The 57,671-nt window shown below is 70.6% G+C and carries 51 protein-coding genes and 1 riboswitch (2 of these 52 running past the window's edge); of the genes, 38 read left to right on the top strand and 13 right to left on the bottom strand.

Translation table 11 applies throughout. The annotated features are described in order from the left end of the window. Positions 1–167, bottom strand: partial view of an FMN-dependent NADH-azoreductase gene (locus AC07FA_RS29530; RefSeq protein ID WP_479079343.1) — the start only. The gene continues 472 nt to the left of window position 1, outside the view; only the first 167 of its 639 coding nucleotides appear in the window; the start codon lies at positions 165–167; its stop codon lies off the left edge, out of view. Between the two features lie 276 nt (positions 168–443). Between AC07FA_RS29530 and AC07FA_RS29525 the strand changes: the two genes are divergently transcribed. From AC07FA_RS29525 to AC07FA_RS29515, 3 genes are all read left to right on the top strand, one after another. Next, the gene (locus AC07FA_RS29525) at positions 444–1,292 is read left to right on the top strand and encodes a shikimate dehydrogenase family protein (protein WP_479079342.1); all 849 of its coding nucleotides are present in this window, start codon (positions 444–446) and stop codon (positions 1,290–1,292) included. A gap of 64 nt (positions 1,293–1,356) precedes the next feature. Then, positions 1,357–2,184 (top strand): metallophosphoesterase family protein, encoded by an 828-nt coding sequence (locus AC07FA_RS29520; RefSeq protein ID WP_479079373.1) that lies wholly within the window; start codon positions 1,357–1,359, stop codon positions 2,182–2,184. Then, entirely contained in the window at positions 2,181–2,858 is a 678-nt protein-coding gene (locus tag AC07FA_RS29515) for a 4'-phosphopantetheinyl transferase family protein (RefSeq protein WP_479079341.1), read from the top strand. Before AC07FA_RS29520 ends, AC07FA_RS29515 begins: the two co-directional genes overlap by 4 nt. On the opposite strand, the gene AC07FA_RS29510 is transcribed toward AC07FA_RS29515, so the two are convergent. The 4 genes from AC07FA_RS29510 to gcvT form a co-directional block, all read right to left on the bottom strand. Then, a complete protein-coding gene (locus tag AC07FA_RS29510; protein ID WP_479079340.1) occupies positions 2,845–4,230 on the bottom strand; it encodes an L-serine ammonia-lyase in 1,386 nt (461 codons plus the stop codon). The genes AC07FA_RS29515 and AC07FA_RS29510 overlap by 14 nt on opposite strands. Positions 4,231–4,391: 161 nt before the next feature. After that, a complete protein-coding gene (glyA, locus tag AC07FA_RS29505) occupies positions 4,392–5,651 on the bottom strand; it encodes a serine hydroxymethyltransferase (protein ID WP_479079339.1) in 1,260 nt (419 codons plus the stop codon). A gap of 18 nt (positions 5,652–5,669) precedes the next feature. Next, on the bottom strand, positions 5,670–6,047 hold the full coding sequence (gene gcvH / locus AC07FA_RS29500) for a glycine cleavage system protein GcvH (RefSeq protein WP_479079338.1): 378 nt from the start codon (positions 6,045–6,047) through the stop codon (positions 5,670–5,672). A 100-nt stretch (positions 6,048–6,147) separates the two neighbouring features. Next, on the bottom strand, positions 6,148–7,287 hold the full coding sequence (gene gcvT / locus AC07FA_RS29495) for a glycine cleavage system aminomethyltransferase GcvT (protein WP_479079337.1): 1,140 nt from the start codon (positions 7,285–7,287) through the stop codon (positions 6,148–6,150). Between the two features lie 156 nt (positions 7,288–7,443). Then, positions 7,444–7,541, bottom strand: a riboswitch (glycine riboswitch). Between the two features lie 156 nt (positions 7,542–7,697). Here gcvT and AC07FA_RS29490 point away from each other — a divergent pair. From AC07FA_RS29490 to AC07FA_RS29480, 3 genes are all read left to right on the top strand, one after another. Next, the gene (locus tag AC07FA_RS29490; protein WP_479079336.1) at positions 7,698–8,372 is read left to right on the top strand and encodes an AAA family ATPase; all 675 of its coding nucleotides are present in this window, start codon (positions 7,698–7,700) and stop codon (positions 8,370–8,372) included. A 63-nt stretch (positions 8,373–8,435) separates the two neighbouring features. Continuing rightward, the gene (locus AC07FA_RS29485) at positions 8,436–9,206 is read left to right on the top strand and encodes an enhanced serine sensitivity protein SseB (RefSeq protein WP_479079335.1); all 771 of its coding nucleotides are present in this window, start codon (positions 8,436–8,438) and stop codon (positions 9,204–9,206) included. Positions 9,207–9,324: 118 nt separating this feature from the next. Continuing rightward, the gene (locus AC07FA_RS29480) at positions 9,325–10,104 is read left to right on the top strand and encodes an enhanced serine sensitivity protein SseB C-terminal domain-containing protein (protein ID WP_479079334.1); all 780 of its coding nucleotides are present in this window, start codon (positions 9,325–9,327) and stop codon (positions 10,102–10,104) included. Here the strand turns inward: AC07FA_RS29480 and AC07FA_RS29475 are convergent. Continuing rightward, positions 10,101–11,300, bottom strand: coding sequence for a serine hydrolase domain-containing protein (locus AC07FA_RS29475; RefSeq protein WP_479079333.1), 1,200 nt, complete (start codon positions 11,298–11,300; stop codon positions 10,101–10,103). The genes AC07FA_RS29480 and AC07FA_RS29475 overlap by 4 nt on opposite strands. A gap of 455 nt (positions 11,301–11,755) precedes the next feature. Here AC07FA_RS29475 and AC07FA_RS29470 point away from each other — a divergent pair, with 455 nt between their 5' ends. From AC07FA_RS29470 to AC07FA_RS29440, 7 genes are all read left to right on the top strand, one after another. Continuing rightward, the gene (locus tag AC07FA_RS29470) at positions 11,756–12,754 is read left to right on the top strand and encodes an ABC transporter permease (RefSeq protein WP_479079332.1); all 999 of its coding nucleotides are present in this window, start codon (positions 11,756–11,758) and stop codon (positions 12,752–12,754) included. A 60-nt stretch (positions 12,755–12,814) separates the two neighbouring features. Beyond that, positions 12,815–14,611, top strand: coding sequence for an ABC transporter substrate-binding protein (locus AC07FA_RS29465; protein ID WP_479079372.1), 1,797 nt, complete (start codon positions 12,815–12,817; stop codon positions 14,609–14,611). A gap of 117 nt (positions 14,612–14,728) precedes the next feature. Then, a complete protein-coding gene (locus AC07FA_RS29460; RefSeq protein ID WP_479079331.1) occupies positions 14,729–15,727 on the top strand; it encodes an ABC transporter permease in 999 nt (332 codons plus the stop codon). Then, a complete protein-coding gene (locus AC07FA_RS29455; RefSeq protein WP_479079330.1) occupies positions 15,724–16,824 on the top strand; it encodes an ABC transporter ATP-binding protein in 1,101 nt (366 codons plus the stop codon). Before AC07FA_RS29460 ends, AC07FA_RS29455 begins: the two co-directional genes overlap by 4 nt. 26 nt (positions 16,825–16,850) lie before the next feature. Beyond that, positions 16,851–18,050 (top strand): ABC transporter ATP-binding protein, encoded by a 1,200-nt coding sequence (locus tag AC07FA_RS29450; RefSeq protein ID WP_479079329.1) that lies wholly within the window; start codon positions 16,851–16,853, stop codon positions 18,048–18,050. A gap of 19 nt (positions 18,051–18,069) precedes the next feature. Next, positions 18,070–18,729: a trimeric intracellular cation channel family protein gene (locus AC07FA_RS29445; RefSeq protein WP_479079328.1), complete on the top strand. Its 660-nt coding sequence runs from the start codon at positions 18,070–18,072 to the stop codon at positions 18,727–18,729. Positions 18,730–18,794: 65 nt separating this feature from the next. Next, entirely contained in the window at positions 18,795–19,658 is an 864-nt protein-coding gene (locus tag AC07FA_RS29440) for a thioesterase family protein (RefSeq protein ID WP_479079327.1), read from the top strand. A gap of 3 nt (positions 19,659–19,661) precedes the next feature. On the opposite strand, the gene AC07FA_RS29435 is transcribed toward AC07FA_RS29440, so the two are convergent. Next, positions 19,662–20,492: an alpha/beta fold hydrolase gene (locus tag AC07FA_RS29435; RefSeq protein ID WP_479079326.1), complete on the bottom strand. Its 831-nt coding sequence runs from the start codon at positions 20,490–20,492 to the stop codon at positions 19,662–19,664. Positions 20,493–20,559: 67 nt separating this feature from the next. Then, positions 20,560–21,183 (bottom strand): TetR family transcriptional regulator, encoded by a 624-nt coding sequence (locus AC07FA_RS29430; RefSeq protein WP_479079325.1) that lies wholly within the window; start codon positions 21,181–21,183, stop codon positions 20,560–20,562. A gap of 106 nt (positions 21,184–21,289) precedes the next feature. Here AC07FA_RS29430 and AC07FA_RS29425 point away from each other — a divergent pair, with 106 nt between their 5' ends. From AC07FA_RS29425 to AC07FA_RS29415, 3 genes are all read left to right on the top strand, one after another. Then, positions 21,290–21,445, top strand: a complete 156-nt coding sequence (locus AC07FA_RS29425; protein ID WP_479079324.1) for a hypothetical protein — start codon at positions 21,290–21,292, stop codon at positions 21,443–21,445. Between the two features lie 26 nt (positions 21,446–21,471). Further along, positions 21,472–21,810, top strand: coding sequence for a DUF4190 domain-containing protein (locus tag AC07FA_RS29420; protein WP_479079323.1), 339 nt, complete (start codon positions 21,472–21,474; stop codon positions 21,808–21,810). Between the two features lie 144 nt (positions 21,811–21,954). After that, a complete protein-coding gene (locus AC07FA_RS29415; protein WP_479079322.1) occupies positions 21,955–23,124 on the top strand; it encodes a cysteine desulfurase family protein in 1,170 nt (389 codons plus the stop codon). Here the strand turns inward: AC07FA_RS29415 and AC07FA_RS29410 are convergent. Then, positions 23,117–23,809 (bottom strand): N-acetylmuramoyl-L-alanine amidase, encoded by a 693-nt coding sequence (locus AC07FA_RS29410; protein ID WP_479079321.1) that lies wholly within the window; start codon positions 23,807–23,809, stop codon positions 23,117–23,119. The two genes, AC07FA_RS29415 and AC07FA_RS29410, sit on opposite strands and share 8 nt — an antisense overlap. Positions 23,810–23,870: 61 nt before the next feature. Here AC07FA_RS29410 and mnmA point away from each other — a divergent pair, with 61 nt between their 5' ends. Further along, positions 23,871–25,001, top strand: coding sequence for a tRNA 2-thiouridine(34) synthase MnmA (mnmA, locus tag AC07FA_RS29405; RefSeq protein ID WP_479079320.1), 1,131 nt, complete (start codon positions 23,871–23,873; stop codon positions 24,999–25,001). Positions 25,002–25,013: 12 nt separating this feature from the next. On the opposite strand, the gene AC07FA_RS29400 is transcribed toward mnmA, so the two are convergent. After that, on the bottom strand, positions 25,014–25,814 hold the full coding sequence (locus tag AC07FA_RS29400) for an alpha/beta fold hydrolase (RefSeq protein ID WP_479079319.1): 801 nt from the start codon (positions 25,812–25,814) through the stop codon (positions 25,014–25,016). Positions 25,815–25,909: 95 nt separating this feature from the next. After that, positions 25,910–26,245: a DUF427 domain-containing protein gene (locus AC07FA_RS29395; RefSeq protein WP_479079318.1), complete on the bottom strand. Its 336-nt coding sequence runs from the start codon at positions 26,243–26,245 to the stop codon at positions 25,910–25,912. A 76-nt stretch (positions 26,246–26,321) separates the two neighbouring features. Between AC07FA_RS29395 and AC07FA_RS29390 the strand changes: the two genes are divergently transcribed. The 15 genes from AC07FA_RS29390 to AC07FA_RS29320 all read left to right on the top strand — a co-directional run bounded on the left by AC07FA_RS29390 (position 26,322) and on the right by AC07FA_RS29320 (position 46,821). Further along, a complete protein-coding gene (locus AC07FA_RS29390) occupies positions 26,322–26,861 on the top strand; it encodes an LOG family protein (protein WP_479079317.1) in 540 nt (179 codons plus the stop codon). Between the two features lie 15 nt (positions 26,862–26,876). Further along, on the top strand, positions 26,877–27,566 hold the full coding sequence (locus AC07FA_RS29385) for an SDR family oxidoreductase (RefSeq protein WP_479079316.1): 690 nt from the start codon (positions 26,877–26,879) through the stop codon (positions 27,564–27,566). Positions 27,567–27,631: 65 nt separating this feature from the next. Beyond that, a complete protein-coding gene (locus AC07FA_RS29380; RefSeq protein WP_479079315.1) occupies positions 27,632–28,657 on the top strand; it encodes a methionine synthase in 1,026 nt (341 codons plus the stop codon). Positions 28,658–28,687: 30 nt separating this feature from the next. Beyond that, positions 28,688–30,880 carry an NAD-dependent DNA ligase LigA gene (gene ligA / locus AC07FA_RS29375; protein WP_479079314.1) on the top strand — a complete coding sequence of 731 codons (2,193 nt, stop codon included), beginning with the start codon at positions 28,688–28,690 and terminating at the stop codon, positions 30,878–30,880. Between the two features lie 338 nt (positions 30,881–31,218). After that, entirely contained in the window at positions 31,219–33,390 is a 2,172-nt protein-coding gene (locus tag AC07FA_RS29370; RefSeq protein WP_479079313.1) for a putative bifunctional diguanylate cyclase/phosphodiesterase, read from the top strand. A gap of 147 nt (positions 33,391–33,537) precedes the next feature. Further along, positions 33,538–33,834 (top strand): Asp-tRNA(Asn)/Glu-tRNA(Gln) amidotransferase subunit GatC, encoded by a 297-nt coding sequence (gatC, locus tag AC07FA_RS29365; protein ID WP_003966094.1) that lies wholly within the window; start codon positions 33,538–33,540, stop codon positions 33,832–33,834. A gap of 5 nt (positions 33,835–33,839) precedes the next feature. Continuing rightward, complete coding sequence (gene gatA, locus AC07FA_RS29360) at positions 33,840–35,342, top strand: Asp-tRNA(Asn)/Glu-tRNA(Gln) amidotransferase subunit GatA (protein ID WP_479079312.1); 1,503 nt, start codon at positions 33,840–33,842, stop codon at positions 35,340–35,342. 5 nt (positions 35,343–35,347) lie between these two features. Beyond that, complete coding sequence (locus tag AC07FA_RS29355) at positions 35,348–35,581, top strand: hypothetical protein (protein ID WP_069926802.1); 234 nt, start codon at positions 35,348–35,350, stop codon at positions 35,579–35,581. Between the two features lie 17 nt (positions 35,582–35,598). After that, positions 35,599–37,107 carry an Asp-tRNA(Asn)/Glu-tRNA(Gln) amidotransferase subunit GatB gene (gene gatB, locus AC07FA_RS29350; protein WP_479079311.1) on the top strand — a complete coding sequence of 503 codons (1,509 nt, stop codon included), beginning with the start codon at positions 35,599–35,601 and terminating at the stop codon, positions 37,105–37,107. Positions 37,108–37,325: 218 nt separating this feature from the next. Then, complete coding sequence (locus tag AC07FA_RS29345) at positions 37,326–39,437, top strand: phosphocholine-specific phospholipase C (RefSeq protein ID WP_479079310.1); 2,112 nt, start codon at positions 37,326–37,328, stop codon at positions 39,435–39,437. A gap of 257 nt (positions 39,438–39,694) precedes the next feature. Beyond that, complete coding sequence (locus tag AC07FA_RS29340; protein WP_479079309.1) at positions 39,695–41,938, top strand: MMPL family transporter; 2,244 nt, start codon at positions 39,695–39,697, stop codon at positions 41,936–41,938. Positions 41,939–41,953: 15 nt separating this feature from the next. Then, positions 41,954–42,508: a GNAT family N-acetyltransferase gene (locus AC07FA_RS29335; RefSeq protein ID WP_479079308.1), complete on the top strand. Its 555-nt coding sequence runs from the start codon at positions 41,954–41,956 to the stop codon at positions 42,506–42,508. A 60-nt stretch (positions 42,509–42,568) separates the two neighbouring features. Continuing rightward, positions 42,569–43,216, top strand: a complete 648-nt coding sequence (locus tag AC07FA_RS29330; protein WP_479079307.1) for a hypothetical protein — start codon at positions 42,569–42,571, stop codon at positions 43,214–43,216. A 303-nt stretch (positions 43,217–43,519) separates the two neighbouring features. After that, positions 43,520–43,693 carry a hypothetical protein gene (locus tag AC07FA_RS29325; RefSeq protein WP_479079306.1) on the top strand — a complete coding sequence of 58 codons (174 nt, stop codon included), beginning with the start codon at positions 43,520–43,522 and terminating at the stop codon, positions 43,691–43,693. Between the two features lie 47 nt (positions 43,694–43,740). Further along, a complete protein-coding gene (locus AC07FA_RS29320) occupies positions 43,741–46,821 on the top strand; it encodes a helix-turn-helix transcriptional regulator (RefSeq protein WP_479079371.1) in 3,081 nt (1,026 codons plus the stop codon). Between the two features lie 42 nt (positions 46,822–46,863). On the opposite strand, the gene AC07FA_RS29315 is transcribed toward AC07FA_RS29320, so the two are convergent. Together AC07FA_RS29315 and AC07FA_RS29310 are read right to left on the bottom strand one after the other, a co-directional pair. Further along, positions 46,864–48,075: a PQQ-dependent sugar dehydrogenase gene (locus AC07FA_RS29315; protein WP_479079370.1), complete on the bottom strand. Its 1,212-nt coding sequence runs from the start codon at positions 48,073–48,075 to the stop codon at positions 46,864–46,866. Positions 48,076–48,183: 108 nt separating this feature from the next. Then, positions 48,184–49,140, bottom strand: a complete 957-nt coding sequence (locus AC07FA_RS29310) for an aldo/keto reductase (protein ID WP_479079369.1) — start codon at positions 49,138–49,140, stop codon at positions 48,184–48,186. Between the two features lie 143 nt (positions 49,141–49,283). On the opposite strand from AC07FA_RS29310, the gene AC07FA_RS29305 reads away from it, so the two are divergent. The 6 genes from AC07FA_RS29305 to serA form a co-directional block, all read left to right on the top strand. Next, positions 49,284–50,234 carry a 2-hydroxyacid dehydrogenase gene (locus AC07FA_RS29305; protein WP_479079305.1) on the top strand — a complete coding sequence of 317 codons (951 nt, stop codon included), beginning with the start codon at positions 49,284–49,286 and terminating at the stop codon, positions 50,232–50,234. A gap of 326 nt (positions 50,235–50,560) precedes the next feature. Beyond that, positions 50,561–53,389 (top strand): putative bifunctional diguanylate cyclase/phosphodiesterase, encoded by a 2,829-nt coding sequence (locus tag AC07FA_RS29300; RefSeq protein ID WP_479079368.1) that lies wholly within the window; start codon positions 50,561–50,563, stop codon positions 53,387–53,389. Positions 53,390–53,595: 206 nt separating this feature from the next. Next, entirely contained in the window at positions 53,596–55,452 is a 1,857-nt protein-coding gene (locus AC07FA_RS29295) for an acetolactate synthase large subunit (RefSeq protein ID WP_479079304.1), read from the top strand. A 22-nt stretch (positions 55,453–55,474) separates the two neighbouring features. Further along, positions 55,475–56,002: an acetolactate synthase small subunit gene (gene ilvN / locus AC07FA_RS29290; RefSeq protein WP_479079303.1), complete on the top strand. Its 528-nt coding sequence runs from the start codon at positions 55,475–55,477 to the stop codon at positions 56,000–56,002. Between the two features lie 111 nt (positions 56,003–56,113). Beyond that, complete coding sequence (gene ilvC, locus AC07FA_RS29285; RefSeq protein WP_328906023.1) at positions 56,114–57,115, top strand: ketol-acid reductoisomerase; 1,002 nt, start codon at positions 56,114–56,116, stop codon at positions 57,113–57,115. A 295-nt stretch (positions 57,116–57,410) separates the two neighbouring features. Further along, positions 57,411–57,671: the beginning of a phosphoglycerate dehydrogenase gene (gene serA, locus AC07FA_RS29280; RefSeq protein ID WP_479079302.1), read on the top strand. The gene runs 1,332 nt beyond the window's last position; only the first 261 of its 1,593 coding nucleotides appear in the window; it begins with the start codon at positions 57,411–57,413; the stop codon falls past the right edge of the window.

Here is a 57,671-nt window from a genome sequence, read left to right as displayed (position 1 = left end):
ACCGAGTCGGCGGTCAGGTGCGGCAGGGGGTCCGCGGCGAGGTCGCGGTGTACGACCGCGCTGTCGGGGTGCTCCTTCTGCCAGGTGGCGAGGAAGGTGGCGGCGACCTCCCGGGAAACCGATTGAGCGGGCACGGCCGAGGAGTCGATATGAAGCAGGTAAGTCATCTTCGCTTTTCATTCGTGGACTGTGCCGCCCGGTGCCCGCGTGGGGGGAGAGGGAGGGCTTGAGTCAGGGGGGGATGGGAACGACCCAATGATCACCCCATGTTATGGACCACCGCCACCCCTCCGGGACGGTGCGGCATCCCCCACGTTGACAGTGTGACCCGCGGAGACTCCCGACGGTCAGCACCGGCGCATCCAGGGCCCTTTGGCCCCGCTCGTTCTCCGCGTTCGCGATGAGACGGAGCGCCACCACATGCTCAGACAAAGCAGGGAATCATGGAAAGCAACTCTCTTTCGGCTCCACCGATTTCGGGGAGCACGCGGCTTTACGCCGTTCTCGGTGACCCCGTCGCCCAAGTGCGGGCACCGTCCCTCCTCAACCCGCTCTTCGCGCGTCTGGGCATGGACGCGGTACTCGTCCCCGTACACGTTCGACCGGATTCCTTTGCCGATGTTTTCCACGGGCTTCGGAAGATGGAGAATCTCGACGGCATGCTCATCACCATTCCGCACAAGGCGGCGGCCGCGTGCCTCGCGGACGAGGTGAGTCCGGCGGCCGCGGCATCAGGTGCCGTGAACGCGCTGCGCCGGGAACCGGACGGCCGCTGGACCGGCGAGAACTTCGACGGAACCGGGTTCGTCAGTGGGCTGATCGCGGCCGGGCACGTCGCCGAGGGGAGCCGGGTCGCCCTGATGGGCGCCGGTGGGGCCGGCAGTGCGATTGCCGCGGCCCTGCTGTCCGCGGGCGCGGCACGGGTGTCCCTCTGCGACCCGGACGCGGACAGGCTCCGGACGCTCGTCGCCCGACTGGAGCGGCACTGGCCCGGCCGCACGAGGGGTATGCGCGAGCCCGCACTCGGGGACGCGGACATCGTGGTCAACGCGACCCCGCTGGGCATGCGCGCGGACGATCCGCTGCCGTTCCCCCTGGAGGCGCTCCGCCCGCGTTGCGTGGTCGCCGACGTGATCATGAAACCGAGAGAGACCGCCCTGTTGAAGGCCGCTGCCGCGCTGGGCCATCCGATCCTTCACGGAGCCCATATGCTCGATCACCAACTCGACCTGTACCGGACCTTTTTCCGGTTCGACGAGCTGCTCTCGGGGGCGGGCCGTGACGGTGAATGAGGCCGTGACCGTGACGGGCGGGACCCACCGGGTCAGTCAGCCGGAGCGACAGGACCAGCCGCAGCTGTTCGCCATCAGCGACCTGCATGTCGCCCACGCGGAGAACAGGGAGATCGTCGAACGGCTCCGTCCGGCGTCGGACGCCGACTGGCTGATCGTGGCCGGTGACGTGGGGGAGCTGACCGAGCAGATCACCTGGGCCCTGCGGACGCTGCGGGACAGGTTCGCCCAGGTGATCTGGGCTCCGGGCAATCACGAGCTGTGGACTCCCACGCAGGACCCGGTCGCACTGCGAGGCGTCGAGCGGTACCAGTACCTGGTGGACGTCTGCCGCGACCTGGGCGTCCTCACTCCCGAGGACCCCTACGCGCTGTGGGACGGGGCAGGTGGCCCGGTGCGGATCGCGCCGCTCTTCCTGCTGTACGACTACACCTTCCGGACTCCCACGGCAGCGACCAAGGACGAGTCGCTCGCGCAGGCGTACGACGCGGGCGTGGTGTGCACCGACGAGTTCTTCCTGCACCCCGACCCGTACAGCAGCCGCGAGGAGTGGTGCCACGCGCGGGTGGCCCACACCGAGCAGCGCCTCGCCGCCTGCGACCCCGATGTCCCGCTGGTGCTGGTCAACCACTACCCCCTGGTGCGGGAACCCACGAGGATCCTGCGCCACCAGGAGTTCGCACAGTGGTGCGGCACGGAGCGCACGGCCGACTGGCACAAGCGGTTCAACACGAGCGTGGTCGTCTACGGCCATCTCCACATTCCCCGGACCACCTGGCACGACGGCGTGCGCTTCGAGGAGGTGTCGGTCGGCTACCCGAGGGAGTGGCGGAGGACCGGCCACCCCCGGAACCTGCCGCGTCAGATCCTCACAGCGACGAGCACCCCGTGATCGAGCACATCCTCCCGCCCGACGTCACCACCCACGAGGCATTCGACGACTCGGCGGACGCCCCGGTCTTCCCCGAGGAGGCGGCGGTCGTCCGTGATGCCGTGGACTCCAGGAAACGCGAGTTCGCCACCGTCCGGATGTGCGCTCGCCGGGCGCTCGCCGATCTCGGCCTGCCCGCCGGCCCCGTACTGCCCGGCGAGGGCGGCGCACCCCGCTGGCCGGAGACGGTCGTGGGCAGCCTCACCCACTGCACCGGCTACCGGGCCGCGGTGCTGGGCCGAACCACGCACATCGCGATGCTCGGCATCGACGCGGAACCCCACGCACCCCTGCCCGACGGGATCCTCGACGCCATCGCCCTGCCGACGGAGCGCCGCCGTCTCCGCGTCCTGGGGGCGGCGGACCCGGGCGTCTGCTGGGACCGCCTGTTGTTCTGCATGAAGGAAGCGGTCTTCAAGGCGTGGTACCCCTTCACCGGCCAAGGGCTCGGCTTCGAGGACGCCGACATCGGTATCGACCTCGGCACGGGGACCTTCGGCGCGCGCATCCTCACCCCGCATCGCCTGCCCCGGGGCGGGCAGGTGGACCGCCTCGACGGCCGGTGGCTGGTCCGCGACGGCCTCGCACTCGCCGCGATCGCCGTCCCGGCCGCTCACCTGGCTAACACTCGATGATGTTCACCGCGAGACCGCCGCGCGCCGTCTCCTTGTACTTCACGCTCATGTCGGCGCCGGTCTCCTTCATGGTCTTGATGACCTTGTCGAGGGAGACCTTGTGGGTGCCGTCGCCGCGCAGAGCCATCTTGGCCGCGGTGACGGCCTTGACCGCCGCCATGCCGTTGCGCTCGATGCAGGGGATCTGGACGAGGCCGCCCACCGGGTCGCAGGTCAGACCCAGGTTGTGTTCCATGCCGATCTCCGCGGCGTTCTCCACCTGCTCGGCCGAGCCGCCGAGCACCTCGGCGAGGGCGCCCGCCGCCATGGAGCAGGCGGAGCCGACCTCGCCCTGGCAGCCGACCTCGGCGCCGGAGATCGAGGCGTTCTCCTTGAAGAGCATGCCGATGGCCCCTGCGGAGAGCAGGAAGCGTACGACGCTGTCCTCCTTCTCGGCCTCGGTGCAGCCGCCGGCCGCGAAGTTCATGTAGTAGTGCAGAACGGCGGGGATGATGCCCGCGGCGCCGTTGGTGGGAGCGGTGACGACACGGCCGCCCGCCGCGTTCTCCTCGTTGACCGCCATCGCGTAGAGGGTGATCCACTCCATGGCGTGGGCCTGCGGGTCGCCCTCGGCCCGCAGCTGGCGGGCGGAGTTCGCGGCGCGGCGCCGGACCTTCAGACCGCCCGGCAGGATGCCCTCGGTGGCCATGCCGCGTGCGACGCACGCCTGCATGACGCGCCAGATGTCCAGGAGGCCGGAGCGGATCTCGGCCTCGGTGCGCCAGGCCTTCTCGTTCTCCAGCATCAGCGAGGAGATGGACAGACCGGTCTCCCTGGCGAGGCGGAGCAGCTCGTCACCGGTGCGGAAGGGGTGCTTGAGCACGGTGTCGTCCGGGACGATCGGGTTCTCCCCGGCCACCGCGTCCTCGTCGACGACGAAGCCGCCGCCGACCGAGTAGTACGTCTTCTCCAGGAGCGTGGCGCCCTCGGCGTCGAACGCGAGCACCGTCATTCCGTTGGCGTGGTACGGCAGGGCCTTGCGGCGGTGCAGGACCAGCTGCTCGTCGGCGTCGAAGGGGATCTCGTGCATGCCCAGCAGGTTGATCCGGCCCCGGGTGCGGATCTCCTCGACGCGGGCGTCGGCGGATTCCACGTCGACCGTACGGGGCGACTCGCCCTCCAGGCCGAGCAGGACGGCCTTGGGCGTGCCGTGGCCGTGGCCGGTCGCGCCGAGCGAGCCGTACAGCTCGGCCCGTATCGAAGCGGTGTGGGCCAGCAGGCCCTCGTTCTTCAGACGGCGGGCGAACATACGGGCGGCGCGCATCGGGCCGACGGTGTGGGAGCTGGACGGGCCGATGCCGACCGAGAAGAGGTCGAAGACCGAGATGGCCACGGGAGGACTCCTAAAAAAGGGTTGGTAGACGCCGTTGTCTGCCGGTGGTGCGGGACGGGCCGGTGGGCCCGAGTGCAGCGGGGGGACAAGGGTGGGGGCACCGCGCTCACTGTCCAGTGTGCGCGGTGCCCCGCCCCGAACGTACGAAACAGCCGACCGGACTACTTCAGGCCGGGGTACAGCGGGAACTTCTCGGCCAGCGCGATGACGCGGGCCTTGAGGTCATCGGCGTCGTAGGACGGCTTCAGGGCCGACGCGATGATCTCCGCGACCTCGGTGAAGTCCTCGGCCTGGAAACCGCGGGTGGCCAGGGCCGGCGTACCGATCCGCAGACCCGAGGTGACCATCGGCGGCCGCGGGTCGTTCGGGATGGCGTTCCGGTTGACCGTGATGCCCAGCTCGTGGAGGCGGTCCTCGGCCTGCTGGCCGTCCAGCTCGGAGTTGCGCAGGTCGACGAGGACCAGGTGCACGTCCGTACCGCCGGAGAGGACGGAGACGCCGGCCTCGGTGACGTCCGGCTGCACCAGACGCTCGGCGAGGATGCGGGCGCCGTCCAGGGTGCGCTGCTGGCGCTCCTTGAACTCCTCGCCCGCCGCGATCTTGAACGAGACGGCCTTGGCCGCGATCACGTGCTCCAGCGGGCCACCCTGCTGACCGGGGAAGACCGCCGAGTTGATCTTCTTGGCGAGCTCCTGCGTCGACAGGATCACACCACCGCGCGGACCGCCGAGGGTCTTGTGCGTGGTGGTCGTGACGACGTGGGCGTGCGGCACCGGGTTGGGGTGCAGGCCCGCGGCCACCAGGCCGGCGAAGTGCGCCATGTCGACCATCAGGTACGCGCCGACCTCGTCCGCGATGCGGCGGAAGGCGGCGAAGTCGAGCTGACGCGGGTAGGCGGACCAGCCCGCGACGATCAGCTTCGGCTTGGACTCCTTGGCGAGGCGCTCGACCTCGGCCATGTCCACGACGCCGGTCTCGTCGACGTGGTACGGGACCACGTTGTAGAGCTTGCCGGAGAAGTTGATCTTCATGCCGTGGGTCAGGTGACCGCCGTGGGCCAGGTTGAGACCCATGATCGTGTCGCCCGGCTTCAGCAGCGCGAACATCGCGGCGGCGTTGGCCTGCGCGCCCGAGTGCGGCTGGACGTTCGCGGCCTCGGCGCCGAACAGCGCCTTGATGCGGTCGATCGCGATCTGCTCGACGACGTCGACGTGCTCACAGCCGCCGTAGTAGCGGCGGCCCGGGTAGCCCTCGGCGTACTTGTTGGTCAGGACGGAGCCCTGCGCCTCCATGACCGCGACCGGAGCGAAGTTCTCCGAGGCGATCATTTCGAGGGTGGACTGCTGACGGTGGAGCTCGGCGTCGACGGCGGCGGCGACGTCCGGGTCCAGCTCGTGGAGGGAGGAGTTGAGAAGCGACATCAGGGGGTCCCTTGGGTCTCAGTTGCCGGAGAACTCGGTGTACTCGTCGGCGGAGAGCAGGTCCTTCGGCTCATCCGCGACACGTACCTTGAACAGCCAGCCGCCCTCGAAAGGAGCGGAGTTCACCAGCGACGGGTCGTCCACGACGTCCTGGTTCGCGTCGGTGACCTCACCGGTGACCGGCGAGTACAGGTCGCTGACCGACTTGGTCGACTCCAGCTCGCCGCAGGTCTCGCCCGCGGTCACCGTGTCACCGACCTCGGGGAGCTGGGCGTAGACGACGTCACCGAGCGCGTTGGCGGCGAATTCGGTGATGCCGATCGTGGCCACACCGTCCTCGACGGCCGACAGCCACTCGTGCTCCTTGCTGTACCGCAGCTGCTGGGGGTTGCTCATGACCTGAATTCTCCTGTACGCGGGGGAGTGCTGATGAACGGTGGTCTTACGGGGTGAGACGCGACTGCGTCACGTCAGGGACGCCGGGATGTCCCGGATGTCACTTCTGGCGCTTGTAGAACGGCAGGGCCACGACCTCGTACGGCTCGTGCGTGCCCCGGATGTCGACTCCGACGCCCGTGGTGCCGGGCGCGGCGTGCGCCGCGTCGACGTACGCCATGGCGATCGGCTTGCCCAGCGTGGGCGAAGGCGCTCCGGAGGTGACCTCGCCGATGACCGTGCCCTCGGGCCCGCCCACGGCGACAACGGGGAAACCGGCACGGGGCACCCGGCGGCCCTCGGCGACCAGGCCGACGAGCTTGCGCGGGGGAGCGGTCTCGGCGCGCTCGGCGGCGGCCTCCAGCGCGGCGCGCCCGACGAAGTCGCCCTCCTTCTCGAACTTCACGACCCGGCCGAGACCGGCGTCGAACGGGGTCAGCGCGGTGGTCAGCTCGTGCCCGTACAGCGGCATGCCCGCCTCCAGGCGCAGCGTGTCGCGGCAGGAGAGCCCGCACGGGATCAGACCGGCCGGGGCGCCGGCCTCGGTGAGGGCCTTCCACAGCTGCTCGGCGTGCTCGGGGGCGACGAAGAGCTCGAAGCCGTCCTCGCCGGTGTAGCCGGTACGGGCGATCAGGGCCGGGACACCGGCGACGGTGCCGGGCAGGCCCGCGTAGTACTTCAGTCCGTCCAGGTCCGCGTCCGTGACGGACTTGAGGATGCCGGGGGACTCCGGGCCCTGGACGGCGATCAGCGCGTACGCGTCGCGGTCGTCGCGTACGACGGCGTCGAAACCGGCGGCGCGCTCGGTGATCGCGTCGAGGACGGTCTGGGCGTTGCCGGCGTTGGCGACGACCATGTACTCGCTCTCGCCCAGGCGGTAGACGATCAGGTCGTCCAGGATGCCGCCGTCCTCGCGGCAGATCATGGTGTAGCGGGCGCGGCCGAGGCCGACCGTGCCGATGTTGCCGACGAGCGCGTAGTTCAGCAGGTCGACGGCCTGCGGGCCCGTGACCGTGATCTCGCCCATGTGCGACAGGTCGAAGAGACCGGCCCTGGTGCGCACGGCGTTGTGCTCGTCGCGCTCACTGGCGTAGCGCAGCGGCATGTCCCAGCCCGCGAAGTCGGTCATGGTCGCGCCCAGCGAACGGTGCAGGGCGTCCAGCGCGGTGTGGCGGGGGGCAGTGCTCGGGGCAGTGCTCATGGATACGGCTCCAGGGCATGACGACAGAGGACGATCCCTCCCCATCTGTCATCGGAACCTGAGAGGTTCGCCGAGAGGCCCTGAGGGGGTCGTTCCCCACAGAGGTCGGCTTGCACCTTGGGTGGAGCCGCGGAACGGCTCGCTTTTCAGATCTGCCTCATCCACGCGGTACGGGGCCTGAGAGATTCAAGGGAGGAACTTGCTCCTTCGGCGCCCGGCACACACAGTGTCCGGAACTCTCCCGCGCGGATTCAAACGGCCGGTATGCAGTTGGCGGGGTCATCATCGCACGGCATGCGGGAGAGTGGGACGTCCGGTCCCGACGGATACGGGCCGGTGAGCCGGTTGTGCCGCATTACCTTTTCTTTACACTTCTTGGGCAGATGTGGGTCACCGGACAGGGGGAGGCGATGACGTTGCAGCGTTACGCGACGACCGCGGGGGCCGCGCAGGGGGCGGTGCCGCCGCAGCAGGCGGCGCCCGTCCGCGCGCTGCTGGGCACGCACGCGCCCGTCGTGCGGGACCTGCGCGGCCGGGAAGGGCGCGGCCCGCGCAGTCTGGACTTCGCCGCGGGCGACGTGGTGGTCGTCTCCGGGCTGCCCGGCAGCGGCAAGTCGACCCTGATCCGCCGCACGGTGACGGAGCGGGCCATCGACTCCCAGGACACCAGGGACCGCTGGGGCCGCGCCCTGCCCCGTCTCCTCCCGTACGCCCTCTACCGCCCCCTCGTGCGCGCCGCCCACTACACCGGGCTCTGGCAGGCCCTGCGCTCCGGCGAGTCCGTCGTGGTGCACGACTGCGGCACGCAGACCTGGGTACGGCGCTGGCTGGCCCGGCACGCCAGGCGCAGAGGCCGCATCCTGCACCTCGTCCTGCTCGACGTCACCCCCGAGGTGGCCAGGGAGGGCCAGCGGGAGCGCGGCCGCGGAGTCTCCGGATACGCGTTCGCCCGCCACCGGCGCTCGGTCGGCCGGCTCATGCGGGACACGGAGACCGGCCTGCTCCCGGCGGGATGCGCCTCGGCGGTGCTGCTGGACCGCGAGGCGGCGGACGCGCTCGACCGGATCGCGTTCGCACCCACGTAGGGCCTGGCGTTCGCTCGTCTACGATCGCTGCCGCAGGGCACGACGAGAAGGGGAGCAGCACCAGTGGACAATCCGGCGCCGTTCGAGACCCAGCCGCACCACGGCTGGCCGGGCAACGAGCTCGAAGAAGTGCTGGTCGCCTCCCTCGGCGTCCCGGAGGCGGGCGGCCGGCTGCTCGAAGTGCTCGGCCGCAGCCCGCTCTGGGTGCCGCTGCCCAACGGTGGCCATCCCGCCAGCGACGACCTCGATCTGCCGATGATGGACATCGACGGCGCCGCGTACGTCCCCGTGTACAGCTCCGAGGCGCAGTTCCTGCTGTGCGTCGGCAGCCACATCTCCTTCGCCGTGGCGCCCGCCCGCGACTTCGCCCGCGGGCTGCCCCCGCAGGTGGGCATCGCGGTGAACCCGGGCGGCGCCGTCGGCCTGCCCCTGCCGCCGCCGGCCGTCGCCGAACTGTGCCGGGCCGGCCGCACCCCGCTGGACGGCCCCGCGGGCGGCGGCCGGGTCAAGCTCTACGAGCCGGACTGGCAGGAGGACCCCGTCGACTTCCTCGCCGCGGTCTCCGGCGAATTCCAGGAGAGCGGTGTCGTGAGCACCGCCCGCCGGGCGCTCGCCAGCATCGAGGGCGGTGATCCGGTCCTCTTCGTCGGAGTCGAGTTCGCCACCTGGGACGGCGCCGGGCAGAGCGCCCCGATGGACGCCATCGGCCGTGCGCTCGGCCGGGTCCAGCCGCCCTGGCCGGTCAATCTCGTCCTGCTCGACGTGACGCAGGACCCCGTCGGGGACTGGATGCGCGAGAAGGTACGCCCCTTCTACCGGCGCGAAGGACACTGACCGCCGTCAAGTCGGTGTCAGAAGCGAGGCATAAGCTGGTTTGATGGCATGGCGGGGTCGCACCCGTATGCCCGGAAGTGGCGGGGCGACAGCGGATCGATGAGGGGCGGGACCCAGAGTGAGCGCGTCAGGCACCGCGGCGGCCGGGCAGATCGAGCACATGCTGGGCCAGGTGACGCCCGGGCGTTACGACGCGTACGAAGCACTGCTCCAGGCCCTCACCGACGGCCGGGTCTGGATGCTCCTGTGGCACGGCACCGCGGGCTCTCCCGATGCCCAGTACGGGAACATGGAGGTCGACGGGCTGGGCTACGCCCCCTGTGTGACCTCCGCCCAGGAGCTCTCCGCCAGCGGCTGGAACCGCGCCCACGAACTGGTCACCGGACGTGACATCGCCCGCGCGCTCTTCCCCGACCGCTGGGGCATCTGGCTCAACCCCCACGCCCCGGGCGGCGGCGTCGGCATCCCCTGGCTCGACCTGCGCCGGATCGCCACCGGCCTCGACCGGATGCCCGCGGGACCGCTGCGGCTCTCCGAGCCCGCCATCGAGATCCCGCAGTTCTACGCCATGCTCACGCAGAACGCCCACCGCACCCCGGCCGTCCGCTCGCTGCGCCGCGCCTGGGTGCAGCCCGCGCTCGGCGTCCCGTACCTCGCGATCGGCCTCGACCTCTACGACACGGGCAGGCCCTCCGTCGACGCCGTGCGCGCCATGATGCAGCAGTCGATCGGCGCGGTCCCCGACGGCCTGCCCCTCTCCACCGTCTCCATGTCCGACGAGTACGACCCCGTCGCGATGTGGCTGCGCGCCAACGCCCGGCCGTTCTACGACCGCGAGGCGCACGCCCCGGCCGGCGCGCCGGGTTACGGCTACCCCCCGGCCCCGCGCGCCTTCTAGGGCCGGGCGATCCCGCCGGCGTAGACGTTGTCCGGGGTCACGACCCGGGTGATCGCCCGGGCGAGCAGCGTGGACGGCTCCTGGCCCCCGCTGAGGGCATCTGTGTTGATCATGATGACCAGGGTCGCCTTCTGCGAGGGCAGGTAGACGGTCACGGTCTCGTACCCCGGCAGTGAGCCGTTGTGCCCGATCCATCCGCCGGTCTTGAGGATGCCGAGGCCGTAGGTGGTACCGGGGAAGCCCGTCGGCAGCGTCTTGAGGCGCTGGGCCTGGGTCGCGGGGCTGAGCAGCTCCCCGGTGGCGACGATCTCGGCCCAGTGGCGCAGGTCGTGCAGGTTGGAGATCATCGCCCCGGCGGCCCACGCCCAGCTGGGATTCCAGTCCGTGGCGTCCTCGATCTCGCCGCTCAGCGTCTGGTCGGTGTAGCCGTGCGGATGCGGCTCGGGGAACTCGGGCCCCGTCGGGAACAGCGTGTGGCGCAGGTGGGACGGGCGGAGCACCCGGGCACGGATGAAGTCCTCGAGCCGGTGACCGCTGACCTTCTCGATCACCAGGCCGAGCAGGATGAGGTTGGAGTTGGAGTACTGGAACCGCGCGCCCGGCTCGAAGGTGTTCTTGTGCTTCATGCCGTACGCGAGCAGTTCCTGCGGGGTGAAGGAGCGCTGCGGGTCGCTCAGCAGATCCCGGTCGAAGTCCGCGTCGGCGGTGTACGGGAACAGGCCGCTGCGCATCTCGGCGAGATGGCGGAGCGTGATCCGGTCACCGTTGCGCACGCCCGGGACGTAGTCGGAGATCGGGTCGTCCAGCTCGATCCGGCCGTCGTCGACGAGTTCGAGCAGCGCGGTGACGGTGAAGGTCTTGGTCTCGCTGCCGATCCTGATGTACGAGTCCGCGGCCATCGGCTCGCGGGTGGCGGTGTCGGCGACGCCGGTCGCGCGGACGTAGCTCCCCCTGCCCGGCATCCAGAGTCCGACGACGACGCCGGGAATGCCCGCCTGCTCGCGGACGTCCGCGATGGCCTTGTCCAGGCGGGCGTCCAGCTCGGGACCGAGGCCGCCCGGCGGACAGTCGTCCTGGCCGTACCGGTCGACGCCCGCGGCGTGGACCGCCGGAGCGGGCGTCACGGCCGTCGGGGCCAGCACGGCCGCCACGAGCAGCGCTGCGGCGAACAGTCTTCGGCTGGGGATGCGTCGCATGTCGGGGCCTCTTCCAGGTCGGGGAGCGGACGGCAACATCACCATCCGGACTCCCGGCGGAGGGTCCCGTCCGATACGGGCTCCGTCGATTCCACTCGTTCGGAGCCACGCGGACCGCCCCATCCGGCCGATTCGCCCCCCATTCAGCGGGCGAGCTGCATTTCACCCCCTCTGATGGCCGCTGCCACCCAACGCGGCGTTGGCGGTGGTCCGTGCCCTAATCCGCGCCAACCTCCCCGTGTCCGGGGGGCGTTCACGTGCGTCCGCATAACGGATCAGCCCTGATGCATCACGGTTAGGCATCCATTCACCGCCAAGTCTGGCAACCTGTCGCGGCCCCGATGAAGACTCCCGCAACAAGGGATGTTCCGTCCCTGAACACAAACGGACTGATCACGCCGCCACAGCGGCAAGTGCGTACCGGCCACCGCCGGTTGAGAGGGGTCCCTGGCACGATGACGGCACCACTTCACGAGCCGACAACGGAAGCGGCCCCGACGGCGGGATTCGAGGCCGGCGTCCCGGAGAAGGCGGTGCAAGGCCGTTCCCTGGGCCGTATCGCCTGGGAGCGTCTGAAGCGGGACAAGCTGGCCCTCGGCGGGGGCGTCGTGGTGCTGGTGCTCGTCCTCGTCGCCGTGCTGGCGCCGCTGATCACGAGTCTGGTCGGCCAGTCGCCGTACGAGCGCCACGAGGAACTGATCGATCCTCTCTTCTCCACGCCCATCGGATCGTTCGGCGGGATGAGCGGGGAGCACCTGCTCGGGATCGAGCCGGTCAGCGGCCGCGACATCTTCGCCCGCATCGTCTACGGCGCCCAGGTCTCCCTGCTCGTCGGCTTCGCCTCCGCGGTGGTCGCCATCGTGCTGGGCACCGTCCTCGGTGTACTCGCGGGCTTCTTCGGCGGCTGGCTGGACGCGCTCATCAGCCGGGTGATGGACATGCTGCTGTCCTTCCCGCAGCTCCTCTTCATCATCGCGCTGGTCTCCGTCATGCCGAACGAGATGCTGGGGCTGACCGGTACGGGAGTCCGTCTCTTCGTGATGATCCTGGTCATCGGATTCTTCGGCTGGCCGTACGTGGGCCGGGTCGTGCGCGGCCAGACGCTGTCCCTGCGCGAGCGGGAGTACGTGGACGCCGCACGCAGCCTCGGGGCCGGGCGGATCTACATCCTCTTCAAGGAGCTCCTGCCCAACCTCGTCGCGCCCATCATCGTGTACGCCACGATGATGATCCCGACCAACATCCTGACCGAGGCGGCCCTGAGCTTCCTGGGCGTCGGCGTCAAGCCGCCCTCCGCCTCCTGGGGACAGATGCTGTCCTCCGCCCTGAGCTACTACGAGGCCGACCCGATGTACATGATCATCCCGGGCCTGGCCATCTTCATCACCGTGCTCTCCTTCAACCTCTTCGGCGACGGCGTACGCGATGCGCTCGACCCGAAGGGGACTCGCTGACTGCCGTACCCCGCGAAGCCCGTGCACCGCACAGGCCGCTTCTACACACGGAGGACCCGAATCGTGACTACCCGACGGAACGCACGGCGCAAGCAGGCAGTGGCCGCTGCTGCCGTGGTCGCGGCGCTGCTCTCCACCGCGGCGTGCGGCGGCGGTGATGACGGCAATGGCAAGGGCGGCAAGGGCAAGGGCGGCTCGGCGGCCGGCTTCGACGCGGCCAACAACAAGGTCGCCAACGCCTCGGCGAAGAAGGGCGGCACGCTGAAGTTCGCCGGAGTCCAGGACGCCGACTCCTGGGACACCACGCGTGGCTACTACGGCTTCGTGTGGAACTTCATGCGGTACTACAGCCGCCAGCTCGTCACCAGCAAGGCCGAGCCGGGCAAGGCCGGAGCCGAGCTGACGCCGGACCTCGCCACCGAGCGCGCCAAGATCACCGACGACGGCAAGACGTACACGTACACCCTGCGCGACGGCATCACGTGGGAGGACGGCAAGCCGATCACCTCCCAGGACGTCAAGTACGGCATCGAGCGCCAGTGGGCGCAGGACGTGCTGTCCGGCGGCCCGGTCTACCTGCGTGACATCCTCGACCCCAAGGGTGAGTACAAGGGTCCGTACAAGGACACCTCCAAGGACAAGCTGGGCCTGAAGGCCATCGAGACGCCGGACGAGAAGACCATCATCTTCAAGCTCCCGACGGCGAACTCGGACTTCGAGGAGATCCTGGCGCTGACCTCGTCCTCGCCGGTCCGCCAGGACAAGGACACCAAGTCGAAGTACGGCCTGAAGCCGTTCTCGTCCGGCCCGTACAAGTTCGAGTCGTACGCGCCGAACAAGTCCCTCGTGCTGGTCCGCAACGAGAACTGGAAGCAGTCCTCCGACCCGGTCCGCAAGGCGCTCCCGGACAAGATCACGCTGAACCTGTTCTCCAACGCGGACGACATGGACAACAAGCTGATCGCGGGCGACTTCGACCTCGACATCAACCAGACGGGTCTCTCCCCGCAGGGCCGCACCAAGGCGCTGAAGGAGCACAAGGAGAACCTGGACAACCCGGTCTCCGGCTACATCCGTTACGCGGTCTTCCCGCAGAACGTCGCGCCGTTCGACAACATCGACTGCCGCAAGGCCGTCATCTACGGAGCCGACCACAAGTCGCTCCAGACCGCGCGTGGCGGCCCGATCGCCGGTGGCGACATCGGCACCAACATGCTGCCCCCGTCGGTGCCCGGCTCCGAGGGCCAGAAGTACGACCCGTACGGCACCTCCGCCAACGAGGGCGCCCCGGACACCGCCAAGGCCAAGGCCGCCCTGAAGGCGTGTGGCAAGCCGAACGGCTTCTCCACCACCATCGCCGTGCGTAACAACAAGCCGGTCGAGGTCGCCACCGCCGAGTCGCTCCAGGCGTCGCTCGGCAAGATCGGCATCAAGGTCGAGATCGACCAGTACGACGGCTCGCAGACCTCGGGCATCATCGGCAACCCGTCCGTGGTCAAGAAGAAGAACTACGGAATCATCATCATGGGCTGGGGTCCGGACTTCCCCTCGGTCCAGGGTTACGGCGCGCCCCTCTGGGACAGCAGCTACATCCTCGAGAGCGGCAACAACAACTTCGCCATGATCGACGACAAGGCGATCGACGCCAACTTCGACAAGTTCTCCGTCGAGCTCGACCCGGAGAAGAAGAAGGCCATCGCCACGGAGATCAACCACCAGGTGATGGAGGGCGCGTACTACCTGCCCTTCGTCTTCGAGAAGTTCATCAACTGGCGCTCCCCGCGGCTGACGAACGTCTACACGACGGACGCCTACAGCGGCACGTACGACTTCGCCAGCCTGGGCGTTGTGAAGTAACCACCACACCGGCACACCCGCCGTACGGCACGAAAGGCAGGTGAAGGCCGGAGCGGTGCGGCCGCGGGCCATCGGACGACCTCCGGTGGCCCGCGGTCCCCCGCCGGGCCGAGAGCAGTGCTCACATACCTCATCAGGCGGCTCATGGCCGTCGCAGTAATGCTTGTGGTCATCGTCGTGGTGGTCTTCTGCATTTTCTTCCTCATCCCCCAGTGGACCGGCGTCGACCCCGCCACGATGTACGTGGGCAAGACTTCGGACGCGGCGGCCGTCGAAGGCATCAGGCAGAAGCTCGCGCTGGACGAACCGATCCTCATCCAGGTCATGGAGTTCTTCAAGGGCATCTTCGTCGGGCGTACCTACGCCGCGGGCGGCGACGTCACGAACTGCGCCATGCCCTGTTTCGGCTACTCCTTCCGCAGTGAGCAGGCCATCTGGCCGGTGCTCACCGACCGCCTCCCGGTGACCATGGTGCTCGCGCTCGGCGCGGCCGTCCTGTGGCTGCTCTTCGGTGTCGCGGCCGGTGTGCTCTCCGCCCTCAAGCGGGGCACGATGTGGGACCGTTCGGCGATGGTCGTGGCGCTCGCGGGCGTCTCGCTGCCGATCTTCTTCACCGCCATGGTGTCCCTCGCGGTCTTCGACTACGGACTCGGCTGGATCGACTCCGGATTCGTGCCCTTCGGGGACAGCCCCGGCGGCTGGTTCCAGGGCATGTTGCTGCCCTGGGTCACCCTCGCCTTCCTGTACGCGGCGATGTACGCCCGCATCACGCGGGCCACCATGCTCGAAGTCATGGGCGAGGACTACATCCGTACCGCCCGGGCCAAGGGCCTCAGCGAGCCGGTGGTCATCGGCAAGCACGCCATGCGCTCGACCATGACACCCATCCTGACCATGCTCGGCATGGACCTCGGCGCACTCATCGGCGGCGCGATCCTCACCGAGACCGCCTTCAGCCTTCCCGGCCTCGGCCAGGCGGTGCTCAAGGCGATCAACGAGCGCGACCTGCCGGTGATCCTGGGCGTCGTCCTGATCACCTCGCTCGCGGTGATCGTCGCCAACCTCGTCGTGGACATCCTGTACGCCGTGATCGACCCCCGAGTGAGGCTGTCATGACCGAGCTGAGCAAGAGCGGAGCCGCCCTGGGCGAACCGGTCGCCTCCGCCTCGCCCGCCACGGACGCCTTCCTCGACGTCCGCGACCTGAAGGTGCACTTCCCGACCGACGACGGCCTGGTCAAGTCCGTGGACGGGCTCAGCTTCACGCTGGAGAAGGGCAAGACCCTCGGCATCGTGGGCGAGTCCGGTTCCGGCAAGTCCGTGACCTCGCTCGGGATCATGGGTCTGCACACCGCCGGCCAGTACGGCAAGCGCAAGGCCCAGCTCTCCGGCGAGATCTGGCTGAACGGCAAGGAACTGCTGTCCAGCGACCCGGACGAGGTGCGCAAGCTCCGCGGCCGGGACATGGCGATGATCTTCCAGGACCCGCTGTCGGCGCTGCACCCGTACTACACGATCGGCAAGCAGATCGTGGAGGCGTACCGGGTCCATCACGACGTCGACAAGAAGAAGGCCCGCACCCGCGCCATCGAGATGCTCGACCGTGTCGGCATCCCGCAGCCGGACAAGCGCGTCGACAGCTATCCGCACGAGTTCTCCGGCGGTATGCGTCAGCGCGCGATGATCGCGATGTCGCTGGTCAACAACCCGGAGCTGCTGATCGCCGACGAGCCGACCACGGCTCTCGACGTGACCGTGCAGGCGCAGATCCTCGACCTGATCCGGGATCTGCAGAAGGAGTTCGGCTCCGCGGTCATCGTCATCACGCACGACCTGGGCGTGGTGGCGGAGCTCGCCGACGACATCCTCGTGATGTACGGCGGGCGCTGTGTGGAACGCGGGCCGGCCGAGAAGGTGTTCTACGAGCCGCGGCACCCCTACACCTGGGGGCTGCTCGGCTCCATGCCGCGTCTCGACCGCGAGCAGACCGACCGGCTCATCCCGGTCAAGGGCTCCCCGCCCTCGCTCATCAACATCCCGTCGGGCTGCGCCTTCAACCCGCGCTGCCCGTACGCGGATCTGCCCAAGGACGACGTCACCCGCACCGTACGGCCCGAGTTGCTGGAGGTCGGCAGCCGGCACTCGGCCGCCTGCCACCTGTCGCAGGAGCAGCGGGAGCGTATCTGGACCGAAGAGATTGCGCCCAAGCTGTGAGCGAGGACAAAAGCGAGGACAAAGCCGTGACGAGCCAGGACAAGAGCGTCGACGTCCCTGCGCAGAGGGCCTCCGGGAAGGGCGCCTCCCCGGAGGTGCTGCTCCGGGTGAGCGGCCTGAAGAAGCACTTCCCGATCAGGAAGGGCCTGCTCCAGCGCACGACCGGTGCGGTGCGGGCCGTCGACGGCATCGACTTCGAGGTGCACGCGGGGGAGACCCTGGGTGTGGTCGGCGAGTCCGGCTGCGGCAAGTCGACGATGGGCCGGCTGATCACGCGGCTGCTCGAACCGACCGCGGGCACGGTCGAGTTCGAGGGCAAGGACATCACGCACCTCGGTGTGGGCGGTATGCGGCCCATGCGCCGCGACATGCAGATGATCTTCCAGGACCCGTACTCCTCGCTGAACCCGCGGCACACGATCGGCACGATCGTCGGAGCTCCCTTCAAGCTCCAGGGCGTCAAGCCCGAGGGCGGCGTCAGGAAGGAAGTGCAGCGGCTGCTGGAGGTGGTCGGCCTCAACCCCGAGCACTACAACCGCTACCCGCACGAGTTCTCCGGCGGCCAGCGCCAGCGCATCGGGATCGCCAGGGCGCTCGCGCTCAACCCGAAGCTGGTCGTGGCCGACGAGCCGGTGTCGGCGCTGGACGTCTCCATCCAGGCGCAGGTCGTCAACCTGCTGGACGACCTCCAGACCGAGCTGGGCCTCACGTACGTGATCATCGCCCATGACCTCTCGGTGGTCCGGCACGTCTCGGACCGGATCGCGGTGATGTACCTCGGCAAGATCGTGGAGCTGGCCGACCGCGAGTCGCTCTACAAGGCGCCGATGCACCCGTACACCAAGGCGCTCCTGTCGGCGGTGCCGATCCCGGACCCCAGGCGCAGGTCGGCCAAGAGCGAGCGGATCCTGCTGAAGGGCGACGTGCCGTCGCCCATCTCGCCGCCGAGCGGCTGCCGCTTCCACACGCGCTGCTGGAAGGCGACGGAGGTCTGCACGACGCAGGAGCCGCCGCTGGTCGCGCTGAAGACCGGGCACCAGGTGGCCTGCCACCACCCGGAGAACGCGCCGGACCAGGTCCCGGGCGACACCGTGCTGGCGACGGCACGGGAGGCGATCGAGATCGTGGCCCTGAAGAAGGAACCGGAGGAAGTGACTCCGGAAGCCGCTCCGGAGCCGACGGCTCCGAAGGAGCCCGAGGAGCCGGGGGACAGCCCGAAGGAGTAGTACCGGCACAATTGCCCGAGTGCTCCTCGAACTGTTCACGCCCTCCGTCCAGCATGCGCTCGACATCGTCGGAATCTTCGTCTTCGCGATCTCCGGCGCACTGCTCGCCGTACGCAAGAACTTCGATGTCTTCGGCATCGCGGTGCTCGCCGAGGTGACAGCGCTGGGCGGAGGGCTGTTCCGTGACGTGATCATCGGCGCGATCCCGCCCGCCGCCTTCACGGATCTCGGCTACTTCACCACCCCACTGCTCGCGGCTGGGCTGGTCTTCTTCCTCCACCCCCACGTCGAGCGCATCCAGGCGGGCGTCAACGTCTTCGACGCCGCCGGCCTCGGGCTCTTCTGCGTCACCGGCACGGTGAAGGCGTACGAGTACGGCCTCGGGCTGACCGCGTCGGCGGCCCTGGGGCTCACGACCGCGGTCGGCGGCGGTGTACTGCGCGACGTGCTCGCCAACGAGGTGCCCTCGCTGCTGCGCTGGGACCGGGACCTGTACGCCGTACCCGCGATCGTCGGGGCCGCGATGGTCGTGCTGTGCATCCGCTTCGACACGCTGAACGCCTTCACCAGCGGTACGGCGGTGGTCACCGCCTTCGCTCTGCGGCTGCTGGCGATGCGGTTCCACTGGCGGGCGCCGCGCGCGTACAACCGCCGATCGGCCACGGCCGACGAGGGCTAGTGCGAGCGAGGTCCCGCGAAAAAAAAGCTACCGCTCAGTAACCCAATCGGTGTACGGTGCATCCCATGGCACAGGCAGCGCAGATGGCGCAGACGGCGCAGGCAACCATCGGGGACAGCGAGTTCGACCGCGACACCGCTGTCACGCTCCGCGAAGAGGGCGTCTACGACGCGGAACTCTCCGCGGGGTGGACGATCATCCACGCCGTCAACGGCGGCTATCTGCTGGCCATGCTCGGCCGGGCCCTCGGCGAGGCGCTCCCGCACTCCGACCCGTTCTCGGTCTCGGCGCACTACCTCACCGCTTCCGTGCCCGGCCCGGCGGTGATCCGCACGCAGGTCGTCCGCACCGGCCGCACGCTCTCCACCGGCGAGGCGTCCCTCTTCCAGTACGCGGAGGACGGCACCGAGATCGAACGCATCCGGGTGCTCGCCACCTACGGCGACCTGGACGGCCTCACCGACGACATCCGTACCTCGGCGCAGCCGCCCGCGATCCCGCCCCTGGAGCAGTGCCTCGGCCCGGCCGACGGACCGGCCCCGATCCCCGGCAGCTCCGCCATCACCGAGCGCCTCGACATCAAGCTCGACCCGGCGACGATCGGCTGGGCCGTCGGCGCACCGTCCGGCAAGGGCGAGATGCGCGGCTGGTTCGGCCTGGCGGACGGCCGTGACGCGGACCCGCTGTCCCTGCTGCTCACGGTGGACGCACTGCCGCCGACCTCGTTCGAACTGGGTCTCAAGGGCTGGACGCCGACCATCGAACTGACGACCCACATCCGCTGCCGCCCGGCCCCCGGGCCGCTGCGCGTCTCCATCACCACCCGGAACCTCGCGGGCGGCTTCCTGGAGGAGGACGCGGACGTCTGGGACAGCGCGGACCGCCTGGTCGCCCAGTCCCGCCAACTGGCCAGGGCGCCGAGGGGCTAGGGGCTACCCCGCCCGCAGAAATCCCGCGAGCGCCGCGGTCAGCTCGGCCGGGGCGTCCTCCTGGACGAGATGACCGGCCCCGCCGATCAGCCGCAGCTCGGCGCCCGGAATCAGCCCGGCCAGCTCGTGCCCCCGGGTGACCGGAATCCAGGTGTCCTCGGTGCCCCAGCAGATCAGTACGGGCAGCTCCAGCTCTCCGTACCTGTCCTGGATCTCGTCCGTGAACCGCTGGTCGTTCTGCGCGATCTGCCGGTAGAACGCGGGCTGCCCGGCCTCCGTGCACCACGGCGCGACGAGCCGGTCGAGCACGTCCGGGTGCAGCCCGGGGTGGCTGGCGGAGCTGACGTACTCCTTCACCAGGGCCCGGTGAAGGGCGGGCGGCAACTGCTCGAAGACGTCGGGGCGGCTGCCGAGCAGCCGGTACGTGGGTGAGCCCCACGGGGCCAGCGCCACCGGGTCGACGAGCGCGAGGCGGCGGTAGCGGGCCCCGTGCAGCAGACGGGCGCGCAGGGCGACGCAGCCGCCGAAGTCGTGGGCCGCCACGTCCGGTTCGCGCAGCCCCCAGTGGTCGAGGAGCTCGGTGAGGACGACGGCCTGGGCGCGCAGGGAGACGTCCTGGCGCGCGTGCTTCTCGGACGAGCCGTAGCCGGGCAGATCCCAGACGTGCACCCGGTGGTCCCGCGCCAGCGCGCGGGCGATGCCGCGCCACACGTACGAGGAGAACGGCGTGCCGTGCACCAGTACGACCGGCGGCGCCCCCTCGGGGCCGAGCACCGCCCAGCGCACCTCGCCCGAAGAACTCGTGAATGTCCGGTCCAGAACCCAGTCGCTCATGCGACCGACCCTAGGGCTTCTCGGGCCCGGCGCCCGCGCCCCGTCAAGCCCTGCGCCCCGTCAAGCCCTACGCCCCGTCCAGCCAGTGCGCCCGGCCCAGGGTCACCAGGCGCAGCCGCCGGCGGGCCACCCGGATCACCTCCCGTTCACCGAGGGGGCCGGCCTCCAGGAGGGCGGAGGCGGTGAGGACCATGTGGTCCACATAGAGCTCGCCCAGCATCAGCAGATCCTCCGAGTTCCAGCCGGCCGACTCCGGCTCCGTGCCGAGTGCCGTGGCCACCTCCTCCGCGAACAGGCCGAGTTGGGCGGCGATCGCCTCGCGGACCGGGCCCACACCGCCGTGCTGCTCGCGGGCGATGAAGCGGAAGTGGGCCGGCTGTTCGCCGACATGGCGCGCTATCAGCTCCACGCTGCGGTCCAGGCGGACCTCGCTGTCGCCCGTCTCGGCGAGGATCGCGCCGATCATGCCGTGCAGGCTGTCCAGCGTCTCCTCGACCAGGGCCACACCGAGCGCCGCCGTGTCCTCGAAGTGACGGTAGAAGGCGGTCGGGGCCACGCCCACCGCGCGGGTCACCTCACGCAGCCCCAGGCTGCTCAGGCTCTGGTGCTCCAGCAGCCGGAGCGCGGCGTCCAGAAGCGCCTGGCGCGTCTTCAGTTTCTGGGTCTGGCGGATGCCGGCGGTGTGACTCATGCCATTCAGTAAACAACCGTTCTCCCAACGAAGGAAGGGGTGAGGCGTTTAGGCTGGGAAGTCAGTGAACACTCGTACTCTCAAGCACTCACAGAGAGGCCGCACCATGTTCGTACTCGTCGCCGCCCTGCTGCTCCTGGGGGTCGTCCTCGGAGCCGTGGCCCACCTCCCGCTGTCCGTGGCCCTGACCGCCGCAGCCGTGATCGGCGGCTGGCTGGCGGTCTTCGCCGTACGTGAACGCCTCGCCCGACGGTCCCGCTGACCCCCTCACGCGAAGGAGCCCGTTCCATGACACTCACCGCATTCGCCCACCGCACCGAGAACCGCACCGAGAACCGGACCGGTGACCGGCCCGCCGCACCCGCCCCGCGCGGCACCCGCACCGCCCGTGGCCGGGAGGCCGACGGGCTGGCCGTCGCCTCCTTCGTCCTCGGGCTGACCGGCCTGCTCGTGATGAACATCCTGCTGGGGCCCGTCGCCATCACCATGGCCCTCATGGCCCTGGCCCGCTCCACCGCCCGCCGCGGCCGCGCCCTGCTCGGACTCGCCCTCGGCATCGCGGACCTCGTGGTCCTGGCCGTCCTCGTGACGGCCAACGGCACGGTCTCCTGGAGCCTCGGGGGCTGACGGAGCCACGTTCCGAGAGGCACTCCGCGTGACCGGACCGGGTTCCGGAGCGGGGTGATCCGCACGCCACCGGGCGTGCGCGGACGGCCCGCGGTGATGCGCCCGGCATGCGCCCCGCCGCAGGCTCGTAGAATCGAGCCCACCATGGCCTACCTCGACCACGCCGCGACCACGCCGATGCTTCCGCAAGCGATCGCGGCGATGACCGCCCAGCTCGCCGTCACCGGCAACGCGTCCTCACTGCACGCCGCCGGGCGCCGGGCCCGCCGTACCGTCGAGGAGTCGAGAGAAGCCCTCGCCGACGCCCTCGGCGCACGGCCCAGCGAGGTGGTGCTCACCTCCGGCGGCACCGAGGCCGACAACCTCGCGGTGAAGGGCCTCTACTGGGCCCGGCGCGACGCCGACCCCCGCCGCACCCGCGTCCTGGCCAGCCCCGTCGAACACCACGCCGTCCTGGACGCCGTCGACTGGCTCGCCGAACACGAGGGCGCCACCGTCGACTACCTCCCCGTCGACGCCTACGGGCGCGTCCACCCCGAAGCGCTGCGCGAGGCCATCCTCCGCGACCCCGACGACCTCGCGATGATCACCGTGATGTGGGCCAACAACGAGATCGGCACCGTCATGCCGGTTCGTGAACTGGCCGAGGTGGCCCGCGAGTTCGACGTGCCCATGCATGCCGACGCGGTGCAGGCGTTCGGTCAGCTGGAGGTCGACTTCGCCCGCTCCGGACTGGCGGCGATGACCGTCAGCGCCCACAAGATCGGCGGCCCGTTCGGTATCGGGGCGCTGCTGCTGGGGCGCGAATACACCCCCGTGCCGGTCCTGCACGGCGGCGGGCAGGAGCGCCACGTGCGCTCCGGCACCCTCGACGTGCCGGCCGTCGCGTCCTTCGCCGTCGCCGGGCGGCTCGCCGCCGAGGGGCGCGAGGACTTCGCCCACCGGATCGGCTCGCTCCGCGACGAGCTGGCCGCAGCCGTGCTGTCGGCCGTCCCGGACGCCGTCCTCGGCGGCGACCCCGCCCCGGGCGGCCGCCTTCCGGCCAACGCCCACTTCACCTTCCCGGGCTGCGAGGGCGACTCCCTGCTCCTGCTCCTGGACGCCCAGGGCATCGAATGCTCCACCGGCTCCGCCTGCACGGCCGGGATCGCCCAGCCCAGCCACGTACTCCTGGCCACCGGCACCGATCCGGACCTGGCCCGCGGCACCCTGCGCTTCTCACTCGGCCACACCTCGACCAAGCAGGACGTCGAGGACGTGGCACGCGCGATCGGCCCGGCGGTGGAACGCGCCAGGACCGCCGGGCTCAGCTGACGGCCCGCTTCGAAGGGCTCGGCTCCACCGCCCGGACCAGCTTCAGATACCGGTCCCAGTCCCAGTGCGGCCCGGGGTCCGTGTGGTCCGTGCCCGGCACCTCCACGTGCCCGACGATGTGCTCGCGGTCCACGGGTATCCCGTACCGCTCGCAGATCGCGGCGGTCAGGCGCGCCGACGACGCGTACATCTGCGGCGTGAGGTCCTGCGGGCGGTCCACGAAACCCTCGTGCTCGATGCCGATGCTGCGCTCGTTGTACGAGCGGTTCCCCGCGTGGAACGCCACGTCCAGCTCGCGGATCATCTGCGCCACCCGGCCGTCCTGGCCCACCACGTAGTGCGCCGCCGCACCGTGCTCCGGGTCCTGGAAGACCCTGACCGCGCTGCGGAAGTTCCCCTGGGTGACATGGATGACCACCCGGTCTATCCCGTAGTCGTCGGGGCGGTCCGCCATCCGCCAGTTCGCCTCGGAGGCGGCCACCCACTGGGCGGCCGCGAAATCCAGCTCACCCGGCTCACGGGGCTTCCGCACGCCCGGCGCCCGCCACCAGACGCGCTTGAGCTCGTCCCGAGCCAGGACGGCCGTGCCCACGGCCGTCGCCGCGCCGCCGATCAGTACAGCGCGCCGCCCGATACCGCGAGCGGGCTTCGCGCCCCGCCCTCCGGCAGTCCCTTTGGTCCCCATGCCGTCGACAACGCATATCCGCGAGCATTCGGTTCCCGGAGCCCCGTACCCTGGTGAGGCTATGACTCAGACTTCCCAGCGCCCCCTCCGTGTCCTCGCCGCCATGTCGGGCGGTGTCGACTCCGCCGTCGCCGCTGCCCGCGCCGCCGAGGCGGGGCACGACGTGACCGGTGTGCACCTCGCCCTCTCCGCGAACCCGCAGTCCTTCAGGACCGGGGCACGCGGCTGCTGCACCATCGAGGACTCCCGTGACGCCCGCCGCGCGGCGGACGTCATCGGCATCCCCTTCTACGTCTGGGACCTGGCGGAACGCTTCCGCGAGGACGTCGTGGAGGACTTCGTCGCCGAGTACGAGGCCGGCCGCACCCCCAACCCCTGCCTTCGCTGCAACGAGAAGATCAAGTTCGCCGCCCTGCTCGACAAGGCCCTCGCGCTCGGCTTCGACGCCGTCTGCACCGGCCACTACGCCACGGTCGTCCTGAACGAGGACGGCAGCCGCGAGCTGCACCGCGCCTCGGACATGGCCAAGGACCAGAGCTACGTGCTGGGCGTCCTGGACGAGAAGCAGCTCGCCCACGCGATGTTCCCGCTCGGCGACACCCTCACCACCAAGGACGAGATCCGCGCCGAGGCCGAGCGCCGCGGTCTGGCCGTCGCGAAGAAGCCCGACAGCCACGACATCTGCTTCATCGCCGACGGCGACACCCAGGGCTTCCTCGCCGACCGCCTGGGGGGCAAGGCGGAGGGCGACATCCTCGACGAGGCGGGCACCAAGCTCGGGACGCACGACGGCGCGTTCGGCTTCACCATCGGCCAGCGCAAGGGCCTGCGCATCGGGCACCCCGCAGCCGACGGCAAGCCCCGCTACGTCCTGGACATCTCCCCGGTCGACAACACCGTGACGGTGGGCCCGGTCGAGGCGCTCGACGTCACCGCGCTCACCGCCATCAGGCCCCGCTGGTGCGGTACGCCCCCGGTGGGCCCCGGCACGTACACCGCGCAGCTCCGCGCCCACGGCGGCGAGACCGAGGCCGGTGCCGAGCTGATCGACGGCACGCTGCACGTCTCCTTCACCGAGCCGGTACGGGGCGTGGCCCCCGGCCAGGCGGTCGTGCTGTACGACGGCAGCCGGGTGGTCGGCTCGGCCACCATCGCGACGACGGTGCGCCGGGAGACCGCCCCGGCGGGCTGACCGCGTACCGGCCTACGACGCCTGGCGCACGTGCACGTCCTTCGCGAAGAAGTCCGCGAGGACCGGGGCGATCACCTGGGGCGCGAGATCGCGTGTCTGACCCGTCAGAGTGCGGTGGCGGCCCCGCGGGAGCGCGTCCGCGAGGGCGTGGGTCGTGGCACGGACCTGGGCGGGGCTGAAGCCGCCGCAGACCACCAGCGTGCGGGCCGTGACGGACGCGAGCCGCTCCGCTGGGACGGTGCCGTCGCCGAGCAGCGCGTCGTCGTACGCGAGGGTGTGCGCCACCGACTCCAGCCCGCGCCACAGCGGCGCGGACCGCATCCGGCCGATCGTCACGTCCGGGACGCCCGTCATGGACAGGTACAGCTCCACGGCTCCGCCCCGGTCGCCCGCCGACAGCAGGCGGTGCAACCGTGACGTGCAGCGCGCCTTGTACAGCAGGCCGGCGGGTCCCGGCGTGTACGGCGGCTCGTACACCGCGAGCAGACCGACGGGCAGACCCGCCGCCTGGGCCTCCAGGGCCAGTGCCCCGCCGGAGAGCATGCCGAAGACCGAGGCGGTGCCGCCCACTTCGCCGATCAGCGCCGCCAGGTCCTCGATCTCGCGCCCGACCGTGTACGGACCGCCGTCACCGCTGGAGCCGCGCCCCCGGCGGTCGTACGTGACGACCGTGAAGTGCGGCGCCAGCAGGGACGCCAGCGGAGCATCGGTCGCGGCGGTGCTCAGCGCTCCGCCCACCAGGATCAGCGGCGGCCCGTCGCCCCGGCGGCGGTACGCGATGGCGGTGCCGTCGCGCGAGAGAGTCTTGTCCATGTGAGGGTGGACTGCGGCGCCCCGGGAAATTCATCGCTGCGACCGAAAAGTTTTTGAGAAAGTTCAAACCCCCTGGTCAGAGGGACTGTTGACGGTCAGTCGGTGACGATCTCCGTGTCGTAGAAGCAGAAGTGGTCCTTGATCGCGGCGACTTCGGGCTTCGGGTCGGGATAGGCCCACACCAGGTCGGCGGCCCCGGGCCGCGACCAGTAGGAGGCATCTCCCTTGAACGGACAGTGGGTACGGGAGCCCGAGGGCGTCAGCAGTTCCGTACGGACGTCCTCGGGCGGCAGGTAGTAGCGGACCGGGCAGCCCGTCTCGCGCAGCACGAGCGGGCGCCGGCTCTCGGCGAGCACCTGTCCGTCACGCACCGCACGCACGTGCTCGGTGCCGGGTTCGACGGTGATGCGGTGTCCTGGAGTGGGAGTCATGCCTGTCTCAGCGGTGGGACGGGCCGGATTCTTCCCCGCCCTGTGGAGTGCCGGCGGCGACTCGTACCGTAGGCGCATGAACATCTGTGTCTTCCTCTCCGCCGCCGATCTCGACGTCCGCTACACCCGGCCCGCCCGGGAATTCGCCGAACTGCTCGGCAAGGGAGGCCACACCCTGGTCTGGGGAGGCTCCGAGAGCGGGCTGATGAAGGTCGTCGCCGACGGCGTGCAGGAGTCCGGCGGGCGGCTCGTCGGCGTATCGGTGGACTTCCTGGCCGCCAAGGCGCGCACGAACGCCGACGAGATGGTGATCGCGCGCGATCTGGCCGAGCGCAAGGCGCTGCTCCTGGCGAAGGCCGACGCCGTCGTGATCATGGTCGGCGGTACCGGGACGCTCGACGAGGCCACGGAGATCCTGGAGCTCAAGAAGCACGGCAAGCACACCAAGCCCGTCGTCCTGCTGAACACGGCAGGCTTCTACGACGGACTGCACGAGCAGTTCCGGCGCATGGAGGACGAGGGCTTCCTGCCGATGCCCCTCACCGACCTCGTCTTCTTCGCGGAGGACGGCGTGGGCGCGCTCGCCTACCTGGAGGAATCCGCCGGCATGCTCTGATGGGAGCATGGGGGCATGCCTACTCATCTCATCACCGGTGCCGGTTCGGGCATCGGGGCAGCCGTCGCCCGCCGCCTCCAGGAGCGGGGTGACGAACTCTGGCTGCTGGCCCGCGACGCGGGCCGTGCCAGGGAGCTCGCCGCCCTCCACCCCGGGGCGCACACGCTCGTCGGCGACCTCGGCAACCCCGACCGGCTCTCCTGGGCGTTCGGGCAGCAGACCATGCCGGACCGGCTCGACTCGCTCCTGCACATCGCGGGCGTCGTCGAGCTGGGCCGGATCGGTGACCTCACCCCCAAGGCATGGCACTTCCAGCTCAACACCAACCTGGTCGCCCCCGCCGAGATCACCCGCCTCCTGCTGCCGCAGCTCCGCGTCGCCCACGGCCACGTGCTCTTCGTGAACTCGGGCGCCGGGCTCACCGCGCACGCCGAGTGGGGTGCGTACGCCGCGAGCAAGCACGGTCTGAAGGCCCTCGCCGACTCCCTGCGCCACGAGGAGCACGAGAACGGCGTACGGGTGACCTCCGTCTACCCGGGGCGCACGGCCAGCCCCATGCAGGCCAAGGTCCACCAGCAGGAGGGCAAGGAGTACGACGCCTCCCGCTGGATCGACCCGGAGTCGGTGGCCACCACACTGCTGATGGCCATCGACCTGCCGCGTGACGCGGAGGTCAACGATCTGACGGTCCGCCCGGGCCGCTGACGGGGGCGCCGGCGCGGGCACCGGCCGGGGCCGTGTCCGCCGGGCACGGGCCGTAGGCTTCCGGCGTGAGCGAGAAGAGCAAGTTCAGCGGGTGTCCGGCCACCGGAATCGGGTCCATGCCGGGCGGGGACGCCCGGGAGGCGGCGAAGACCGTCACCGGGTCCTTCGCCGACGGCCAGGGCATGCCGTATCTGGCGGAGCTGCCCGCCCGCGGGCCGGGCGCCGACATGACCGGGCGGACCATCGGGATGCTCGTCGAGATGTTCGGACATGTCGAGCCCAGCGGCTGGCGGATCAGTGACCGGCCGGGCCGCGACACCCGCCGGGCCCGCTCGTGGCTCGGTGAGGACCTCGACGCGCTGGAGGAGTTCACCCAGGGTTACGAGGGGCTGATCAAGGTCCAGGCCGTGGGCCCCTGGACGCTGGCCGCCGGACTGGAACTGCGCGGCGGCGAGGCGATGCTCGGGGACCCGGGCGCCTGCCGCGACCTGGCGGGTTCGCTGGCGGAGGGGCTGCGCGGACACCTCGCGGACGTACGCCGCCGAGTGCCCGGCGCCGAGGTGGTGCTCCAGCTCGACGAACCCTCCCTGACCGCCGTGCTGCTCGGCCGGGTCAGGTCGGCGAGCGGCTACCGCACCTACCGGGCCGTGGACCGCCAGGTCGTCGAGGCCGGCCTGCGGGACGTGCTGGCGGTGAACGGCGACGGGCCCACCGTGATCCACTCCTGCGCGCCCGAGGTGCCCTTCGCCCTGCTGCGCCGGGCCGGCGCCGACGCGGTCTCGTTCGACTTCTCACTGCTCACCGAGCGTGAGGAGGAGGCGATCGGGGAAGCCGTCGAGGGCGGGACCCAGCTCTTCCTCGGAGTGGTGCCCGGCACCGACGCGGCCTCGGACGGATTGTCAGACCCTGGCGGTAGCGTCATGGGTGTCAGGACGCTGTGGAGCAGGCTGGGGCTGAATCCGGGGACTCTCGCCGAGTCCGCCGTGGTCACTCCGTCGTGCGGGCTCGCGGGGGCTTCGCCCGCGTACGCGCGTGCCGCGCTCGCCCACTGCGCCCGGGCCGCGAGATCGCTCGCAGACAACCCTGAGTAACGGGGCACGGGTCAACGGGAGGACAGGACGATGGCCGGCGAACAGCAGGCGCAGCAGATCGCGGTGCCGGCGCAGGCACAGGAGCGGCACGCACTCCTTGCCGAGCAGGTCGAGGAGCACCGCTTCCGGTATTACGTGAAGGACCAGCCGGTCGTCAGCGACGCCGAGTTCGACCGGCTGATGCGCGAGCTGGAAGCGATCGAGGAGCAGTATCCGCAGCTGCGTACGCCGGACTCCCCGACCCAGAAGGTCGCCGGGCCGTACCGCACGGAGTTCACGTCCGTGGAGCACCGCGAACGGATGCTCTCCCTGGACAACGCCTTCGACGACCTGGAGCTGGCGGCCTGGGCCGAGCGCGTCGCCAAGGACGTCGGCACCGGTGGGTACCACTTCCTGTGCGAGCTCAAGGTGGACGGCCTCGCCGTCAACCTCACCTACGAGCACGGCAGGCTGACCCGCGCGGCCACCCGCGGCGACGGCCGCACGGGCGAGGACATCACGCCCAACGTCCGTACGATCGCCGAGATCCCGCACCGGCTGAAGGGCGAGCGGATTCCCGATCTCGTCGAAATCCGCGGCGAGGTGTTCTTCCCGATGGAGGCCTTCGAAGGGCTCAACGCCCGCCTGGTGGAGGCCGGGGACAAGCCCTTCGCCAATCCGCGCAACGCGGCGGCCGGCTCCCTGCGCCAGAAGGAACCCAAGGTCACCGCCACCCGCCCGCTGCACATGGTGGTGCACGGCATCGGAGCCCGCGAGGGCTTCGACATCGACCGTCTCTCGCAGGCCTACGAGCTGCTGCGGGAGTGGGGTTTGCCCACCGCGAAGCACAACAAGGTCGTGGACTCCATCGAGGGCGTGCGCGAGTTCATCGCCTACTTCGGCGAGCACCGGCACTCCGTGGAGCACGAGATCGACGGCGTCGTCATCAAGCTCGACGAGATCCCGCTCCAGGGCCGGCTGGGCTCCACCTCGCGCGCCCCGCGCTGGGCGATCGCCTGGAAGTACGCGCCGGAGGAGGTCAACACCAAGCTGGTGAACATCCGGGTCGGCGTCGGACGTACCGGCAGAGTCACCCCGTACGCCCAGGTCGAGCCGGTCGAAGTGGCGGGCTCCGAGGTCGAGTTCGCCACCCTGCACAACCAGAACGTGGTGCGGGCGAAGGGTGTCCTCATCGGTGACACGGTGGTGCTGCGCAAGGCCGGCGACGTCATCCCGGAGATCCTGGGGCCGGTCGTCGATCTGCGGGACGGCAGCGAGCGGCCGTTCGTGATGCCGTCCGAATGCCCCGAGTGCGGGACGGCGCTGCGCCCCATGAAGGAGGCCGACATCGACCTCCGCTGCCCCAACGCCCGTTCCTGCCCGGCCCAGTTGCGCGAGCGCGTCGCCTATCTCGCGGGCCGCAAGTGCCTGGACATCGACCACTTCGGCTATGTGGCCGCGGCCGCGCTGACCAAGCCGCTGGAGCCGGCCGAACCGCCCCTGCTGGACGAGGGGGACCTCTTCGGCCTGACGATCGACCAGCTGCTCCCGATCCGGGCCTACGTCCTGGACCAGGACAGCGGACTGCCCAAGCGTGACCCGAAGACGGGCGAGGAGAAGATCGCGACGGTCTTCGCCAACCAGCAGGGCGAGCCGAAGAAGAACGCCGTGGCGATGCTGGAGGGGATCGCCGCAGCCAAGGCCGCTCCGCTGGCCCGGATTCTCACGGGGCTCTCGATCCGGCACGTGGGGCCGGTCGCCGCCCAGGAGCTCGCCCGTCAGTTCCGCTCCATCGACCGGATCGACGAGGCCTCCGAGGAGGAGCTGGCCGCGGCCGACGGGGTCGGTCCCATCATCGCCGCCTCGGTCAAGGAGTGGTTCGCGCAGGACTGGCACCGGGAGATCCTGCGCAAGTGGCGGGAGTCCGGGGTCCGGATGGAGGACGAGGGAGCGGGTGAGGACGCGGGCCCCCGCCCGCTGGAAGGGCTCACCGTCGTCGTCACCGGCACGCTGGCCACCCACACCAGGGACGGCGCGAAAGAGGCGCTCCAGACCAGGGGAGCGAAGGTGACCGGGTCCGTTTCGAAGAAGACCTCCTTCGTGGTGGTGGGCGACAACCCGGGCTCGAAGTACGACAAGGCGATGCAGCTGAAGGTCCCCGTGCTCGACGAGGACGGCTTCGCGGTTCTGCTCGAACAGGGGCCCGACGCGGCGCGTGAGGCGGCGGTTCCCGCCGAGGGGTAGCCGGACAGCCTGTCCGCCCGGAGCCGGGCCCGATCGATATGGCATCGACACGCCGTCAGGGAGTGGCCCCGGAGGGAGAGGGGAAGAAAGCGGTCAAGAGGGCGCGAGTGGTTCCGGCCCGACGGCCGATGTCACCCGTTCGGCGCATATCAGAGGCTGACGGGCCGCCGGTTCGCATTCGGGCAAGAGCTGTAGAGCGCTGCCCGTGGAGGCCTTCAGCGGCCTACTGTTGAAGGCGCACCTGCCGTGCACGGCTGCGTGGTGGGAAATGGGTCGTGGCGGCATGACAGCGGCGGCCATGGTGTGACATCCGCACTGCCGGCTGTGAGAGGGACGGAATGAAACCGACCGAGAGCGCCGCACCGGTGTCGCGGCTGCAAGGTTTCGTCGGCCTCACGCCCCGGGTGGGGGCCGTCGTCGTGGCGATCGCGACCGTTCAGCTCGCGACCGGCTTCTACCGGACGGTGCAGGACGGTCACGCGCTCTTCCCTGACGGCAGGGCGGGCTGGTCGCTCGCGCTGCTCACCGGAGTCATCGTCGGCCATCTGGTCGCGCTGGGACGCGACCGCTGGTGGGGCGGCACCGGTTCCGGCGCCGCCCTCACCCTGGCCGTGCTGCTCGTCTACGGCTGGGTGCCCGCGGGCCTCGTCAGCCTGGTCGTCGTCGTGCTCGTCGGCACGGCCCGCCGCCACCGCTGGTGGCAGGGGATGCTCCACGGCGCCGTCGACATACTGGGCATCGGCGCCGCCGCGCTCGTCCTCGCCGCCTTCGGCGAGGTGCCGACCGTCGAAAAGCCCTGGCGGCCACTCGACTGGGGTATCGACGCCCTGCCGGAAGTGCTGCTCGCCGCCTCCACCTATCTCCTCGTGACCCGGGTCCTCCTGTGGTATGCCCGGGCCCCGCAGGGCAGCGGACTGCCGACGATCGCCCGCACGGCGCTGCTCCGCCAGGGGCTCGTGGCGGTCGCCCTGCTCGGGATCGCCCCGCTGATCTGTGTCGTCGCGGTGGCCATGCCCGTCCTGCTGCCGCTCTTCGCCGTTCCGCTGATCGCCCTGGACTCCACGCTCTGGATCGCCCGCGCACGGGCCGAGGAGCAGCTGAGGGACCCGCTGACCGGTCTGCCCAACCGGCAATGGCTCCTCGAAAGGACCTGGACGGCGCTGGAGGAGGCCGAGAACGCCGGCTCCCGGTCCGCACTCGTCCTGATCGACCTCGACCGGTTCCGTGCCGTCAACGACACCCTCGGCCATCTGGCCGGGGACCGGCTGCTCCTGCAGATAGCGGACCGGCTGCGCCTCGCCCTGCCCCGTGGTGCGGAGGCGGCGCGGCTGGGCGGCGACGAGTTCGCCGTACTGCTGCCGGCCGCGGACTCCACCACGAGCGCCCAGCGGGTCGCGCGCCATCTGGTCGCGGAGCTGTCGTCGCCGCTCGATCTCGACGGCCTCACGCTGGTGCTGGAGGCGAGCGCCGGGGTCGCCGTCTACCCCGACCACGCACTGGACGCCGAAGGGCTGCTCAGACGCGCGGACGTGGCGATGTACCAGGCCAAACGGGACCGTACGGGCGTCGAGGTGTACGAGTCGAAGCGGGACAGCAACACCCCGGACCGGCTCGGCCTGCTCGGCGACCTGCGGCGCGCCCTCGACGCGGGCGAGGTGGAACTGCACTACCAGCCGAAGGTGCGCTTCGACGGCCAGGTGGCCGGTCTGGAGGCGCTGGTCCGCTGGGTGCACCCGGAGCGCGGCCGGGTCTCCCCGGACGAGTTCATCGCGATCGCCGAATCCTCCGGCCTGATGCCGCACCTCACCGAGTACGTCCTGGAGACGGCGCTGGCCCAGGTCGCCCGCTGGCGGGCCCAGGGGCTGTACGTCCCGGTCGCGGTCAACGTTTCCCCGCGCGACGTCCACACCCCCGGCTTCGCGGGCAGCGTCGCCGCCCGGCTCGCCCGGCACGGCGTCCCGGCCGGCGCCCTTCAGCTGGAGATAACGGAGCACGTCCTGCTGGAGGACCCGCAGCGCGCCGCCGACACCCTCGCCGGGCTGACCGGACACGGTGTGAAGATGTCCCTGGACGACTTCGGCACCGGCTACTCCTCGCTGGTCCATCTGCGGAAGCTGCCCGTCAGCGAACTCAAGATCGACCGTTCGTTCGTCGCCCGGCTGGCCATCGACAACGAGGACGCGGAGATCGTCCGCTGCACCATCGACCTGGCCCATTCGCTCGGCCTGCTGGTCGTGGCGGAGGGCGTCGAGGACGACGAGACCTGGGAGCGGCTGCGGGATCTGCACTGCGACGCGGTGCAGGGCTGGCTGGTGGCGGCCGCGATGCCGCCCCAGGAGACGACGGCCTGGCTGCGGGCGCGCGGCGAGCACGGCTGGCGGCGTCCGGCGGAGCTGGAGGCCGCGGCCAGGGCCGCGGCGGCGGCATCCGCGGCGGGCGGCACGGCCGGGGTTCCCGAGCTGGAGCACCGGCCGACGGGCCGCACGGTGTCGGGACCGGCGACGGCCTGAGCTGCAGCCGGGGAGGAGTCCGTGGGGGTGGGCCGGGAGTGGCCGATGGCCGCTTTGTCCTCGATTGCCGGACGGGCTTGAATCCGTGGCCCGGGCGACCCCATAGGATTGGGCCAAAACCACACACCAAACCCTGAGGATCGCTGCATGCCTGGCATCACGCGCGAGGAGGTCGCCCACCTCGCCCGGCTGGCGCGTCTGGAGCTGAAGGGCGAAGAGCTCGATCACTTCGCCGGTCAGCTCGACGACATCATCGGCGCGGTCGCCCGCGTCTCCGAGGTCGCCGACCAAGACGTACCGCCGACCTCCCACCCGCTGCCGCTGACCAACGTCATGCGCGCGGACGAGGTCCGTCCGTCGCTCACCCCCGCGCAGGCGCTCTCCGGCGCCCCGGCCCAGGAGCAGCAGCGTTTCAAGGTGCCGCAGATCCTGGGGGAGGACTAAAAGTCATGACGGACATCAGCACCATCATCAAGCTGACCGCCGCCGAGATCGCCGAGAAGATCGCTTCCGGTGAGCTCACGGCCGTCGAGGTCACCGAGGCCCACCTGGCCCGGATCGACGCGATCGACGAGAAGGTCCACGCCTTCCTGTACGTCGACCGCGAGGGCGCGCTCGCGCAGGCCCGCGCCGTCGACGCGAAGAAGGCGGCGGGCGAGAAGCTCGGCCCGCTGGCCGGCGTCCCGCTCGCGCTGAAGGACATCTTCACCACCAAGGACATGCCGACCACGGTCGGCTCGAAGATCCTTGAGGGCTGGATCCCGCCGTACGACGCGACGCTCACGCAGAAGCTCAGGGCCGCCGACGTCGTCATCCTCGGCAAGACCAACATGGACGAGTTCGCCATGGGGTCCTCCACCGAGAACAGCGCCTACGGCCCGACCGGCAACCCGTGGGACCTCACCCGGATTCCGGGCGGCTCGGGCGGCGGCTCCTCGGCCGCGCTCGCCTCGTACGAGGCCCCGCTCGCCATCGGCACGGACACCGGCGGTTCCATCCGCCAGCCCGCGTCCGTCACCGGCACCGTCGGCGTCAAGCCCACCTACGGCGGCGTCTCCCGGTACGGCATGGTGGCGTTCTCCAGCTCCCTCGACCAGGGCGGCCCCTGCGCCCGTACGGTCCTGGACGCGGCCCTGCTGCACGAGGTCATCGCCGGGCACGACCCGATGGACTCGACGTCCATCGACGCCCCGGTCCCGCCGGTCGTCGAGGCCGCGCGCAACGGCTCCGTACAGGGCATGCGCGTCGGAGTCGTCAAGCAGTTCGCGGGCGAGGGCTACCAGGCCGGTGTCGTCCAGCGCTTCAACGAGTCGGTCGAGCTGCTGAAGTCGCTCGGCGCCACGATCGTCGAGCTGGACTGCCCGTCCTTCGACCTGGCCCTGTCGGCGTACTACCTGATCGCGCCGTCCGAGTGCTCCTCGAACCTGGCCCGCTTCGACGCCATGCGCTACGGCCTGCGGGTCGGCGACGACGGCACGCGCTCAGCCGAGGACGTCACCGCGCTCACCCGCGAGGCCGGCTTCGGTGACGAGGTCAAGCGCCGCATCATCCTCGGTACGTACGCGCTGAGCTCCGGCTACTACGACGCGTACTACGGCTCGGCCCAGAAGGTCCGTACCCTCATCACCCAGGACTTCGAGAAGGCGTTCGAGCAGGTGGACGTCATCGTCTCGCCGACGACGCCCACCACCGCCTTCCCGATCGGCGAGCGCGCCGACGACCCGATGGCGATGTACCTCGCGGACCTGTGCACCATTCCGACCAACCTCGCTGGCAACTCCGCCATGTCGCTGCCCTGCGGCCTGGCTCCGGAGGACGGCCTGCCGGTCGGGCTCCAGATCATCGCCCCCGCCATGAAGGACGACCGCCTGTACACGGTCGGAGCCGCCGTCGAGGCCGCCTTCGTGGAACAGTGGGGGCACCCGCTGCTTGAGGAGGCACCGTCGCTGTGAGCCCCATGCCCATCAAGGCCAAGGGATTCAAGAATTCAAAGGCCGGTACGTACCTGTCCATCGGCTCAACCGCCTTCGGCGCGATCAGCGTCGTCAAGCAGGCCCGTATGGCCCGCAAGGACAATGACACGCTCCGTCTCGTCGACGCCGCTGTCTCCGCCGCCGCCATCGTCACGGGCCTCGCTCTGCTCTACCGCGAGCTGAAGAAGCTCGGCGACGACGACGTCCTGCTGGGCTGAGAGGGAAAGTTTTCACCGTGACTGTCATCGACCTGGAGTCGTACGAGGACGCCCTCGCGACGTACGACCCCGTCATGGGCCTCGAGGTCCATGTCGAACTCGGCACCAAGACGAAGATGTTCTGCGGCTGCTCCACGGAGCTCAAGCAGGACGCCAACTCGCAGACCTGCCCGGTCTGTCTCGGGCTGCCCGGCGCGCTGCCGGTCGTCAACGAGATCGGCGTCGAGTCCGCGATCAAGATCGGTCTCGCGCTGAACTGCGAGATCGCCGAGTGGTGCCGCTTCGCCCGGAAGAATTACTTCTATCCGGACATGCCGAAGAACTTCCAGACCTCCCAGTACGACGAGCCGATCGCCTTCAACGGCTATCTGGACGTCCAGCTGGAGGACGGCGAGATCTTCCGCGTGCAGATCGAGCGCGCCCACATGGAGGAGGACACCGGCAAGTCGACGCACGTCGGCGGTGCCACCGGCCGTATCCACGGCGCGTCCCACTCCCTGCTCGACTACAACCGCGCGGGCATCCCGCTCATCGAGATCGTCACCAAGCCGATCGAGGGTGCCGGTGCGCGCGCTCCCGAGGTCGCCAAGGCGTACGTCGCCGAGCTCCGCGAGCTCATCAAGGCGCTCGGTGTCTCGGAGGCCCGGATGGAAATGGGGCAGATGCGCTGCGACGTGAACCTGTCGCTGCGGCCCCACGGCCGGGAGGAGTTCGGTACGCGCTCCGAGACGAAGAACGTGAACTCCCTGCGTTCCGTCGAGCGTGCCGCCCGCTTCGAGATCCAGCGCCACGCCGCGGTGCTGAACTCCGGCGGGACGATCGTGCAGGAGACCCGGCACTTCCACGAGGAGGACGGCTCCACCACGGCCGGCCGCATCAAGGACAACGCCGAGGACTACCGCTACTTCCCGGAGCCGGACCTCGTGCCCGTCGCCCCGGCCCGTGAGTGGGTCGAGGAGCTGCGGCGCGGTCTTCCCGAGCTGCCGCGGCTGCGCCGCGCGCGGCTCAAGGAGGAGTGGGGTGTCTCCGAGCACGACATGCAGTCCATCCTCAACGCGGGCGCGGTCGACCTGATCGTGGCCACGACGGAGGCGGGCGCTCCGGCGGACCAGGCCCGCAAGTGGTGGATGGGCGAGCTCGCCCGTAACGCCAACGAGACCGGCCGTGCCCTCGACGAGCTGGGTGTCACACCCGCGCAGGTCGCCAGGGTCGCCGAGCTCGTCTCCAAGGGCGACCTCAACGACAAGCTGGCACGCCAGGTTCTCGAGGGTGTCCTGGCGGGCGAGGGCGACCCGGACGCCGTCGTCGAGAAGCGCGGCCTGAAGGTCGTCTCGGACGAGGGCGCGCTGGGTACGGCCGTGGACGAGGCCATCGCCGCCAACGCGGCCATCGCGGACAAGATCCGCGGCGGCAAGGTCGCGGCGGCGGGCGCACTCGTCGGCGCGGTCATGAAGGCCACGCGCGGCCAGGCGGACGCGGCGCGTGTGCGCGAGCTGATCCTGGAGAAGCTCGGCGTCGACGGCTGACCTTCGGCGTACCGAGGTACGCGAAAGGGGCGGTGCACCCGGATTCCGGGCGCGCCGCCCCTTTCGCGTGTGCCGCCTCCGGCAGCCGTGCCCGGGTGGTGCCGTTTGGACTTTCGGGGGTGGCCTGTTGGACGTTCACCGCTGTGCCGTACGGCGGCCTTCCGGCCGCCACCTCGCTTGGCTAGTTTCCCGCCGTACGACCGATTCGGGAGGCTCACTTGACCACGGACATTTCACGGCGACGGCTCTTCGCCCTCGGGGGCGGCGCGCTCGGCGCAGCGGCAGCCGGATCGTTCCTGCCGCCATCGCTCCAGGCCGCCATCGCCGCGCAGCCCGCCCACCCGGCGGGGTCCGGCGGCGGGCTCGACGACATCAGGCACGTGGTGATCCTGATGCAGGAGAACCGGTCCTTCGACCACTACTTCGGGATGCTGCGCGGTGTACGCGGCTTCGGCGACCGCAACGCCGTCGAACTCCCCTCGGGCAAGCCCGTCTTCGAGCAGCCGGGCCCGCTGGGCACGTCCGTGCTGCCGTTCCCGGTGCGCGGGGCCGCCGAGACGCAGAAGAAGGATCTCCAGTACATCGGCGCGCTCGACCACTCCTGGAGCGGCGGCGGGCGGGCCTGGGCCGGGGGGTGGATGAACGGCTGGGTCACCACGAAGACGGCCGCCACGATGGCGTACTACGACCGCCGTGACATCCCGCTGCACTACGAACTGGCCGACACCTTCACGGTGTGCGACGCCTACCACTCGTCGATCCACACCTCCACCAGCCCCAACCGCAACCACCTGTGGAGCGGGAAGACGGGCTTCGAGGCCAACGGCAAGCGGGCCGTCGGCAACGACGCGTACAACGAGGGCACGCACCCCGGTTACGACTGGAGCACCTACCCGGAGCGGCTGGAGGCCGCGGGCCGGAGCTGGCAGACGTACACCGAGTGGGAGAACTTCACCGACAACCAGATCGAGTTCTTCGCCACGTTCAAGGCCATCGCCCGCAAGGCCCTCGCCAGGACCGGCGGCCACACCTTCATGGAGGCCTTCTACGCGGACGTCCGTGACGCGGACGACGACGCCGAGCGGGAGCGGCTGCTCGGGCTGCTGGAGGAGGGCGTCGCGACCCTCTCCGCGGCGGAGCGGAGCCTCTTCGAGCGGGGGCTGCGGCGGGTGGAGACGGGCACGCTGGCCGACCGGTTCGCGCAGGACGTGGCGGCGGGCACGCTGCCCGAGGTCTCCTATCTGGTGCCGTCGGCCGTGGACTCCGAGCACCCGAGCGTCTCCTCCCCGGTCCACAGCGCCACGATCCTCTACAAGGTGCTCGACGCGCTGGGCCGCCACCCCGAGGTCTGGCGGCACACCGCGGTCTTCATCAACTACGACGAGAACGACGGTTTCTTCGACCACGTCCCGCCCCCGGTCGCGCCGCCCGAGGTGGCCGAGGAGCGCTGGGAGGGCAAGCCCACCGGTCTCGGTGTGCGGGTGCCGCTGCTGGTCGTCTCGCCGTGGACCATCGGCGGCTACGTCTGCTCCGAGGTCTTCGACCACACCTCCGTGATCCGTTTCCTGGAGCGGTGGACCGGCGTGAAGGAGCCGAACATCGGTGACTGGCGGCGTACGGTCACCGGCGATCTCACCTCCGCCTTCGACTTCTCGCGGCGCGGGAGGCAGCCGGAGGTGGACAGGCCGGCGGCGATTCCGGTGTTCAGCGGACGCTGGCAGCCGAAGCCGCCGGCCGTCCAGCGGATGCCCGTACAGGAGGAGGGCACGCGCCCTGCCAGGCCGCTGCCCTACCAGCCGGACGCTCAGGCGTGGGTCACGGACGGCGCGGTGCAGGTGGGGCTCAGCAACACGGGGCGCTCGTCGGCGCACTTCACGCTCTATCCGTACGCCGGTGAGTTCCCCGTCCCGCAGCACCGGGATGTGAGGGGCACGGCGCAATGGACGGTGCCCCTCACCGGGGACGCCTACCGGTTCACGGTCACCGGGCCGAACGGCTTCCGTCGCGAGTTCGCGGGCGTGACCGGGGGAGACGCGGAGGTCGGCTCGCGGCTCGACGCCCGGGAGCGTGATCTCTACCTCACCCTGCGTAACACGGGACGGCAGACGCTGACCTTCACCGTGCGGCCTCTCGGGTACGTCGACGAGGAGGACCTGCGCGGCTGGACCCGGCGCATCACGGTCAAGCCCGGACGCAGCCGTACGGTCGTGCACTCGGCGGCCGACGCGCGTGGCTGGTACGACCTCGCGGTCACGGTCGACGGGGACGCGGCGTTCCGGCGGCGGCTGATGGGCCACATCGAGAACGGCAGGGCGAGCGTTTCGGGCTGAGTGGCTGAGTGGCTGAGTGGCTGAGTGGCTGAGGCCGTGCGGCCGGGTGGGCGGGTGCCGGGACTGGGCGCCCGCCCACCGCCGTCACCAGGGAGGGGGCTTGTAGGGGAAATATCAAGCCCTGTGAGCATGGACACGAATCGGGCAAAGGATCAGGTTTGGCTGTCAGAGTGACAGTTCTCAGGTCATGAGGTCTTTAACGGGAAGTTCCGGTCATCTCCCGACAAGGATCCGCGAACCCTCAGGGAGCTCGTCCGTTGGCTGCCATCGCCCGCTGGTGTCTCAGACACCGGCTCGTCGCCGTCCTCATCTGGCTGTTCGCCCTCGGCGGCGCGGCCACCGCAGCGGGTTTCGCGGGCTCGGCCTACTCCAACGACTACGAGGTGCCCGGCACCGAGTCCGGTCGTGCCACCGCACTCCTGCAACAGGGCTTCACGGACCTCGGCGGTGACACCGACACCGTCGTCTGGCACACCAGCGGCTCCACCGTCCGGGCCACCGACGTCCAGCAGACGATGACCAGGACGCTCCATGCGATCGAGGAGCTGCCCGGGATCGGCGCCGTCACCGGCCCCTACGGCTCGGCGGGCGCCGGACAGATCAGCGCGGACGGCCACACGGCGTACGCCACGGTCACCTTCGACCAGCAGGCCGACGACATCCCGCCGGAGCAGGCGCAGACCCTCGTCGACACCGCGAAGGCGGCGGAGAGCGACGGACTCCGGGTCGAGCTCGGCGGCAGCGCCGTCGCCCTCACCGAAGCACCCTCGGTCCACCTCAGCGAGGCCATCGGGGTGGTCGTCGCCGCGGTCGTCCTCTTCCTCGCCTTCGGCTCGCTCGCCGCGAGCATGCTGCCCATCGCCACCGCACTCGTCTCCGTGGGCACCGCCTACGCGGGCATCGTCCTGCTCGGCCACGTCATGACGGTGGCCGACTTCGCGCCGATGCTCGGCATGCTGATCGGGCTCGGCGTCGGCATCGACTACGCGCTGTTCATCGTCACCCGGCACCGCAGAGGACTACGGCGCGGCCTGTCGGTCACCGATGCGGCACAGAACGCCGTCGCGACGACCGGGCGCGCCGTGGTCTTCGCCGGGGCCACCGTCTGTATCGCGCTCCTCGGCATGCTCATCCTGCGGCTCGGATTCCTCAACGGTGTCGCGATCGCCGCCTCGCTCACCGTCGTACTGACGGTCGCCGCCTCCGTGACCCTGCTGCCCGCGCTGCTCTCCTTCATCGGGATGCGTGCGCTGAGCAGGCGCGAGCGCAGGCAGCTGGCCGAGAGGGGGCCGCAGCCCGAGCCGCCCACCGGCTTCGCCGCCCGCTGGTCCGCCTTCGTCGAACGGCACCCCAAGCTGCTCGGGGCGGTCGCCGCCGTCGTGATGCTGGTCCTGGCCCTGCCCGCCTTCGGGCTGCATCTGGGCACGTCCGACCAGGGAAACAACCCCGCGACGGCCACCACCCGGCAGGCGTACGACCTGCTGGGCGAGGGCTTCGGGCCGGGGGTCAACGGGCCGCTGACGATCGCCGCGCAGCTGGACGGCGCCGACGACCGGCTCGCCCTGGACGCGCTGCCCGCCACGCTGCGCGACACCGAGGGCGTCGCATCGGTCAGCCATGTGACGTACAACAACAGCGGCGATACGGCGTTCGTCACCGTCGTTCCGGACTCGGCGCCGCAGTCGCAGCGGACCAGCGACCTGGTCGACCGGCTGCGGGCGGACGTGCTGCCCGAGACGGTGGACAACACCTCGCTCCAGGCCCATGTGGGCGGAGTGACTGCCAGTTACGACGACTTCGCCGAGATCATCATCGGCAAACTTCCGCTCTTCGTCGGTGTGGTCATCGGCCTCGGCTGTCTGCTACTGCTGCTGGCCTTCCGCTCTCTCGGCATTCCGCTGAAGGCCGCCGCGATGAACGTGGCCGCCGTCGCCTCCTCCTTCGGCGTCGTGGTCGCGATCTTCCAGTGGGGATGGGGGAGCGAGCTGCTGGGGCTCGGCAGCGCGGGTCCGATCGAACCCTTCCTGCCGGTGATCATGGTCTCGGTGCTCTTCGGGCTCTCGATGGACTACCAGGTCTTCCTGGTCGGCAGGATGTACGAGGAGTGGCTGGAGACCGGCGACAACCGGCGGGCGGTCCGCGTCGGACTCGCCGAGACCAGCCGAGTGATCAACTCGGCCGCGGTGATCATGATCTCGGTCTTCCTCGCCTTCGTGCTCAGCGGCGACCGTGTCATCGCGATGTTCGGCATCGCGCTCGCCGTGGCGGTCGCGCTGGACGCGTTCGTCCTGCGCACCCTGCTCGTGCCCGCCCTGATGCACATGCTGGGCGGGGCGAACTGGTGGCTGCCCGGCTGGCTGGACCGGAGACTGCCGCGCATCAGCATCGAACCGCCCGACAGTGGCGTGGATCATGCGAAGATTCCCGGGACGCGTACGAGCGAGGGCGACGGGCCGGTGCCCCGGCCCGTCCGGCCCGAGCCCGCCGAGCCCGTTCACTGAGACCGGAGGAGCACGATGTTCGCGATATCCCTGGGTGACGACGGGGCGGAGCTGCGCCCGCTGGAGCCCTGGCAGGCGCAGGAGTTCCTGAGTCACATGGACCGGGCGCGCGAGCTCGTCGACCCGTGGATTCCCTTCGCCGCGGCCGCGGCCGACCTCGATTCGGCGCGGGCCCTGCTCCAGCGGTACGCGGACAGCCAGGCGGCCGACACCGGACGGCTCTACGGCATCTGGCTGGACGGCACGCTGGTCGGCGGTGTCCTGTTCCGCGTCTTCGACGCCGGGACCGGCAACTGCGAGGTCGGCTGCTGGCTCGAAGCGGGGGCGGAGGGGCGTGGCCTGGTCACCCGGGCGATGCGGAAGCTGATCGACTGGGCGGTCGACGTGCGGGGCATGCACCGGGTGGAGTGGGTCGCCTCCTCCGCCAACACACGCAGTGTCGCGGTCGCGAAGCGGCTCGGGATGACGTGCGACGGCGTGATGCGCGAGCGCTACCTCTACCGGGGGGAGCGGCACGATTCGGAGATCTGGGCCGTCCTGGCGCCGGAATGGCGTGCTCAGCGCGGCTGAGGGCCGGGCGGGGACGGAACGTTAAGAGGGTTCTCATCCGGGACCCCTAGCGTGCGGCGCATGAACACCTCCACCTCCAAGACCTCCACCGCTCCCGCCGTCGATGACGACCGCGAGGAGAAGACGGCGACGGACGAGAGCGCCGTGAAGGACACGAAGGACACGAAGGACACCGCCGGGGCCTCCGCAGCCGCCGGCACCGGACCGGCCGTGGGCGACGACGTGAACGACGACGCGGACGGCGACGACACGGACCTGGAGCTCGACGCGTACGCCGAGGCCGAGGCGGCGTCCGCTGCCGGGCTCGGCGCGGGCGCGGCGGCCGTCGTCGCCGCCGGGCTCGGCATCGTCTCGCTGACCGGCGCCTGGACCGGCCGGGTCGCCGCCGAGCGGGAGACCCTGATCGGCCAGATCAAGACCTCCGGCGGTGGCAGCGCGGCCCAGCAGATCTCCGAGATCTACGGGGACGCCTGGCACACCACCGCCCTGGTCAACGGGCTGTTCGCCCTGCTCGCCCTCCTCGTCGGCGTCTTCGTCCTCGTACGCCCCGCCTTCGGTGCGCCCGCCGAGCGCCCGCAGCCCGGCTGGATCCGTGCCGTCGCCCTGGCCGGTGTCGTACTCGGCGTACTCGGCGTACTGATCTCCGCCGGCATGTACTTCGACCTGCTCGTCTCGCTGCCCAGCGCGGCTTCCACGACCGGCGGCTGACCCTGCCCCTGAGGCACCGGCCGGAGCCGCAGCATGGCCCCGCGCCCGGTGTCCTGGTACGCGACCCGTGCCCGGACTCCCCCGAAGACGGCTCGTCACCGTCTCCCTAGGGCATCCGCCCCGCCGGGGCCCGGGACATACGGCATCGGCCGCGCCCGTCTAAGGCGCCCGCCCCGCAGAGATGCGGCACTCGCCCGATGCGGCGACACCCCCTGGCGAACGACAGTTGGTGCACGGCCGGAACCGGCCCCCGGCCACCGGCCGGTCAGGCCCCCACAGGCCGTCACCACCAGGGAGAGAGCCATGTACGCGTACGAACTCCACCAGCTCCGGTCCGCCGAACTGATCCGCCAGGCCGAAGCACAGCGCACCGTACGGCAGGCGGCGCTCGCCCGTCGTGCGGCGCGGCGTACCGGACGGAACGACACCGAGGGGCGGGTGAGCGCGGACCCGAGCCACTTCGTCCACGCCGCGTAGCGATGGCGGCACGCCTTCCGGCCGCCGTGGCATCGGACTTCTGTGCGATGCTCGGCGACGTGGAGAACAAGTCCGTCAGCCCCGCGTTCATCGGCCGCGACGACGAGCTCGCCCTGCTCACCGACGCGCTCGTACGAGCCTCGGACGGCGAGCCGCAGGCGCTGCTCATCGGCGGAGAGGCGGGTGTCGGCAAGACCCGTCTGGTCGAGGAGTTCCTCACGGTGGCCGACCGCCGCGAGGCCGTCGTCGCCGTCGGCGGCTGCGTCGAGATCGGCGCGGACGGACTGCCGTTCGCCCCGTTCGCCGCGGCGCTGCGCGCCTTGCGCCGCACCCTGCCGGACGAGCTGGCCGAGGCGCTGGCGGGCCAGGAGGGCGAACTGGCCCCGCTGTTGCCCGAACTCGGCGAAGCCGGCCGCGAGCCGAACGACGAGCACGGCACCGCCCGCCTCTTCGAACTCACCGCCCGGCTCCTCGAACGCCTCTCCGTCACCCGCACCCTCGTCCTCGTGCTGGAGGACCTGCACTGGGCGGACGCCTCCACCCGGCACCTCCTCGCCTACCTCTTCCGTACCCTGCGCAACGGCCGCATCACGGTCGTCGGCACCTACCGCGCCGACGATATCCACCGCCGCCACCCCCTGCGCCCGCTCCTCGCGGAGATGGACCGGCTCCGCGCCGTCCACCGCGTCGAACTCGCCCGCTTCACCCGGGCCGAGGTCGGCCGCCAGCTCACCGGGATCCTCGCGGCGACCCCCGAGGCCGCTCTCGTCGACGAGATCTTCGACCGCTCGGACGGAAACGCCTTCTTCGTCGAGGAGCTCGCCCGCAGCCTCGAATGCTGTGGCGACAGCTCCGGACTCTCCGACTCCCTGCGCGACCTGCTCCTCGTACGGGTCGAAGCCCTGTCCGACGACGCCCAGAAGATCGCGAGGATCGTCGCCGAGGGCGGCTCCACCGTCGAGCACGAACTGCTCGCCGCCGTCGCCGGACTGACCGATGACGACCTCATCGAGGCGCTGCGCACCGCCGTCGGCGCGAACCTGCTGCTCCCCGCGCCGGACACCGGCGGCTACCGCTTCCGGCACTCCCTGGTCCGCGAGGCGGTCAGCGACGACCTGCTGCCCGGCGAGCGCTCCCGCCTCAACCGCCGTTACGCCGAGGCCCTGGAAGCCGACCCCACGCTCGTCCGCGACGACGAACGCGCCACCCGCCTCGCCAGCTACTGGTACGCGGCCCGCGACGCCGCGAAGGCGCTGCCCGCCGTGCTCAAGGCCTCCGTCGAGGCCCGCCGCCGCTACGCCCACTCCGAGCAGTTCCGTCTGCTGGAACGGGCCATGGAGCTCTGGGACGACGTCCCCGAAGACGTACGCGGCACCCTGCGCCCCCTCGACTACGCGGAGGTCTACCCGGCCTGCGAAGGCGACCCGGGGACCGCCCCGCTCAGCTACCTGGACCTCATGGCGGAAGCCACCGTCGCCGCCCGCTTCGGGGGCGACCGTGAAAGGGCCCTGGCCATCTCCAAGAAGGCCATGAGGGTCCTGGACGGAGAGGACGACCCGCTGCGTGCCGCCTGGTTCTGGGTGCAGCGCTCCCGCCTGATGCAGGACCTCACGCGCGGCGACGGCCGCGAGGAACTGGCCATCGCCCAGGACCTGGTCCGTGGACTGCCCCCGTCCGCCGTGCACGCCGACGTCCTCACCAGCGTCGCCAGCTGGGGAGCCCTGCACCGGCCCGGCGCCGAGACACTCGCCGCGGCCGACCGCGCCGTGGAGTACGCGCGGCTCGTCGGCGACGAGCACATCGAGCTGTACGCCCGTCTCACCCGGGGCTGGCTCACCGCAGACGCCGGCAGCGTGGACGAAGGCATAGCCGAGCTGTACGCCGTCCGCGACCGGGCCGAGGAACTGCACCTGGTCGGAATCATGGGCCGCGCGAGCATCAACCTCCCCTCCACACTCGAATCCATGGGCCGCTCCCTGGAAGCCGTGGCCGCCGCGGACCACGGAATCGAGGTCTGCCACAGCCACGGCATCGCCGACACCGAGGCCTGGGTCCGCTCCAACCAGTCGCAGTCCTACTTCTCCCTCGGGTACTGGGACGAGAGCGGGAGGGCCGCCGACGCGGCCGCCCTGATCGCCCGCTCCCGCAAGGCCCGCGGACTCATCGCCGCCCGCCGGACCGAACTCGCGCTCGCCCGCGGCGACTACGCCGAGGCGGAAGGACAACTGGCCCTCACCCGGCGCCATTTCGGCCAGCTCGATCCGCAGCCCCAGCACCTGATCACCCCCGCCCGTCACACCCTGGCCCTTGCCGCACAGCAGGGCCGCCTCCCCGACGCACGGGCCGCGTTCCGGACGCAGGCCGAGCTCGGCTTTCCACCGGGCACCCAGCGCTACGCCCTGCCGCTCCTCCACGTCGCCGCGGCGACGGAGGCCGACGCACGTGGCCTGCCCGCCGCAGACCCAGGCCGTCCCGCGATCCTGGAGCTGATCCGCACCCACCTCAAGAGCCTGCCGATGCTCGTTCCCGTATGGGCCGCCTACGGCGTGCTCGTCGAAGCCGAACTCGCCCGCGCGGAAGGGGCCGACACCCCCGGTCACTGGTCCCGGGCCGCGACCGCGTTCGCTCCGCTCCAGCGGCCCTACGAGCTGGCCCAGATCAGCCACCGCTGGGCGGAAGCCCTCCTAACCGTCGAGGGCGACCGGGCGTCCGCGACCCCGCTGCTGCGCGAGGCCCACGCCGCCGCCGTGCGGCTCGGAGCACGGCCGCTCACCGAGACCATCGAGCTGCTGGCCGGCCGCGCCCGTATCGCGCTCACCCCTGCCGAGCGGACCCCCGAGCCGCAGATCCACCCCGCCGTACTCGTCCCGGCCGCGGACGGCGCGGCCGCCGAGGGGCAGGACCCGGCCGCGGCCGCCGTCGAGTCCTTCGGGCTGACGCCGCGTGAGCGGGATGTGCACCGGCTGGTGGCCGCCGGTCACACCAACCGAAAGATCGCCGAGGAGCTGTACATCTCGCCAAAGACGGCGAGCGTGCACGTCTCCAACATCCTTGCCAAGCTGGGGGTGTCCAGCCGAGGCGAGGCGGCTGCCCTCGCGCACCGCCTGCGGCTCTACCCGGCGCGGTGACGTGGTGGCCGGACGCCCCGGAGGACCTTTCCGGTCACGGCGCTAGCGCACCTCCAGCAGCAGGATCCTGTCGTCTCCCGGCTTCGGGGTCGCACGGCCGTCCGTGTTGCTGGTGACCAGCCACACCCGGTCGCCGCCCGCGGCGAGCACGGTCCGCAGCCGGCCGTACTTCCCGTCGAGGAACGACTGCGGTGCCGCCAACGGTTCCTGACCGGCCTTGCCCGCGAGCGGAACGCGCCACAGCCGCTCTCCGCGCAGACCCGCCATCCAGACCGATCCGGCGGCCACGGCGATTCCGCTCGGCGAGGCCTCCGCGGTCTTCCACTGGGCCACCGGGTCGACGAATCCCTGCTCGCCCTTCCTGCCCTCCACCGCGGGCCAGCCGTAGTTCCTGCCCGGCCCGATCAGATTCAGCTCGTCCCAGGTGTCCTGGCCGAACTCGGCCGCCCAGAGACGCTTCTGCCCGTCCCAGGCCAGTCCCTGCACATTGCGGTGCCCGTACGAATACACCACCGAATCGGCCTCGGGGTTGCCGTGCACCGGTTCGCCGTCGGGCGTCATCCGCAGGATCTTGCCGCCCAGTGACTCCTTGTCCTGGGCCAGCCCCGTGTCCCCGGTCTCGCCGGTGCCCGCGTACAGCATGCGGTCCGGGCCGAAGGCGATCCGGCCGCCGTTGTGGACGACGCCCTTGGGGATGCCCCGCAGGATCGTGTCCGGGGCGCCCAGCTGCTGGCCGGCCGGCTTCCGCTCCTCGTACCGCATGCGGGCGATGCGGTTGTCGGACTCCGTGGTGAAGTACGCGTATACCAGGCGGTCCTCGCCGAACGTCGCCGAGACGGCGAGGCCCAGCAGTCCGCCCTCACCGCCGGGCGACACCCCGGGCACGGAGCCCAGCAGCGTCTTCTTCCCGCTCCTGCCGTCGATCAGGGTGATCGTGGCCTCGTCGCGGGAAGCCACCAGCAGATCACCGCCGGGCAGCGCGGCCAGGCCCCACGGGCTCGCCAGCCCTTCCGTGAGCGTGGAGACGACCTTCACCGCCCCCTTGGCGGGAGGCAGATCCGAGGCCGTCGCGGAGGATGAGGGAGCGGACGAGGAGGTGGACGGCGGCGAAGAGTCCCCCTCCCGGCCTCCCGTACTCCCCGAGCCGTCCTCGGAGGAGCAGGCCGCGGACACCAGCAGCGAGGCCGTGGCCAGCGCGGCCACCACCCCTTTGCGTACAGCGGGGGAGAGCGCAGATCCGAACACAGCAACGATCCTTTCGACGGCCGCACGACTACTGTTCCTACACCGCTGCCCCGCCCCGGGTTCCCGATCTCCGCCAATTCTCTCGCGGCGCCCCCGGTTCCACGACCCGCAGGCCTCTCAGTCCCACGACCCGCGCGCCCGCGGCAGCCCCGCGATCTCCGCCAGATCCGCGTCGTCGAGCGCCAGCCGCGCGGCGCCCGCGTTCTCCACCGCCCACTGCTCCCGCTTCGCCCCCGGCACAGGCACCACATGCGGCCCCTGCCGTAGCACCCACGCCAGCGCCACCTGCGCCGGAGTGGCGCCGTGGCGTTCCGCGATCCGCCGGAGCCCGGACACCACCGGCTGGTTCGCCGCCATCATCTCGGCCGTGAACCGCGGGTGCCTGGCCCGCGGATCATCCGGCTCGAAACCCTGCCCGGGCGTCAGCGTCCCCGTCAGATAGCCGTTCCCGAGCGGCATCGCGGCCAGCAGCCCCACCCCGCGCGCCGTGCACCACGGCAGCAGCGTCTCCAGCGCCTCGGGCGACCACACGGAGAGCTCGGCCTCGACCGCGCTGACCGGGAAGACCTGTTGCACGCGCTCCAGTTGGCGGATCGTTCCGTCATGCAGCCGCGATCCCGGCCTGCGCGAGGCACGCGCTCCCACCGCGCACAGACCGAGCGCCCGCACCTTCCCCGCCGCGACCAGATCCGCCATCGCCCCCCAGGTCTCCTCCACCGGCACCTCGGGGTCGGCCCGGTGCAGTTGGTACAGGTCGATCACATCGGTCTGCAGCCGCCGCAGCGAGGCGTCGCAGGCCCGCCGCACATAGCCCGGACGCCCGTTGGCGACGATGTGCTGGTCACCCACCAGCAGACCGCCCTTGGTGGAGAGGAAGGCTTCGCTCCGCCGCCCCTTGAGGGCCCTTCCCACGAGCAGCTCGTTGGTGAAGGGGCCGTACATGTCCGCCGTGTCGAGCAGTTGGACGCCCGCGTCGAGCGCCGCGTGCACCGTCCGCACCGAGCGGTCGCCGCGCTGCTGCGACGTGTTGTACGCCCAGCTCATCGGCATACAGCCCAGCCCGACCGCGCCCACGGCGAGCGCCGCCGCACCGATAGTCCTGCGCTCCAACTCCCCGAACCCTTCCTCGGTCCCGCGCTCACGGGACCACACCGCACCCCAAAAGTAACCTCTGCCCCCACGGAGCCGCCGACCAGCCGTCACCTAGCCTCCTGAGCATGACTTCGACGACGACCACCGACGTGTGGCTGCCCATTCCTGCCGATGAGATCGAAGGCCTCCCCGACGGCCTCGACTACCACTTCTGGGACGGCGGCGAGGACTTCCCCGCCGACCCCGCGGACTGCGCCTTCTACGTCGTTCCCTACATGAAGGGCCCGCAGATCGCGGCCCGCCCGCTCGCCGCCATGAGCGCGGTCCAGGTAGTGCAGACCCTCTCCGCGGGCATCGACCACGTGGAGCCCGGCCTCGGTCTGCTTCCCGCCGGCGTGCGCCTGTGCAACGCCAAGGGGGTCCACGAGGCGTCCACCGCCGAACTTGCCCTCGCCCTGATCCTCGCCTCGCTGCGGGGGTTCCCCGGTTTCGTGCACGGCCAGGACAAGGAGGAGTGGCGGGCGGGCTTCTATCCCGCGCTCGCCGACAAGTCGGTGCTCATCGTCGGGTACGGCTCGATCGGTTCGGCCATCGAGGACCGGCTCGAACCCTTCGAGTGCGCGCGGGTGGCGCGCGTCGCGCGCTCCGCCCGGACGACCGAGCGCGGCCCCGTACACACGCTCGACGATCTGCCCGCGCTGCTGCCCGAGGCCGACATCGTCATTCTGTCCACCCCGCTGAACGCCTCCACGCAGGGGCTGGTGGGAGCGGAGTTCCTCAAGGCGATGCGGGACGGCGCTCTCCTCGTCAACGTCGCCAGGGGCCAAGTGGTGGACACCCCAGCCCTGTTGTCCGAACTCCAGTGCGGTCGGCTGCGCGCCGCACTCGACGTCACCGACCCGGAACCGCTGCCCGCCGGACACCCCCTCTGGCATGCTCCCCATGTCCTGATCACCCCCCATGTGGGCGGCAGCACCTCGGCGTTCCTGCCCAGGGCCAAGCGTCTGCTGGCCGGGCAGCTCACCCGGTTCGCCGCGGGCGAACCGGTCCGGAACGTCGTACTCACCACCGGCTGAACACGCTCCGGAGTACGTTCATCGCAGTGGGTTCTCACAACACCCCAGGTCGTCACGGAGAGTAGAGGCAGTATGGCCCTGAGTGACGGGTCTGGTGTATCGTCCGGAACGGGGGGCTGCGTCGTGGAAGGGGCGACGCGGGGGAGGAAGTAGAACGCGAGGGGGCGACGGGCGATGTGCGGCCAATGGAGAGACGATCCGACGCGGCAGGGCGGGCGACGGCGGTCATCGGTGCTGACGCCGGACAGGACTCCGCCCCGGCCGCGGCCACGGCGAGCAAGGGGCCGGACGCCGGGGGTGCCGGACGCGGCCCGGGGAGTTCCACGGTGAGCACCGCCGGGGCCAGGCTCTCCCGGCAGTCGGTCACGGGCGAGGGCTGCGGCCTGCGCTCCCGGATCACCCTGGCCGCGGTCTGCGCCGGATACGCCCTCGGTGCGGTCGTCGGCTGGGGCTCGCCGGAAGTCGCGCTGTTCATGGGGGACTTCGGCCTCAGCATGGCCGCCCTGGCCGCGGCGCTCTCCTGCTTCCTCTACGCGCGGGCCAGTGTCAGCCGGCTGCGCCCCGCCTGGCTGCTGTTCTCGCTCTCCTCCCTCATGGCCGCCTGCGGCAACGCGGTCTGGGGGTGGTACGAAGTGGTGCTGGACCTCCCCGTGCCCACGCCGTCCGTCGCCGACTTCTTCTTCCTCTGCTTCGCGCCGCCCGCCATCGTCGGGCTGCTCGTCCTCGCCAAGCGCCCCGTCACCCGGGCCGGCTGGGTCTGCCTGGCGCTGGACTCCTGGCTGATCGGCGGATCACTGCTGACGCTCTCCTGGAGCCTCGCTCTCGCCCACACCGCCCATGCCGCCGACCCGGAGGGCGAGAGCGTGGCCAGAGTCGCGCTCTCCCTCGCCTATCCGCTGCTCGACATCGTGCTGGTCTCCATGGTGCTGGCGCTCCACTTCCGGCGCTCCAGCATCAACCGCTCCGCGGTGAACACGGCCGTTGCCGCGCTCGCCCTGACCGTCCTGTGCGACACCGTGTTCATCTCTCCGCTGCTGCGCTCGACGTACCACTCGGGCCAGTTGCTCGACGCGGGCTGGTTCACCGGTTCGCTTCTCCTCGCGTACGCCCCCTGGGGCGCCCGGCGCCGCGGCACCGAAGCCATGCGGCCGGGCTCGGCCGCGATGCGCACCACCAGCCGCCCCATCGCCGGCTCGCTGGCCGCGCTGACGCCCTATCTGGCCGCGGCCGTCTGCACGTTGGGCATCCTGTACAACGTGGTGGAGGGCCGCAGGGTCGACCGGGTGGTGATCTTCACCGGATGCACGGTCGTGCTCGCCCTGGTCGTCCGGCAGGGCATCATGCTCCTCGACAACATCTCGCTCACCCAGGAGCTGGCACAGAAGGAGAACCACTTCCGCTCGCTGGTGCAGGGATCGAGCGACGTCATCATGATCGCCGCCCCCACCGGCATACTGCGCTACGTCAGCCCCGCGGCGGCCGGGGTGTACGGGCGCGAGGCGGACGATCTCGTCGGCTCCGAGCTGGCCTCGATCATCCATCCCGAAGACCTCGGCGGAGTGGTCCACGAGGTGCGGCGCTTCCTGGCCGCGCCGCCCCACGAGGAACCCACCACCCGCATCGAGTGCCGCTTCCGGTCGGGTACCGGCGACTGGCTCAACGTGGAGTCCACCGTCAACCGGCATCAGGGCGGCCTGCTCCTCAACAGCCGGGACGTGACCGAACGGGTGCGGCTCCAGGCCCAGCTGCAGCACAACGCCGAACACGACCCGCTCACCGATCTGCCCAACCGCGCGCTGTTCACCGACCGGGTCCGCCGCGCGCTCGGCGGCCGGCGCGCGGGCGACCAGGGCACCGCCGTCCTCTTCATCGACCTCGACGGCTTCAAGGCGGTCAACGACACCATCGGCCACCAAGCCGGCGACGAGCTCCTCATCCAGGCCGCCCGCCGCCTCGCGGACTCCGTGCGCATCGGGGACACGGCGGCCCGTCTCGGCGGTGACGAATTCGCCGCGCTGATCATCGGCGACGGCACCCGCGACCAGGGCGCCCGTGAGTACCAGGTGCACGAGATCGCCGACCGGCTGCGTCTCACGCTCTCCCAGCCGTACCGGATCGGGGCCAGCGAGGTCCGGGTGGCCGCCTCCATCGGCGTCGCGTTCGCGGAGCCCGGCATCACCCCCACCGACCTCATGCGCAACGCGGACCTCGCCATGTACCGCGCCAAGGCGGGCGGCAAGGACCGGGTGGAGCTCTACGCCCCGCAGATGCAGGCCGATGTCGTACGCCGTTCCGAGCTGGCCGCCCGGCTGCGTACGGCTCTGCGGGACGGCGAATTCGCACTGCTGCACCAGCCGGTCGTCCACCTCGGCAGCGGCACCGTCGCGGCCGTGGCGGCGCAGGCGCGCTGGCGCTCGGCGCAGGGCATCCTCTTCACCCCCGCCGAATTCCTCCGGGTCTCCGACGACAGCGACCGCACCGCCGAGCTCGGCCGCTGGCTCCTGGAAGCGGCCGTCGAGCAGGCCGCCGACCGGGCCAGGGCAGGTCACCCGATCTCCGTGTCCGTACGCCTCTCGGCCGGCCGGCTGCTCGACCGCGCCCTGCCCTTCGGTTCCATCGAAGCGCTCCTGACGCGGCACGGACTGCCCTCCGGCGCGCTGATGATCGAGGTCGCCGACAGCGACCCGCGGATCTCCTTCGACGATCTGGAACAGCGGCTCGTCGCCCTGCGCCGCCTGGGCGTACGGATCGCGCTCGACGGCTTCGGCAGCGGTTACGCGGCGATCAACGCCCTGCGCCGGCTCCCCATCGACGTACTGAAACTCGACCGCGGTCTGGTCGAAGGGGTGGTGGAGTCCGCCCGGCTGCACAAGATCACCAGTGGGCTCCTCCGTATCGCGTGCGATCTCGGCATGCAGTCCGTGGCCGACGGCGTGGACGTGCCGGAACAGGTCCTCGCCCTGCGCGCCATGGGCTGTACGCACGGGCAGGGAATGGCCTTCTCCGGGCCGCTCGACGAATACCGGCTGCGCCGCGCGCTGGTCCGGGGAGAGTTCCCCGTGCCGGGCAGTCCCGCCGCCCAGCCCGTCCTGACAGGCGGCTCGATTCCCCTCCTCAGTGGCTCACATGTTGAGACGCCCGTCCCACCCACTTGACACCGTGCGCGTGCCGGAGAGAGGGTCAATGCCATGCGCACCCGAATTCTCGTACTTGGAAAGCGCGTCGGCTGAAGCAGAGTTCCGCAGCGACACTCTGCAGACCGCACCGGCGCGCTCCCCTCGCTTGCCTCACGGCACGAGGGGTTTTTTGTTGCACTGGCACTTCCCAAAACCCCGCAAAAACCCTCAGCTTCGAGAAGAGAATGCCGATGACCGAGCAGGCCACCGGGGCCCACCACCCGCAGCCGCGGGCCCGTCACAACGGACCGTCGTCCGCCACCGTCGAGCACGTCACGGGCGCCCAGTCCCTCATCCGCTCTCTCGAGGAAGTCGGGGCCGACACCGTATTCGGCATTCCCGGCGGTGCGATCCTTCCGGCGTACGACCCGATGATGGACTCCACCCGGGTGCGCCACGTTCTGGTCCGGCACGAGCAGGGTGCGGGCCACGCGGCCACCGGCTATGCCCAGGCCACCGGCAAGGTCGGCGTCTGCATGGCCACCTCGGGACCCGGTGCGACCAACCTCGTCACGCCGATCGCCGACGCGCACATGGACTCGGTGCCGCTGGTCGCGATCACCGGCCAGGTCGCCTCCAAGGCGATCGGTACGGACGCCTTCCAGGAAGCCGACATCTGCGGCATCACGATGCCGGTCACCAAGCACAACTTCCTGGTCACCAGGGCCGAGGACATCCCGCACACCATCGCCGAGGCGTTCCACATCGCGTCCACCGGCCGTCCCGGTCCGGTCCTCGTCGACATCGCCAAGGACGCCCTCCAGGCACAGACGACCTTCAGCTGGCCGCCCACCCAGGACCTGCCCGGCTACCGGCCCGTCACCAAGCCGCACGCCAAGCAGATCCGCGAGGCGGCCAAGCTCATCACCCAGGCCAAGCGCCCCGTGCTGTACGTCGGCGGAGGCGTCATCAAGGCCGGGGCCACCGCCGAACTCAAGGTCCTCGCAGAGCTCACCGGAGCGCCCGTCACCACCACCCTGATGGCGCTCGGCGCATTCCCCGACAGCCACCCGCTGCACGTGGGAATGCCGGGCATGCACGGTGCGGTCACCGCCGTCACCGCGCTGCAGAAGGCCGACCTGATCGTCGCCCTCGGAGCCCGCTTCGACGACCGCGTCACCGGCAAGCTGGACAGCTTCGCGCCGTACGCGAAGATCGTCCACGCCGACATCGACCCGGCCGAGATCGGCAAGAACCGCGCCGCCGACGTCCCGATCGTCGGAGACGCCCGTGAGGTCCTGGCCGACCTCGTCCAGGCCGTCCAGGCGGAGCACACCGAGGGCAACACCGGCGACTACGACGCCTGGTGGAAGGACCTCAGCCGCTGGCGCGACACCTATCCGCTCGGCTACGACCTGCCCGAGGACGGCAGCCTCTCCCCGCAGCAGGTCATCCAGCGCGTCGGTCAGCTCGCCCCCGAGGGCACGATCTTCGCGGCGGGCGTCGGCCAGCACCAGATGTGGGCCGCCCACTTCATCGACTACGAGAAGCCGGCCACCTGGCTGAACAGCGGCGGCGCCGGAACCATGGGATACGCGGTCCCGGCCGCCATGGGTGCCAAGGCCGGCATGCCCGACCGTACGGTCTGGGCGATCGACGGCGACGGCTGCTTCCAGATGACCAACCAGGAACTCACCACCTGCGCGCTCAACAACATCCCGATCAAGGTCGCGATCATCAACAACGGCGCCCTCGGGATGGTCCGCCAGTGGCAGACCCTGTTCTACAACCAGCGGTACTCCAACACCGTCCTGCACTCCGGCGCCGACACCGACGGCGCTCCGGCCAAGGGCACCCGGGTGCCGGACTTCGTCAAGCTGTCCGAGGCCATGGGCTGCTACGCGATCCGCTGCGAGGACCCCGCCGACCTCGACAAGGTCATCGAAGAGGCCAACTCCATCAACGACCGCCCCGTCGTGATCGACTTCATCGTCCACGAGGACGCCATGGTGTACCCGATGGTCGCCGCCGGCACCTCCAACGACGAGGTCATGGCCGCCCGCGGTGTCCGCCCCGACTTCGGCGACAACGAAGACGACTGAGAGACAGAGAGAGACCGACTCCATGTCCACCAAGCACACACTCTCCGTCCTGGTCGAGAACAAGCCAGGTGTCCTCGCCCGGATCACGGCTCTGTTCTCCCGGCGCGGCTTCAATATCGACTCACTCGCGGTCGGTACCACCGAGCACCCCGACATCTCCCGCATCACCATCGTCGTGAATGTCGAGGACCTGCCCCTGGAGCAGGTGACCAAGCAGCTCAACAAGCTGGTCAACGTCCTGAAGATCGTCGAACTCGAGCCCGCCGCTGCGATCCAGCGGGAGCTCGTCCTGGTGAAGGTCCGCGCCGACAACGAGACCCGCTCCCAGATCGTCGAGATCGTCTCGCTGTTCCGCGCCAAGACCGTGGACGTCTCTCCCGAGGCCGTCACGATCGAGGCGACCGGAGGAGCCGACAAGCTGGAGGCCATGCTCAAGATGCTGGAGCAGTTCGGCATCAAGGAGCTCGTCCAGTCCGGCACCATCGCCATAGGGCGCGGAGCGCGGTCGATCACCGACCGTTCCCTGCGCTCACTCGACCGCTCGGCGTAGGACCCGGCGCCCGCCGCCACCCTGCCGCTCGCATGGCGAGACCCGACAACGTATACGACGCACCCCGCCGTACGGTGGGACGCAACACCTGCACACCAAGGAGAAGACCCAGTGGCCGAGCTGTTCTACGACGACGATGCCGACCTGTCCATCATCCAGGGCCGCAAGGTCGCGGTCATCGGCTACGGCAGCCAGGGCCACGCCCACGCGCTGTCGCTCCGTGACTCCGGCGTCGACGTCCGCGTCGGTCTGCACGAGGGCTCGAAGTCCAAGGCCAAGGCCGAGGAGCAGGGCCTGCGCGTGGTGACCCCGTCCGAGGCCGCCGCCGAGGCCGACGTCATCATGATCCTCGTCCCGGACCCGATCCAGGCCCAGGTCTACGAGGAGTCCATCAAGGACAACCTCAAGGACGGCGACGCGCTGTTCTTCGGACACGGCCTGAATATCCGCTTCGGCTTCATCAAGCCGCCGGCCAACGTCGACGTCTGCATGGTCGCCCCCAAGGGCCCGGGCCACCTGGTGCGCCGTCAGTACGAGGAGGGCCGCGGCGTCCCGTGCATCGTGGCCGTCGAGCAGGACGCCACCGGCAAGGGCCTGGCCCTCGCCCTCTCGTACGCGAAGGGGATCGGCGGCACCCGCGCTGGCGTCATCAAGACGACCTTCACGGAGGAGACCGAGACCGACCTGTTCGGTGAGCAGGCCGTCCTCTGCGGTGGCACCGCCGCCCTCGTCAAGGCCGGATTCGAGACCCTGACCGAGGCCGGCTACCAGCCGGAGATCGCGTACTTCGAGTGCCTCCACGAGCTGAAGCTGATCGTGGACCTCATGTACGAGGGCGGTCTGGAGAAGATGCGCTGGTCCATCTCGGAGACCGCCGAGTGGGGCGACTACGTCACCGGCCCGCGGATCATCACGGACGCCACCAAGGCCGAGATGAAGAAGGTCCTCACCGAGATCCAGGACGGCACCTTCGCCAACGCCTGGATGGCCGAGTACCACAACGGTCTGCCCAAGTACAACGAGTACAAGAAGGCCGACAGCGACCACCTGCTGGAGACCACCGGCCGTGAGCTGCGCAAGCTCATGAGCTGGGTGAACGACGAGGACGCGTAAGTCCTCCGCCGTGGGGCGGGCCCTCGGCCCGCCCCACGGCACACCGCCCGTCTCGGCTTCCGTGTCACTGCGGACAGAGGAGGTGGAAGCGGCTGCGTCGAATGTGTGTACAAGTCGTCCACCCTCGTGTGGGTGATCCTTCCACCGGGGCGCATTACGTGCCCCGCTGCATGACTACACTTCTCAACACATACACGCGTCAGGGCCCACAGTGTCGTGCGTCTCCACGCGGCTAGCCCCTCCACCGCCTGCGGCCGTCGGGACGGCCGTCCGCACTGGACATGTGAGGACTCTCGTGAGCTCGAAACCTGTCGTACTCATCGCTGAAGAGCTGTCGCCCGCCACGGTCGACGCTCTGGGTCCGGATTTCGAGATCCGGCACTGCAACGGCGCCGACCGCGCCGAACTTCTCCCCGCGATCGCCGACGTGGACGCCATCCTGGTGCGCTCCGCCACCAAGGTCGACGCCGAGGCCATCGCCGCCGCGAAGAAGCTGCGGGTCGTCGCCCGCGCCGGCGTCGGTCTGGACAACGTCGACGTCTCCGCGGCCACCAAG

The organism is Streptomyces sp. NPDC045968 (genome assembly GCF_056430475.1).
This window is presented reverse-complemented; position numbering and strand designations above follow the sequence as displayed.

Bases quoted from the DNA above. Each gene is read 5' to 3' on its own strand.
- AC07FA_RS29525 (WP_479079342.1), top strand. From the start codon at position 444: ATGGAAAGCAACTCTCTTTCGGCTCCACCGATTTCGGGGAGCACGCGG.
- glyA (WP_479079339.1), bottom strand. From the start codon at position 5,651: ATGTCGCTTCTCAACTCCTCCCTCCACGAGCTGGACCCGGACGTCGCC.
- gcvH (WP_479079338.1), bottom strand. From the start codon at position 6,047: ATGAGCAACCCCCAGCAGCTGCGGTACAGCAAGGAGCACGAGTGGCTG.
- gcvT (WP_479079337.1), bottom strand. From the start codon at position 7,287: ATGAGCACTGCCCCGAGCACTGCCCCCCGCCACACCGCGCTGGACGCC.
- AC07FA_RS29490 (WP_479079336.1), top strand. From the start codon at position 7,698: ATGACGTTGCAGCGTTACGCGACGACCGCGGGGGCCGCGCAGGGGGCG.
- AC07FA_RS29475 (WP_479079333.1), bottom strand. From the start codon at position 11,300: ATGCGACGCATCCCCAGCCGAAGACTGTTCGCCGCAGCGCTGCTCGTG.
- AC07FA_RS29470 (WP_479079332.1), top strand. From the start codon at position 11,756: ATGACGGCACCACTTCACGAGCCGACAACGGAAGCGGCCCCGACGGCG.
- AC07FA_RS29455 (WP_479079330.1), top strand. From the start codon at position 15,724: ATGACCGAGCTGAGCAAGAGCGGAGCCGCCCTGGGCGAACCGGTCGCC.
- AC07FA_RS29440 (WP_479079327.1), top strand. From the start codon at position 18,795: ATGGCACAGGCAGCGCAGATGGCGCAGACGGCGCAGGCAACCATCGGG.
- AC07FA_RS29435 (WP_479079326.1), bottom strand. From the start codon at position 20,492: ATGAGCGACTGGGTTCTGGACCGGACATTCACGAGTTCTTCGGGCGAG.
- AC07FA_RS29430 (WP_479079325.1), bottom strand. From the start codon at position 21,183: ATGAGTCACACCGCCGGCATCCGCCAGACCCAGAAACTGAAGACGCGC.
- AC07FA_RS29425 (WP_479079324.1), top strand. From the start codon at position 21,290: ATGTTCGTACTCGTCGCCGCCCTGCTGCTCCTGGGGGTCGTCCTCGGA.
- AC07FA_RS29420 (WP_479079323.1), top strand. From the start codon at position 21,472: ATGACACTCACCGCATTCGCCCACCGCACCGAGAACCGCACCGAGAAC.
- AC07FA_RS29415 (WP_479079322.1), top strand. From the start codon at position 21,955: ATGGCCTACCTCGACCACGCCGCGACCACGCCGATGCTTCCGCAAGCG.
- AC07FA_RS29410 (WP_479079321.1), bottom strand. From the start codon at position 23,809: ATGGGGACCAAAGGGACTGCCGGAGGGCGGGGCGCGAAGCCCGCTCGC.
- mnmA (WP_479079320.1), top strand. From the start codon at position 23,871: ATGACTCAGACTTCCCAGCGCCCCCTCCGTGTCCTCGCCGCCATGTCG.
- AC07FA_RS29400 (WP_479079319.1), bottom strand. From the start codon at position 25,814: ATGGACAAGACTCTCTCGCGCGACGGCACCGCCATCGCGTACCGCCGC.
- AC07FA_RS29395 (WP_479079318.1), bottom strand. From the start codon at position 26,245: ATGACTCCCACTCCAGGACACCGCATCACCGTCGAACCCGGCACCGAG.
- AC07FA_RS29390 (WP_479079317.1), top strand. From the start codon at position 26,322: ATGAACATCTGTGTCTTCCTCTCCGCCGCCGATCTCGACGTCCGCTAC.
- AC07FA_RS29385 (WP_479079316.1), top strand. From the start codon at position 26,877: ATGCCTACTCATCTCATCACCGGTGCCGGTTCGGGCATCGGGGCAGCC.
- ligA (WP_479079314.1), top strand. From the start codon at position 28,688: ATGGCCGGCGAACAGCAGGCGCAGCAGATCGCGGTGCCGGCGCAGGCA.
- AC07FA_RS29370 (WP_479079313.1), top strand. From the start codon at position 31,219: ATGAAACCGACCGAGAGCGCCGCACCGGTGTCGCGGCTGCAAGGTTTC.
- gatC (WP_003966094.1), top strand. From the start codon at position 33,538: ATGCCTGGCATCACGCGCGAGGAGGTCGCCCACCTCGCCCGGCTGGCG.
- gatA (WP_479079312.1), top strand. From the start codon at position 33,840: ATGACGGACATCAGCACCATCATCAAGCTGACCGCCGCCGAGATCGCC.
- AC07FA_RS29355 (WP_069926802.1), top strand. From the start codon at position 35,348: ATGCCCATCAAGGCCAAGGGATTCAAGAATTCAAAGGCCGGTACGTAC.
- AC07FA_RS29335 (WP_479079308.1), top strand. From the start codon at position 41,954: ATGTTCGCGATATCCCTGGGTGACGACGGGGCGGAGCTGCGCCCGCTG.
- AC07FA_RS29330 (WP_479079307.1), top strand. From the start codon at position 42,569: ATGAACACCTCCACCTCCAAGACCTCCACCGCTCCCGCCGTCGATGAC.
- AC07FA_RS29325 (WP_479079306.1), top strand. From the start codon at position 43,520: ATGTACGCGTACGAACTCCACCAGCTCCGGTCCGCCGAACTGATCCGC.
- AC07FA_RS29320 (WP_479079371.1), top strand. From the start codon at position 43,741: ATGCTCGGCGACGTGGAGAACAAGTCCGTCAGCCCCGCGTTCATCGGC.
- AC07FA_RS29305 (WP_479079305.1), top strand. From the start codon at position 49,284: ATGACTTCGACGACGACCACCGACGTGTGGCTGCCCATTCCTGCCGAT.
- AC07FA_RS29295 (WP_479079304.1), top strand. From the start codon at position 53,596: ATGCCGATGACCGAGCAGGCCACCGGGGCCCACCACCCGCAGCCGCGG.
- ilvN (WP_479079303.1), top strand. From the start codon at position 55,475: ATGTCCACCAAGCACACACTCTCCGTCCTGGTCGAGAACAAGCCAGGT.